Below are 44,872 nucleotides of genomic sequence, written 5' to 3'. Positions count from 1 at the left end.
GTGAACTACCCACACTTCTCTACGAGTAAGTGTGGGCTTCTAGCATCAACGGGGATAGCATCAGAAGAAACAGAAGTTTGTTCCGGTGACTGACATCCCCTCAGACTAGCAGTATCGCTGGTTCCCAACGATAAAACTTGTACTGAGCATAGTCGAAGTATCCGCAAGGCTTCATTTTTGATATTGATCGACGCATTAATATCACGGTCATGGGTAGTTTGACAATGTTCGCAAGTCCAACTTCTAATATCAAGTGGTAAACTACCGACTTGATTTAGACAGACGTTACAAGTTTTAGAAGAAGGGAAAAACCGATCAATTTCGATATAGGTTTTCCCTTCTTTTTCGGCTTTGTACTTGAGCATTGTACCAAACATTCCCCAACCACAATCGCTAATTGACTTGGCTAGTTTATGGTTTTTAACCATATTTTTAACTCCTAGATCTTCTACAGCAATCACTTGGTTTTCGTCAACTATCTTGCGGGATAGCTTGTGTAGAAAATCTTCTCGGCAACGAGCAATCTTAGCGTGGACTTTGGCAACTTTTAATCTTGCTTTTTGTCTACTATTACTTCCACTTCGACTACGCTCAGTGCAAGCCTTTTGTTTACGAGATAATTTTTGTTGTTTTCGCTTTAAATTGCGTTGATGTTTAGCAAAGTGTTTGGGGTTACTATATTTATCTCCATCGCTGGTGATTGCCAAGTGTGTTAATCCTAAGTCAATGCCAATTGCTTTTCCATTGGTTGATGAATTAGGTATTTCCTTACCGTCATCAACTAACACCGATGCGTGGTATTTCCCATCACGATTCTTTGAGATAGTAACGGTTTTGATTAGCCCTTTAAATTCTCGGTGGCGACGACAATAAATCAACCCCACTTTACCGGGTAATTTCAGGTAATCCCCTTCAAATTTAACACTTTGGGGATAACTGATTGATTGTCTGCCATGCTTGGATTTGAATTGAGGTAATCTTGCCCGTTTCTCAAAGAAGTTTTTGTAAGCGGTAGACAAATTGAGAGCGACAAATTGTAAGCATTGGGAGTAAGCATCTTTTAACCAAGGATATTCCTTTTTGAGTTGAGGTAACAATCCTTGAATTGCTTTTCTGAATAATCCTTTTCCCGTTTGCTTATAGGTTTCTTGACACAAATTTAGGGCATAATTCCAATACCAACGGCAACAACCAAAGCTTTTGGCTAAGGTAATCTGCTGTTCAGTCGTTGGATAGATTCGGAACTTATACCCTTGAAACATTGTTGCTTTCAAAACTCTTTGATATACTCTAATATATTATTGTTAATTTTGTCGGGATTGACCGACCAAAATTAACTTGGGGGAGTCCATGTAACCCACACTGATTTGGTGGTTGTTTTTTTGTTTTGTGAAATTCAGTGTGGGACTTATCGCTCCCCCAAACCCCCTCGTCAGTTAAAACTATTGATTACTCCCCTCCCTGCTCTATCAGGACTTACGCACAAGACCAAAGAAACCGGGTTTCTGGCCGGTGATTTTGCGGATGAAATCTGGATTTCTGGTTCAGAAACCCAGTTTGGTGCGTAAGTCCTATCTATTTAACTCAAGACCCAGTTAACCAACATTCGGACTCCGTAACCCGTGGCTCCAGCATTATTATAACCGTTGTCTTTATCAGCCCACACCGGGCCAGCCACATCTAAATGGGCCCAGGGGGTTTTTTCCACAAATTGTTTGAGGAATAAGGTGGCTGTGATTGACCCTCCCGCCCTTGGCCCGGTATTTTTCATGTCGGCGTGGATGGCTTTTAAGCCTTCAAAATATTTTTCTTCTAAGGGCATCCGCCAGAGTTTTTCCCCTGATGTTTTGGAGGCGGTTTCTAACTCCATTGCTAACTGATCATTGGGACTCCATAACCCGGCAATATCATCTCCCAAAGCAACCACACAGGCGCCTGTTAAGGTGGCTAAATCAATCATGGCATCTAACCCTAATTTGTCAGCAAAAACTAGGGCATCGGCTAGGGTTAATCGTCCTTCGGCGTCGGTATTATTAACTTCAATAGTTTTACCATTAGATGCTTTGAGAAAATCCCCCGGGTGCATGGCGCGGCCGCTAATCATATTTTCTGTAACCGCACTAATAAAATGCACTTCTACATCTGGTTTTAACTGACCAATCGCTTTAGCCGCCCCAAAGGTAGCCGCGGCGCCACCCATATCTACTTTCATCATTTCAATGCCGCTACCACTGGCTTTAATATTCAACCCACCGGAATCAAAGGTTAAGCCTTTACCAATAATGGCTAATTTGCGACGGGGAGTGACCGAGGGATGATAGATTAAATGAATAAATTTAGGGGGTAAATCCGAGGCTTGGGCAACACCTAAAAAAGCACCCATCTCCAATTTTTCGCAGTCTTCTTTTTCCAAAATATTCAATTCTAAGCCGTATTCTTGGGCTAGGGATTGAGCCATTTCTGCCATCGTAATTGGGGTGACTTCATTGGCGGGGGCGGCGACTAATTCCCGGGCTAAAATTACCCCAGAACAGATTTGTTGAGCATGGGTAATAGCGGATTCTGTTCCTGGTAAACCTAATAATTCAATCTGTTCAATCCCGTGACCTTTTTCGTCGGTTTCTGACTTAAATCGGGTATCTTGATAGAGGGCTAATTCTATACCTTCAGTAATAGCTTGGGCGGTGGTTTCTGGAGTTTGAAAAATAGGTAAGCTCACCCCCAGACTTTTTCCTTTGAGGGATTTCGCAGTTTTGGCAATACTGGCGGCGGCGCGGCGTAAGCTGTCTAATTTCAGATCTTCGGATTGACCTAAACCTACTAAAATTACTTTGCGAATCGGATTATTTCCGCCCACACGAGTCGAAATATTACTATTTGCTTTTCCTTTAAATTCGGTTTCTACGATTAATTCTTTTAAAGTTCCTGCTAGTTGATCATCGAGGGTGGCTAAGTCTCCGGTTAATTCTATCTGATCTTCAAATAAACCCAAGGCGAGGATATCTCCTGACCAGTTCAAGAAGGATGTGTTAGTGGCTTTAAATTCCATTGTTGTTTGTGTTTGAGTTACTTTAAAAACTATAAACTGTTTTTGAGTTCAGGAGTGAGGGAAAATTTCAGGCTGTGACTCTGTTGATACATTGCTTTGAAAAATTTTAATTCGGTGATGACGAAATATGATTTATTTTGTCCAGGTTTCTTGCCAGAAATTTCCCCCAACTTCGACTCCACCTAGGGAACTGGTGGCTTCTAAGATTATACGATTTCCTGCTTTTAATTGCAAGTGAATTTTTCCTTGCATGGTATCTCGACAACGAAAGATTAATCCGTCTTGGGTTGGTGCTCTTAATAGGGTTCCAGGGTGGTCGGTGGTGGCTGTTAAAGAGACTTCATAGTGTTGATTTTTGGCTGTCATTTGCCATTTTCCCCAGGGTTCGATTTGCCAACTAACTTCTGAATTCCAGGGGACAAATTCATAGAATTTTCCCTGGTAATGAATACCAATTAAAGCCACGGATTCTGACCAGAATAACACATCTCGAATCCCGCCTCCGGCTGTTAATGCTAAATCTGTTTCTCCGTCAAAGCTATTACAATTTACCCAAAACCATTGTTTAGGAAAACTCCCGCCCCAATTTTTTTCGCCATAGGCAGGGGCATTTTCAAATTGATAAATTTGACCATTCCAATCAATCCAACCTGTGGCTAAACCATGGGCCATTAAAATTTGCCATCCGGGTTCAAATATTTGTAAAAAAGACAACCATCCGGCGGTTGATTGTTGCGGTTGATGGGAATGTCCCCAGCCATAAATCGGTTGAATTGTATAGTGCCAATTGCAATATTGGGAAGTCCCCGGATCGGCTAATTTTCCTTGATGTAAGGTAGCTGTTCCTTGATAGCCTTGTTGAATCGAATTTTCAAAAATTGCGGGTTCTAAATAGCTAGGAGGGGCGGTTAAATCGGTTTTTCCCCAATGTCCTAACCCCAGTTGATCGGAGGTTGCCCAAAAGGTTTTGACATCGGGAAAGGTGCGACACAAATATCCATCATCGGGCCCTAAAATTTGTGCTCCGCCTCCACTTTGGGGTTGATTTCCGATGGGATCTTCGATAGAATACATGAAGGCAAAGGTCTGTTTTTCTTGGGGTAATGTGACTCGATAGTACCACCCTTCAAAAAAACGGCGATCGCTGCCATCCCAATGATACCCACTATGGGGGGTTTGTAAAGCGTTCTGTTGACGATTAAAATTAAACATCAAAATCCTCAAAAATAATTGATAAAAATTAAAATCGTAGTGAGTCCTTCAGGACTCTCTTAATATTAGATTAAGACAGCCCTAAAGGGCTTACTACGTTTGTAGTGAGTCCTTTAGGACTCTCTTGGATATTGGATTAAGACAGCCCTAAAGGGCTTACTACGGTTTGTAGTGAGTCCTTTAGGACTCTCAAGGTTGGCTGTAAAGCATTAGCAGTAAACAGCCAACACCTGCTATCAATTGCCTCTGGAGGCTTTAACATTAGGGACAGCAGAGCCATAATTGACTCGACAACCCAAATTCAATAAACTAGAACTACATTCTAACGGGACAACTTGATCCCCTAATAAGGCACTACAACTAACATAATTATCGTTATTAGTATCTTTCAAAACACATTCAATGGGTCTAGCGCCGGAACTTTTTGTCCACATTTTCATCCCCATTTCCGCTACAAAATGTTGATAAAAGAAGGCAAAAATTCCTACTGCTAAAACTACAATTCCCAGTAAGCTAATTCTGACTGTCCAATTACTCAGAATTTTACCGATAAACCCTTTAATACTGTCTAGTATTGATGTTGTCATCGAGGTGGGTGTCTCCGTCGGTTGATTATCTGTCATAATATCTTTCCTTTAAGATAATTGCTGCTGAGGTTAAGCCCAATTTAAGGTTAACGCCCAGGATCTTACTTCTGTATTTTAACTGAATTTACTAAAAATTAGATTTGATTAGGCTAAATCTCCCTGAAGGTGTAAGCTGAGGGAAAATATAGGACGCGCAGATATCATTACAAATTTTCTATTTTTCGGTAGGGGTGAGGTCTTCTCGTCCTCAAGAAAAACTTTTCTATTCTGTTTTAATTTGTGCTAATAAATCATAAAAAGGTTGCCAATTATCTTCAAGGGTAATTTGTTCCCAGACTGCTTCAATTTCAGGACGAATAATCATAACTTGAGGATTATAATAGTTTAATCGTTGTTTAATTTGCTCTAATTCAGGATAGGATAGGGTTTGTAAATGATGATAATATTGCTGTCTCCAAGCATCTAAATGTTCCATAGGTTCAGCATCTTTTAATATATTCTGGGGTTGGTCTTGCCATTGCTGACAAAATTGTTCTCGCAGTTGCATAAAAAAGTCGGGATAACTAACTCGATTATTTTTGAGTAAATTAATTGTAATTTGTAATAATTCCTCTGCTTCTGGGGTGGGAAGTTGTTCAAACCCTAAACGATTAATCATCCGTTGACGATAGAATTCTCGATAATACTGTTGAAAAGGGTCTAACGCTTTTTTGAGTTCTTCTAAAGGTATAACTAAAGATAACGGTTTTTGCAATAATTCTAAGTTTCCTTCACAGATAAAGGGTTGATTTCCATAACAATATAACTTTCCATAATCAAAATAGGCGGCGGTGAATTGCAGGTTATAATCAGGCATAAAAGCGTAGGGGCCATAGTCGAAACTTTCCCCGGTAATTGACATATTATCGGTGTTTAAGACCCCGTGACAAAACCCCGAAGCCATCCATTGAGCGGCTAATTCGGCGACTCTTTTGACTAATTCGGTGTAAAATAAAATATAGCGATCGCTGTCTAATTTTAGGTTAGAATAGTAGTAGGTAATAACGTGATCTAAGAGAATTTCGATTAGATCTTTTCGTTTAAAATAGTGCAACCGTTCAAAGGTTCCGAAGCGAATATGGGAGCGACTAAACCGGATCATCACGGAAGAACGGGTGGGGGAAGGTTCATCTCCTCGCCACAGTTGTTCCCCGGTTTCAATTAAGCTTAAACACCGAGAGGTTTTGACCCGCATCCGATGCAACATTTCGGCGGCTAAAACTTCCCGCACGCCACCTTTTAAGGTTAATCTACCGTCGGCATTTCGGGAGTAGGGAGTTCTTCCCGATCCCTTTGTCCCGAAATCATACAATTCCCCCTCAATTCCCCGGGTTTGACCATACAAGAACCCCCGTCCATCCCCCAAATAGGGGTTATATTCTCTAAACTGATAGCCGTGGTAACGCATGGCTAACAGGGGACGCACGGCTTCAAATTTGCCAAAGGCTTCAATAAAATGGTCGTCGGTAACGGTTTCGGGGTTGAGCCCTAACTGGGTTAATACGGAATCATTGCGGAACCGGAGTTGGTACATCGGGAACTCCGCCGCCGTTACAATATCGGAATATTCACCGCCTAACGCCTCAAATGCGGGTTCATAGTCGAGGTGCAGGAACGGATTAGACATAAAATCCCCAATGATAGTCTATTGACAATATTACCCCTATTTTGAAAAATTGTCAATTTGTGAGGTGAAAAAATCCCTGATCGGGTATGAATTGTTAACGGATAAATGGTATTATTTTTGAGGTGGATCTCGATACTTTTCAATCCACTTATTCAATAGGAGGAAAACCAATGACGGAGTTAATTAAGGCTATTCAAACGGGGGATATTGATCTGGTTAAAATAGCTTTAAGTCAAAACCTAGATCTTAATGCTCAAAATGAACAGGGAAATACGGGATTAATTATCGCTATTACTTTAGGGAAAAAAGATCTAGTTAAACTCTTAATAGAAGCGGGGGCAGATGTCAATGTAACTGATAATGATAATTGGACTCCTTTGATGGAAGCGGCGGCAAGTGGTTACTTAGAAATCACGGAGTTATTATTAGATGCGGGGGCAGATATTCAGGCTAAAACTAATTTTGGGTTAACGGCGTTGATGGGGGCGGCTGGAAGCGGACATAAATCTATTGTGGAGTTATTATTAAACAGTGGCGCAGATTTAACTGTAAAAGATCAGAATAGTTGGACGGCTTTAATTTGGGCATCTTCGGAGAAACATACAGAGGTTGTGGAATTAATTAAAAAATATCGAGATCGGCATTAAATTTTCTGAGGGATATAATTTAACCACAAAGACACTAAGACACAAAGAAATGGAAGGGTTAATCACTTTTAACTTATGCCGACTACATCCGAAAGTTTGCAACGGTTTGTTGATTATTGTCAACAGTATATTACTGGGGATGAAAAGGCACAGGCACAAATATTTTTAGACCGTTTTTTTCAGGCTTTTGGATATGAAGGAGCGTTACAAGCAGGTGCAACTTTTGAACAACGGATCGCAAAAGCTGGGAAATCAGTAAATATGGGGTTTGCTGATTTACTCTGGAAAAATCGTGTTTTAATTGAGATGAAAAAACGGGGAAGCAATCTTCAAGATCGAGATTATCGTACCCAAGCAGAACGATATTATATTAGAATTAAAAAAAGCGATCGCCCTCGTTATGTCATTTTATGTAACTTTGATGAATTTCATGTTTTTGATTTTGATAACCAACCGGACGATCCTGTTGATATAATCGGGTTAAAAGATTTACCAAAACGCATTCCAGCTTTTAGCTTTCTGGAGGCGAAAAATCTCCGCCCTCAGTTTAAAAATAATCAAGTTGAAATTACAGAAAAAGTAGCTATCCAGTTAGGAGATATTTTACAGTTATTGTTAGAGAGAGGAAAAATAAATTCTTTTAAAAAATATACTTTCTTCCAAGCAAAACGCTTTATTTTACAGTGTGTTTTAGGGATGTATGCGGAAGATATTGGTTTACTTCCTCCGGCAATGTTTACGGGTTGTCTACAAGATTGTATAGAAAATCCAGGCTATACCTCTGATATTTTGGGTGGACTGTTTCAAGCCATGAATCAACCTGGAGTTGTCCCTGATGGACGCTATCTAGGAGTAGAATATCTTAATAGTAGATTATTGGATGAAATTCATCCGATTCAGTTAGAATATGGGGAGTTAAATCTATTATCAGCTTGTGCGGGTCAAGATTGGAGTAAAGTCCGGCCTTCTATTTTTGGAAATTTATTTGAAGGCGCTTTGAATTATACTGATAAAACTAAGGATAAATCCAAACAACAACGTCACGCCCATGGCATTCATTTTACCTCGGAAGCAGATATTAGAAGTATTGTATTACCCACAATTCGAGAATATTGGTCAGATAGAATTAGTGAAGCTAATACCTTAAAGGGGTTACGAATATTATATCATGAATTAATTAATTATAAAGTCCTTGATCCGGCCTGTGGTTCGGGAAATTTTCTCTATGTTGCTTATCAAGAGTTAAAATATATAGAAAAAATACTCTTGGGAAAAATAGCTAATTTTGAGGATATTTCTAGTTATACTCAAAAGGTCAGTCCTCAACAATTTTATGGCATGGATATTAACGCTTTTGCTGTGGAATTGGCGAAAGTTACGTTAATGATTGGTAGAAAAATTGCTATTAATCAATTAGGGTTAAATGAGTCCTCTTTACCCTTAGATACTTTAGATAAAAATATCATTTGTGCGGATGCTTTATTTACCAATTGGGTGCAAGCGGACGCGATTATTGGAAATCCGCCGTTTTTGGGGAGTAAACACATTCGCTTAACTTTAGGAGATGAATATGTTAATCAACTATTTAAGCGTTTTCCAGGGATTAGAGATGTTGATTTTTGCGCCTATTGGTTTAGATTAACCCATGATCATTTAGGGGATAAAGGAAGATCGGGTTTAGTAGCGACTAATTCTATTAGTCAAGGTAAAAGTCGGGCGGTTTCTTTAGATTATATTACGGAAAATGGCGGTTATATTTATTATGCTATTTCTTCTCAGCCATGGTCGGGAGATGCTAAAGTTCATGTTAGTATTGTGAATTGGTCGAAAGAAAAAACTCATCATTCTATTTTAGATGGCAAAGAAGTTACTTTAATTAATTCTTCCTTACAGTCCACGGTAAAAGTTTCCCAGGCGGTGAGACTGAAGGCAAATTTAAACCAATGTTTTCAAGGTGTAATTCCTTTGGGGATGGGTTTTATTATTGCGGCAGAAATTGCTCAAGAATGGATGAATAGAGATCAAAACAATCGAGCTATTTTAAAGTTGTTTTCCATGGGGGCAAATTTAGCTAAAAAACCTTTAGGAAAACCGGAAAGATGGATTATTGATTTTAATGAAATGACCCTAGAAGAATGTCATCAGTATCCGTTACCTTTTGAGCAAATTAAAAATAATGTTAAATCTGAAAGACTGAATAATCGAGCTAAAAAAGCTCGGGAATATTGGTGGCAATTTTTCGCAACTCGGCCGGGAATGAGATCCGCGATCGCTAATTTATCTTATTATTTAACAGTGCCTCGATTATCAAAATGGGCAATTTTTCTTCCCGCATCTATTGAATGGTTAGCGGGAGATCAATCGGTAGTAGTAGCAACGGAAGACTATTATATCTTAGGAATTTTGTTATCTGATATTCATAGAATTTGGGTGAAAGCGCAAAGTTCCACCTTAAAAGGGGATACCAGATATACTCACACTACTTGTTTTGAAACCTTCCCCTTTCCTCAAACTCCTGGAAAAAATACAATTGAAAATATTAGGAAAATCACAATGGAGTTACATGAATATCGCAGTCAAGAAATGATTAAAAAAGGCTGGGGAATTACTCAACTTTATAATAAATATTACCATGAACCTGCATCAAAACTATATAAATTGCATCAAAAACTAGATCAGTTAGTCAGGGAAGCATATCATTTTAAATCCGAGGATAATATTTTAGAAAAACTCTTAGAGTTAAATCAGGAATGTGCGAGGAAAGAAAGTCGGGGAGAGTTGGTTATTGGTGCAGTCGGTGATTTTTGAAGTAACCACAAAGGCACTAAGACACTAAGAAAGTCATAAATAATCATATCTGACATAAATTTGACTGCGGATATCAGCGTCATAGCTTCCTAACCACTGATCAGAAAGTTTTTCAATTTGTTCAATCGCTGCTTCTGTATCTTCAATTGTTCTTGTTAGGTAAACAACCAATTGGGACTCAGCTAATTCTGGATCTAAAATCCAGTCAAGAAATACATTTGATTCTGGGAAATATTGGCTGATTAAATCTTTACCTAATACCAAAATTGATAATAGATTTGGATGAATTGCTAAAAATTGAACAACATCATGCTCACGGCGAAACTGATAGAATAATTTTAAATCATCTATGTCCGCTTGATTGACAACTAGAGATTGGGAGATAGTGCCGATCATAGTATTAACCAAACTTGATGGAGTTACTTGAATCTTAACACAACCTATTGCCCAAACTATGAGTCACCATAAAAAATTCTCTACTTTTCATGATTTTATGCTTCATTTTCTTAGATTGATTCCTAATCTTTCAAGTTGCTGCAATTTCTAGGAGTTATTTAGGCATCCTCTTTACTTTCCGTCGCCTGTTGTTCAAATTCTCTAATGATGCTCCGAATGTCATCTGCGGCAATATCGACTTGTTCAGATTTGGCGTAAATCGTCAGTAAAATAATTGCCGTTGCTGTTTTGATGTAGTAAATTAGACGGTAGCCACCACTTTTACCTTTCTGAATGTCGCTATTTCGGACTCTTAGCTTGAAGACTACATAACCAATTTCCGGTATTTGATCTCCTGGTAACTCTCCCCGCTCAAGTTGTTCGATGATGGGTTGTATATCATTCCGAATACTGCGATATTTCTTGACAAGAGTGTGTAGATTTCGTTTGAATATTGGCGAAACTTCAACTTGAATTAAAGGCTGTTTAGACATCTTCAATTCCTTCCCAAAGTTGAGCAACTGGAATAGTTTGTCCAGTCATTGCTTCCTGCCAAGCTTGACGAAAATCTGCCAAGACTTCTGTTTGAGATTTATCATCTAGATCTGTCTGTTCTGGAATTAAAACAATGACTTCTACACGACTATTTTTATCTGTTATGAGAGGATGATCTAAGGTTAGTTGTCCTTGATCATTAATTATTGCCATGACTTTCAATGCTTTCATTGCTACTCCAAAATGATTCAAGTGGTAGTTTGTAGGTTGACTCCTAATCTTTCAAGTTGTTGATTTATCCAAATAGTCGCTGTCTGCTCATCGGTTTCAATTGCTCTTTCTACTCCTATTTTAGCAATTTCTAGGAGTTGTTTAGATTTTTGCCGATTCTTTCTTATTGCAAATAATTCCTAAATAATAAAAAGTTAAAAAAGTCAAGAAATGTAAAAAATAATGACATTTTTCTTGTCGAATTGTTGCGAAGGGTCATCAAACCTGCCCAGAATACCCATTTTCTGGTAAGAATACTCAAAGGTAAGTCCTAACGATCTGGCAATGCCCATCGCCGATCACCTTAAGAGAGAAGCAGACAAAAAAGGAACCAATTAAGATATGTTTACTTATGTAAAACCCACCATTAGACACATCAAGCCAGATGACCTAAACGGGCGACAACTGATGAAAGTTGTCTATGTGGTGTTAGAAGCGCAATATCAGAGTGCCCTATCGGCGGCAGTCCAGTCCATTAATGCTAATAACCCTAATGTCGCTATCGAAATTAGCGGTTATTTGATCGAGGAGTTACGATCTCCCGAAAACTACGAAAGTTTTAAACAAGATTTATCCCAGGCGAATATATTCATCGCCTCCTTGATTTTTATTGAAGATTTAGCCGATAAACTCGTTGAGGCCGTAGCCCCCTACAGGGATAGCCTGGATGTGGCCGTGGTGTTCCCCTCCATGCCTCAAGTCATGCGTCTGAACAAAATGGGGACGTTTTCGATGGCGCAACTGGGACAAAGCAAAAGTGCGATCGCCCAGTTTATGAAGAAACGTAAAGAACAGTCGGGGAGTTCTTTCCAAGACGCCATGCTAAAGTTGCTGCAAACTTTGCCTAAAGTCCTGAAATACCTGCCGATGGACAAGGCCCAGGACGCCCGCAACTTTATGTTATCCTTCCAATATTGGTTAGGGGGTTCTTCCGATAACTTGGAAAACTTCCTACTGATGTTAGGGTCAAAATATGTGTTTAAGGGCAAGGACAAGCTGCAATTTGCCGATCCCGTCACCTATCCCGATATGGGAATATGGCATCCCCTCGCCCCCAAAATGTTCGAGGATGCGAAAGAATATTTCCAGTGGAATAATAGCCGCGACGATATTTCCGACGACCAAAAAGATCCCCTCGCCCCCTGTGTGGGTTTAGTCCTACAACGCACCCACCTGGTGACGGGAGATGATGCCCATTATGTGGCAATGGTACAGGAACTCGAAGCATTAGGGGCGCGAGTTTTGCCTGTGTTTGCGGGCGGGTTAGACTTTTCTAAACCCATCGATGAGTATTTCTGGGATAACCCCCCGAAAGGTATTCCACCCCAAACTCTTGTGGATACTATTGTCTCGTTAACGGGTTTTGCTTTAGTTGGTGGCCCGGCTCGACAGGATCATCCCAAGGCGATAGAATCGTTAAAACGGATGAACCGCCCCTATATGGTGGCTTTGCCTTTAGTCTTCCAAACCACCGAAGAATGGGAAGAAAGTGATTTAGGTCTGCATCCGATCCAAGTCGCCCTACAAATTGCTATTCCTGAACTTGATGGGGCCATTGAACCCATTATTATATCAGGACGGGATGGCACAACCGGAAAAGCGATCGCCTTACAAGACCGGATCGAAGCGATCGCCCAACGGGCTTTAAAATGGGCGAATTTGCGGAAAAAACCCAAATTAGACAAAAAAGTGGCTATTACCGTCTTTAGCTTCCCCCCGGATAAGGGAAACGTCGGGACAGCAGCCTATTTGGATGTGTTCGGGTCAATTTATGAAGTGCTCAAAGCCTTGCAGGGCAATGGCTACGATATTCAAAACCTGCCCGAGTCCGCCGAGAAACTGATGCAGGAAGTCATCCACGACGCCACCGCCCAATATCAGAGTCCCGAATTAAATGTCGCCTATCGGATGTCCGTGAGCGAATATGAACAGTTAACCCCCTATTTTGATCGCTTAAATGAGAATTGGGGGCCACCACCCGGAACTTTAAACACCGATGGCGAGAATTTATTGATTTTCGGCAAACAGTTCGGTAATGTGTTTATCGGAGTTCAACCTACCTTCGGCTATGAAGGCGACCCGATGAGGTTGTTGTTCTCCCGGTCAGCCAGTCCCCACCATGGCTTCGCCGCGTATTACACCTATTTAGAAAAAGTCTGGAAAGCCGACGCGGTATTACACTTTGGAACCCATGGCTCCTTAGAGTTCATGCCGGGTAAACAAATGGGGATGTCGGGAGAATGCTACCCCGATAATTTGATCGGTAGTATTCCCAACCTGTATTACTACGCCGCCAATAACCCCAGCGAAGCCACTATCGCCAAACGTCGCAGTTATGCCGCGACAATTTCTTATTTAACTCCGGCTGCGGAAAACGCTGGGTTATATAAAGGACTGCAAGAACTCAATGAATTAATTGGGTCTTATCAAACCCTAAAAGATAGTGGTCGAGGCGTGGCAATTGTTAACACCATTATCGATAAGTCCCGAATGGTGAATTTTGACCAAGATATTAGCCTGCCCGAAACCGACGCGGCGGAATTAACCCCCGAAGAACGGGATCATATCGTTGGACAGGTCTATCGGCGGTTAATGGAAATTGAGTCGCGGTTGTTACCTTGTGGGTTGCACGTTATTGGTAAACCCCCCACGGCCGAAGAAGCGATTTCAACTCTGGTAAATATCGCCAGTATTGATCGCGAAGAAGATAATCTACTCAGTTTACCCCGAATTATTGCTAATAGCCTCAACCGTGATCTTGAGGAACTCTACTCCAACAATAACTTAGGACTGTTAGCGGATGTGGAGTTATTACAGAAAATCACCGAAGCCTGCCGCGCGGCAGTTATCGCCTTAGTTCACGAACAAACCGACGCCGAAGGACGGGTTTCCTTAGTCTCCAAACTCAACTTCTTTAATATGGGTAAAAAAGAACCCTGGATTGAAGCACTCCATGAGTTCGGTTTCACCAAAGTTGACCCCGAACCCATTAAACCGTTATTTGAGTATTTGGAATTCTGCTTACAACAAATTTGCGCTGATAACGAGTTGGGCTCCTTGCTGCGGGCGTTGGAAGGGGAATATATCATCCCCGGGCCAGGAGGCGACCCCATCCGTAACCCCGATGTGTTACCGACGGGCAAAAATATGCACGCCCTCGATCCCCAGTCCATCCCCACGGCGGCGGCGGTCAAGTCTGCTCAAATCGTCGTAGAACGGCTGTTGGAACGGCAAAAGGTCGAAAATGGTGGAAATTACCCCGAAACCATCTCCGTCGTCCTCTGGGGAACCGATAACATCAAAACCTATGGGGAGTCCCTGGCTCAAGTGATGTGGATGGTGGGGGTTAAACCCGTACCCGATGCCTTGGGACGGGTGAATAAGTTGGAGTTAATTTCTTTAGAAGAATTGGGACGACCTCGAATTGATGTCGTGATCAACTGTTCTGGGGTGTTCCGCGACTTATTTATTAACCAAATGGCGCTATTAGATAAAGCGGTAAAAATGGCAGCCGAATCTGATGAACCGTTGGAAATGAATTTTGTTCGCAAACACGCTTTAGAACAGGCGAAGGAGTTAGGAGTATCGGTCAGACAAGCGGCAACTCGGGTGTTTAGTAATGCTTCGGGTTCCTATTCTTCTAACGTGAATTTAGCCGTTGAAAATAGTAGTTGGGAACAGGAAACAGAGTTACAGGAAATGTATTTAAAGCGTAAATCTTTTGCCTTTAATTCAGATAATCCGGGAATGATGGAACAGGATCGAAATATCTTTGAGTCGGCGTTAAAAACCGCAGAAGTCACATTCCAAAACTTAGATTCTTCGGAAATTAGTTTAACGGATGTTTCCCATTATTTCGATTCTGACCCAACGAAATTAATTGCCAATTTACGCAAGGATGGCAAAAAACCGACGTCTTATATTGCGGATACCACAACAGCAAATGCTCAAGTTCGGACGTTATCGGAAACGGTGCGTTTGGATGCACGAACAAAACTTCTTAACCCGAAATGGTATGAAGGAATGTTATCCCATGGTTATGAAGGAGTGCGGGAGTTATCTAAGCGCCTTGTTAATACAATGGGATGGAGTGCAACGGCGGGTGCGGTAGATAATTGGGTTTATGAGGATGTGAATGAAACGTTTATTCAAGATGCAGAAATGCAGAAACGTTTGATGAACTTAAACCCCCATTCTTTCCGTAAGATTATTAGCACGTTGTTAGAGGTTAATGGTCGCGGCTATTGGGAAACTAGCGAGGAGAATTTAGACCGTCTGCGGGAGTTATACCAAGAAGTTGAAGACCGTATTGAAGGGGTTGAATAAAACCCTTTAAAATCCCGATTCCCCTCGGTATAAATATTCTATGCAATATTTTTATCGGGGGGATATAATTTTTATTTAGGATATCATTTCAACCCATTGAAGGAAAAAATATGGAATCATCAGTTGCAAATTTACCTAAAATTGATGTTCGTGCTGCGGTTGGTTTAGCCCAACAATACTTTAATGATTTACAGGATATGCTCGGTTATCATGTTGAATATTTAAGATTAGAAGAAGTAGAATTATCTCTGGATAAACAATTTTGGTTAATTACATTAAGGTTTGAGCATAAAATTCTCAGTAATAATCCTATTATGATGGAAATAGCTCTTAAATATGTTAAAGAATATAAAATATTTAAAATTAATGCTGAAACCGGAGAAGTTGAATCAATGAAAATTCGAGAACATTGAAATTAGCTATCAATTTTGCTCAGACATTCCGAATTATTTTTAGATTTCTAAGGCAAAATTAAAAAACCATATCGCTCAAATTTTTTGTGAACAATATGGAATCAATTTTGTCGAAACTGGGGAATTAAAATTTGTAATTGCGAGCACGCCTACCCATAAACAACAAATTTTAGAAGGAGTGACTCAGTTAATTCATTTAGTTAGATAACAATTTTCTCAGGAATCTTATCGGTTACAAATATTAAACTTACGGGTGGATACTTACTACCCTTTGACTGTGACTAATCAGTTGCTATAGTAACAAATAGTTTAAAGATGGGATTTAAGATTAAGAGCGATCGCCTATTTTCTGTAACTCGTTCCACTAATCCTCTACGTCCTAAAGATTGAATTACTGTTAAAATATCTTCATGGGAGCTTTCAAAATTCGATAATAACTGCCTCATTTCTACAGGTTCAGTAGCCTGAGCTATCCTAACAACAATTTGTTTTTCCGGTTTAGATAACCTTTGCCAATGTCTTTGTAACAGAGGTTCTATATCTCCCAAAAATAAGATATTACAGGCTAAAAATTCAGTTACACTACTATTAAATAAATCTTTAATTGTATTAGCAATAATTTTTAACCACACTGGATGACCTTGATAGAGTGCAATTAGTTCTGACCAATTTTCCTCATCCATTAATCCTTTTTCTTTCAATATTTTTTTGCCTTCTTCCCCTAATCCTTTTAGCTGTAAGGTTCTGAGTAGAGAATTTTTAGCTTCTAAAGTTGCTATGTCTCTGGGTTTTTCCCAACTGAGCAGAATTAAACAACTGTTATGGCAAGAGGTAGCAATTTTCTGAAAGAATGCGGTATAATCATCATAATATTGTTGATACTGACCTGCTAATTTTTCATAGCTAAAAATACAATGTACATCATCCAAAATCAACAAACATCGTTCAGAACTAAAATAGTCTAATAGGGTCGGTAAGGAGATATCTTGATATTGAGTGATTGATTCAATGATATTCGTTTGTAGGGTTAATAATTTAGGCGTATTGCTGAGACTTCGCCAAATAATTAGATCAAATTGATCTTTAATTTGGGAGATGAGTTGAACTGTAAGCGAACTTTTGCCCATTTCACTCAATCCATAGATTGTGATCAGACGAATATTTTCTTCTAATATCCATTGTTTTAAAATAGAAAGTTCAGAAGTGCGATTGTAGAAACTACTGATTTCAGGTGCTTCTTTTAAATCATAATATTTTTTAGGTTGAGTTGAATTAGATTGATTGTTGTTAGATGAGTGTGACTGCTCTTGATTAGGACAAAAATTTAGGTTATTAACAGTTACATTACCTTGGACAGTAGCTGATGTAAAATTATTAAATTCTAGTTTATCTAACTTGGCTCTAACATTTGATTTTGTTAGATTTTCTCCTAATTCTTCTGACAACAATTTCCAAAGTTTAGAACCGATATCCCTAACATAACCTTCACTAGAATAAGTCTCCCCGGCAATTTTTGTATAGGTGTGACCTTGTAATGTTCCCTCTAGTACCGCTTTTTGTAGATGCTCCAAGTGTTTTCCTGTATGAGCAAAAACTAACTCGTCTGCTAGTTTTAAGGCTTCTTCAGTATTCATAGGCTAGGGGTGTAATTTTGTTTCCCGAATTATATCCGACTTTCTAACAAATCTTACAATTCTAACAAAACATCTTACAAAATATCTGATATTTATGACAACATCAGACTCAAGATTAGAGTGATAATGTTTATATTAAAGACAAAGAGGGAAAAAATATGACTTATGTAAATGACAAGTATGCTTCGTTTGTAATTGAGTTTAATAATAAATCTGTCTCTGATCCTGCGGGAAATTACGGAGGAGAATGTGTTAGCCTAACCAAAAAGTTTATTAATTATCTAGGGTTATGGTATGACCCAGTATGGGTTGGTTCTGGTGGTAATTATTCTCAACCCGCTTTTGATGCGTTTAAAGCTGGGCAAAATGAAATTTTAAATCATACGGGAGTTGTAATCGGGAAAAATTACACAACCCAGATCATCTCAGATTATACTAAACTTAAAGCAGGAGATCTGGTCTTTACCAATTCTTATGATTACAGAGGAATGACTACCTCTCATACAGGAATCGCAACAGGTTCTTATACAACTACTGATTTTCAAATATTTGATCAAAACTGGCCTACTGGAGATAGGGCGGGATATGATTCATTGAACACATCATATTTTCGGGGTGCTATACGAGTTGTTCTTGACGGAGAATCAAATCGTCCTAATGTCGATTTTAATAATGACGGTAAAGCAGATATTTTACGTCAAGAAAAGTCTTCTGATGGTGTCAGAGATGTGGAAATTTATTATTCTGAGGGAAATGGTTTCAACTCTCCTGTTAGTCTCTCTAAATGGCAATCGGCTTGTGTATCTAGTTTTCAGGGGGGTACTAACCTAATAATTGGTGATTTTAATGGAGATAAAAAAAGTGACATTTTACGCCAAGAAACTATTGCTGACAAGAACTCCGATGTTGCGATTTTGTATTCAGATGGACACAATTTTAATGTAGCCTCAAATCAACTTCCTGACCAATCGGCGATGTATGCAGGTTTTCAAGGAGGAACTAAACTCCTAGCTGGTGATTTTAATGGCGATGGGAAAGACGATATCTTACGTCAAGAAAAGTCTGCTGATGGTGTCAGAGATGTGGAAATTTATTATTCTAAGGGAAATGGTTTCAACTCTCCTATTACGCTCTCTAAATGGCAAGCGGCTTGTGTATCTAGTTTTCAGGGCGGTACTAATCTGATAATTGATGACTTCAATGGAGATGGCAAGGACGATATTTTACGCCAAGAAACTATTGCTGATAAAGTCTCTGATGTTGGTATTCTCTATTCAGATGGATACAATTTTAATGTGGGTTTAAATCAACTTCCTGATCAATCGGTAATGTACGCAGGTTTTCAAGGTGGAACCAATTTAATTTAACGTAAGTTATAGCCCCCACTATCTAAAAATATAAAGAACACCCGACACATAGCTGTTAACCTGTGGGGTGTTTTTTATATTATTAAATTCTTAATAAAACGTGAATTAAATGGGTTGAATGCAGGTTAAATTAAGTAATTCTAATCAAGATAAAAATACCATAAACTATGATTTAAAAAAGTTGATAAATCAGGTTTCTAGGTTTAATCAAAATCAAAATTTGTAATTGCGATCGCGCACCCACAAACTAATAGGAATTGCTTTCCCCTGAGAATTAACTTTAACTTCTACGACAAAAGATTGTTGATTATTCCCTTGAGCTTCTGTAATCGTTTCATTAACCTGATTCCGTTGACTTTCTGGCATATAATATCGTTCTAAACCATATTCAATATTCCATCCCGTTGATTTTCCCTGTAAAGCAATTTGATTTTTAGACAAATTCTGAGGATATTCCGAGCTCACTATTATGGGTTTCCAAGCTGAGGGACGTTGGGATTTTGAGGGGGCTTCCGGCTGTTCTAAGGTGACATAAATTAACGTTCCCTGGGGTAAATATTCCGCCCCTTTAGCAACTTCTTTCCAACCCGGAAGCTCTTTGAGAGTATCAACACTCGAAATATCATAACTCAAGATTTGATAATACCCTCGAAAAAAATCATAGGGGTCAACGGGGGCGGTTTGTAAGATGACTGTTGTTCCCGTAATCTGGGTATAAAAGGCTTGGGAAGGAACGGCTAAAATCAGAATTAATTGGAACAGTAAGGGTGTCCAAAACTTCCAACCTAGAATGCTTTTTTTGGCAACATCAGACTGGGTTTCAATAGCGGTAGATTGACGATTACTAAGATCATAAGGATTCATTGTTTTACTCCTAATTTAGTTGGAATGATTAACGATTTTGGGTTTGACTGACGGCTGATAAATGGCGTTCAAACCATAATCCAGCCAGAATTACCCCCACACCACATAAGGTAAATACAAAGGCTTTTAGAATCAGTTCCGTATTATATTCAAAGGTACGACTCATAATTTGGGTAACTAATAAAATCATCCCGCCCCAAAAGGCAAAACGCCGAGTTTGGGCAAGTCCAATTCTAATTAATCCCGTTGCCAATATAAACATCTGTACATTAAGCAAAAATGTTGCGATTTCAGGAATTTCATGGATTTGTAAATGCCAGAAAAAGATTAATCCTGTTAATCCTAAAAATCCAGCGATAACACCTGTAACCGTATCAAATCCCCATTTATTCGGGTGAATAGCACCGGGTTTAATCAATTGAAACCATTGCCATAAAACTATTCCTAGAAAGATATAAAAATCAATCAAAAGGAAGTTACTCATGAACATTGAATTGTTTGAATTGTTCTCTAAAAGATCATTCCAAACTCCGTTAAAAGATAAACCAAAAAATACAATACTTAACTGAATAATGGAGAGAGTGCGGGCTGAGGGTTGAAAGGGTCTACTATCAATCATCGGCCATAAAATATCATCATAACTCCATAGTAAAGCGGGGGTAAAAATGAACATGATAGCGAAGATTAATCCTTCAGGTAAATCAGAATTTAGCAAGGGAAGAATGCTGATTTGTAAAGCGGGAATGAGAATCAGTAAGGTCATAATAAATAAGACCCGAGACTGACAGCGATAGGCGAGGGGAATGAATAGAAATCCGGCAATTAAAGGAGTATGTTCTAGGAATAAATGTAATATAGAAAAGGGTTGAGGAGAGAATAAATTAGATGATCCTATCCAATAACCCAGACCATACAATAGTAGTCCTAAAAATCCTAAAGAAGTTAATTGCAGACTATAGGACATGGCTAAAACACCAATTCCCCAGACTAAAAATAGTTCATAAACTGAACCACTTTGATGAAAAATTTGCCCCATCAAGGCAATATTTGCCCCTAAAATTAAGGCTCCAAACAGTAATAATCCTTGACCTAATTTTTGTTTTCTTCCTACTTCTAAGGAGTCTGATGGTTGCTGCCATAAATAAAAGCCGGCGGCATTGACTCCTATAAATAAACTCAGAAGTAGGATTACTTTAACGGTTTTTGACCAGTCCTGCCAGTTAGCTGCCACAAAGGTAATGACACCTAAACCTAATAGAATGCCGCCCAACCCCATTAAAATCATCACAAACCGACTACTGGCGGCGGTTTCAAGATGATTAAATTGATAGCGGGTGGCTAACTGTTGATAGACAAAATCATCAATGATTTGTTCTTCTTTCCAGAGTTGGGCTTCGTGACGAAGTTGGCGACGGAATTTTTCGTTGATCATTTGGGGTAGTATTAAACGATATTAGGGGAATTTGAGGACTGTTTATCCAAAGGATAGAATAGTATTTTAGTTTTAACCTAGATCTTTAGAAAGTACAATTCTGGTTTTAATTTAAAATCAGGTTGAATAGTTAGGGTCTGTGACAGATTTTTAACTTGCACAGGGTGAAAAATACTCAAAATTCTATATAGCAATTCTATTGGAGTTGTGTTCACAATTCGTGATTAAAAGGGAATAGGGAATAGGAAAAATCGGATAATACTTATGATTATTTTATATTAGTATTAAAATGTTACAACCTATTTAGGATTGCTATAGTAACTTTTTCTAGGATTCATGGGCTAAAAAAGTTAGCATTTTTTCAAATACTTGGACGGCTAGGTCTACCCCATTATCTCTAGTAAAGATATCATAATTGGGATGGGAATTAGCTTCGATAAACCAATATTGATGATCTTTGTCTATCGCAATATCTAATCCGGTATAGTTTAAATTTAATTCTTGAAAAATAGGTTGACAAAATGTTTCTATTTCTGAGATAATTTGACTATCATTAATATGTTTAGCTTGCGCTCCCTGCCAATGCAAAGGGCTTAAATTTCCGGTAAAAGTTGCCTGACTAATATCTTTTTCATATAGTAATATTAATTTTTGATTTAAAAAAACGGCTCGATATTCTCGTTCAATTATAATATATTCTTGAGCGATCGCCACATAGTCATAATCCTTATGATCAATATTAAAAATTGTGGTTAAGGAGTTTTGAATATCCTCAAGGTTATGACATAAAAAAACATAGTGTCCACCGGAACCAGAATTGCGTTTAACAATTACAGGAAATCCAAAAACTCTCTCAATTTCTTTCGCAATATCGGGAATAGTTTTAAACTTTAAATAATGTTGATAGTTAGAGTCACAAAATGGCGAAAGAAAACCTAGGGTTTTCGGGGTTCTAATTTTTTTGTGTAAAATTGAGTAGGTATAGTCTTTATCTTTAAGAATTTTAAAAATCGATTGATCTACTAAAGGCGTGCTATAATTACAAAAATAATAATTTTTATCTAGTTTAACCTTAACTAAATTCTGATCAGAATGCAGTATTTCATAATCGATCTTGAGATTATGGCAAGCCTGAAGTAATAACCTAATATTATTTAACATAAAAATAGCCAGGAATAGGCAAGGGGGAATTACGAATTACGAATGGCGGGAAAATCTGCAAATAAAAATCGGAGATGGCTGGAAAGACGCTGTAAAAACGCTTAGGCTATCTCCTAATTCCATGATCCGTAGGGTTACCGTGTTGGAGGATTTCCCTGTACTTGTTGACGACCATTCCGAATCACTCGCATCATTTCATTTAACTGTTGTTCGATACTCCCTAGGACGTGATCTGCATAGTCATCGGCACCGTTTTGAATTTCTTCACATTCTGCCATAGTTCGCGATCGCATTTCCTCCAATTCCTGTTGAAGACGATAACGAATTTGTTCAATTTCTGATAAGGTTTGTTGCTGAAGCGTATCACATTCATGTTGAACCTGTTGACGCAATTGATCCGCTTCCGATTTAGCTTGTTGAATTAAACCCATCTCATTTAATATTCGAGCGGCTCGTTGTTCCGCCACATCGATAATTTCCTGAGCATATTCTTCCGCCTCTTGCAGAATTTCATCCTTATGACGGACGATAATATCTGACTCTTGAAAGGCACTGGGTAAATTCAATCGAATCAAATCTAATTGATCCAGTAATTGTTCTTCATCGACTAAAGTGCGTCGAGTTAATGGGATTCTAGGACTATCGAGAATCATCTCCTCCAGTCGGTTAAGTTCCCGTTGGATATCAATTCCAGGGGAATTACTGACCGTCGTTTCCGGTTCTACACGGAGTCCATTTTGTTCGGGTTCTAGTCTTGGGGTTGATTCCTGGCGTAACATTTATATAGTTCTTGAGCAATGTGATTAGGAACAAGATGATCAACAGAACCTCCAAATCGGGCTATTTCTTTGACAACACTACTAGATAGGAAGCTATATTCCTTTGAGGTTGCCAAAAATACCGTTTCAATTTCTGTTGATAGGGTTTTATTGATATGAGCCATTTGCAGTTCTAACTCAAAATCTGAAAGAACTCGCAGCCCTCGAATTAACACTTGAGCATTCCTTAGTTTTGCATAGTCTACCGTTAGACCGTCAAAACTGGCTACTTCCAGATTGTTCAGATGTTGGGTACTGTAGCTTATTTGTTCCATCCTTTCCCCTACCGTAAATAAAGGCTTTTTATTCGGATTTCCCAATACCGCCACAATCACCTGTTCAAATAGTTTACAGCCTCGTTCAATGACATCTAAATGTCCTAACGTAACCGGATCAAAGCTACCGGGATAAAGGGCAATCACGATCAAGGCAAGATTAAGAGGATTGCCAAATTATAGAACGAAGGGGGCAGGGGAAGTGGGGGAGGGCAGTTTAGGCACTGAAGGGGGATTTACCTTCTTTGAACTGGCGGGCGATACCTGCACTATCGATGCCGGCGATGCGGAAGCGACGATCTAAATCCGTGGGGTCGGGAGAGGTTTTTTCGGCTTCTTCCATGGTGACCCGGGCGGCAATCACCTGTTCAAATAGGGCTTGGTTAATCAGTTGCATTCCTTCATAGGTATCTGATTCCATTAACTGTAAAGCATTTTCCTCATCGCCTTTGAGTAGATAATCTCGCATGGCTGGAGTATTAACCAGAACATCGTGAACCGCCACCCGTTTATTATCAACGGTGGGAACTAATAATTGAGCAATCACTGCCACTAAGGAATCACAAATCTGAATCCGCACCGTCGGTTGTTCATCCACATTAAACAGGTTTAACAGGCGATTAATGGCATTTAAAGCATTCCGGGTGTGGAGAGTTCCTAAAACTAAGTGACCCGTTTGAGCCGCTTGGAGGGCCGTATTAACGGTGGTGCGATCGCGCATTTCCCCAATCAGAATCACGTCGGGATCTTCCCGCAGAACCGCCCGTAATGCGTTATTAAATTCTAGGGTATGTAACCCTACTTCCCGTTGACTAATCAAACACATCTTGGAGGGATGAACAAATTCAATCGGGTCTTCAATGGTTACAATATGTTTTTTAGCCGTCTCATTCAGGTGACGAATCATCGCCGCTAGGGTGGTGGATTTCCCCGAACCCGTTGGCCCGGTGATTAAAATTAAACCCTGGGGATAACTAATAATATTTTTCAGAACTGGGGGTAAGGCTAATTCATCAATGGAGGGAATTTGTAGATGAATTAAACGTAAAACCATCGCGCCTCCGGTCAGGGAATCAAAACAATTCACCCGACAGCGCACTAACCCCGGATAAAATACCGCCGTGTCTAATTCCTTTGTGTCCGCAAACTGTTGGCGTTGATGGGGAGTCAGAACTTCATCCAAATAATGTTCAAATAGTTCAGGAGTAACTTTAGCTTGCTCCTTGACCCTAGCTATTTGACCTTGAATCCTAAATCGAGGCGTATGTCCGACCCGAATATGAATATCTGAGGCTTTTTTGCTATAGGCATCTTTGACCATCATTTTGATCGAAGATGCAGAATTGACAGTAAGAGATGAAGGCTCCACACCACTAGGAGGTGGAGGCATTTTCGGGACTGGCTTGGGGGAAGCGGAGTTGGTCATGATTTTTTAGCTGACTTCAACACAATTTGGCATTAATTAAATTATAAAGAATATATATCTCTCCCGTCGGCTTTGTAAAAATTTCGTAACCCAACCCCAATCTCCTTGGTTCTCAATTACTTTTTACCATGAAAAAAAATCGGTTTAAATTGCAACGTTGGTTAGAATTTCATGCCGTAGCTCCTGCTTATAGTGGAGGATTACTGATTGGATTATCTATATTTTTCTTTGGCTCGGCTACTAATACAATGGCGGGATGGTTATATGTAATTAGTGGAATTAGTTTTGCTTTATTAGCGATCGCCGCAATTTTACCTCAACGTTCCCTATTATCCATAAAAATTAAACGAGAAATAATTCCCCCTGTGAGTGTGGGAGATGATTTAACCGTAGAATTAACGATTGAAAATTCTACTCATCAAGCTAAAACTCTGATTCAAGTTCAAGATTTATTACCCCCAAGTTTAGGAGAATCTGCCACAGTTATTGAATTTTTACCCCCCCATCAATCTCGTCAATGGGTGACTTATATTCCCACCGAAAAACGCGGAATTTATCATTGGATGGGAGTACAATTAAGAACCGCCACACCCCTAGGATTATTTTGGTGTAGTCGGAAACGAGAAGCACCCGCCACGGCTATTGTTTACCCGTTAGTTTTACCCTTAACTACCTGTCCTATAATTGATGAAATGGGGCAGGATTATAACCCGAATGTTTATGAAAATCGCCAGTTTCAAATGGCAACAGAAGGCATTACCCGGACTTTAAGACCCTATCGTTATGGTGATGCTACCCGTTTAATTCATTGGCGTTCGAGTGCCCGTTATGGAGAATTACGGGTCAGGGAATTAGAAACCTCCAATGGAGGTCAAGAAGTTATTATTGGTTTAGATAGTAGTTTTTTCTGGCAACCCGATGATTTTGAACAGGCCGTAATTGCCGCAGCTTCTTTATATTTTTATGCGTCCCACAGTCAATTAAATGTGCAGTTATGGACAGCAAAAACCGGATTAGTTTCGGGAAATCGAGTTGTTCTTTATACCTTGGCAGATGTTAACTTAGGGGAAGATAGAGTTGTGGAAAATCTCCCTAATTTTCCGATAATTTGGTTGACTCAGAATCCTGAATCTTTAAAACAATTATTCGCCGGAAGTCGGTGGTTGCTCTGGCCAAATTCTGCTGACCTATTATCTAGGGAAAAAATTGATCCTCAAAGCCAAAAATTATCTAATTTAGGGTTAGATATTATTCCCAATCAACCCCTAAAATCTCAACTTCAGTCTTCCTTGAGAAAATCAAATTTTTAGCCAATTTATCAAGATTGACTTATTCTGTCACCTGGTCTTTTATCTATCCTTTCTGCGGTTTCTTTTCAAATTGACACCCATTGCGGTACAATTAAAATGATATTGTTATACAAATTACACGCCGATCCATGACCCCAGAAACTAACGATAAATTATCCACTCAAAAGAGCCTAATTGCAATGAAGCAGTTCTCCGAGCAGTACGCCAGACGCACGGGAACTTACTTCTGCGCCGAACCTTCAGTAACTGCTGTTGTGATTGAAGGTTTAGCTAAACATAAAGACGATTTAGGAGCGCCCCTTTGTCCCTGTCGTCATTATGAAGATAAGGAAGCTGAAGTTAAAAATGCCTTCTGGAATTGTCCCTGTGTTCCCATGCGAGAACGCAAAGAATGTCATTGTATGTTATTCCTAACCACCGATAATGATTTTGCTGGAGATCAACAAGAAATTTCCCTAGAAGAAATTGAACAAGTTCGCTCTACTCTGTAATAATAATTAGGGTTTGGTGTCGGTTTTAGGTGTTTTTTTTAGAAAAAAATAGAGTGAGTAGATTCTTACTTATCTCTGGGTTTGGTTTGGGAGTTTAAATCTATGGAAGCGGAAATTCCCCGGGAATTTTGGCAAGGAGTTGAGGAATTTAATCAACAACAATTCTATGATTGTCACGACACTTTAGAGGCTTTGTGGATGGAAGCACCCCAACCGGAGAAAAAATTCTATCAAGGAGTTTTACAAATTGCCGTCGGGTTGTATCATTTAAGCCAAAAAAATTGGAAAGGGGCTGTTATTTTAATGGGGGAAGGACTGGGAAAGCTAGACTATTATTATCCTGATTATAGTGGGATTAATGTAGAACAATTGATGGATGAAACTAGCCAACTTTTAAAAGCATTACAAATAGCCGGGGCTGAAAAAGTAGAGGAGTTTTTACCATTAATGCAGCCTCAAGGAGTTGTCCAGGGTTTAAAATTACCGAAAATTCAAAAAATAGGTGATGGGTAATACTTCGACTGCGCTCAGTAATAAGGTAATGGGTTGATAAATCGACTATTGACTCTGACACAGATAACTGATAATTGATAACTGATCACTGATTCCAATAGCTATGACTAAATTACGGGTGGGATTATTATTTGGTGGCTGTTCTGGGGAACATGAAGTTTCGATTAGTTCGGCGAGGGCGATCGCAAAAGCCTTAACCAACGATGAAAATACAAGTCGATACGAACTGTTACCCGTATATATTCAAAAAAATGGGGTTTGGAAAGATAGCGCCATTGCCCAACAGGTTTTAGAGTCAGGAAAACCCCTATTAACTAGCGATGAAGCTCAACCTGGCGATCGCATTCCTCAAAATATTAATTTATCAGAAATTGACGTTTGGTTTCCTATTTTACACGGGCCCAATGGAGAGGATGGAACGATTCAAGGACTATTAACTTTGATGCAGGTTCCGTTTGTGGGTTCTGGGGTTTTGGGTTCTGCCATTGGTATGGATAAAATTGCGATGAAAATGGCATTTTCTCAAGCGGATTTACCCCAAGTTAAATATAAACTGGTGATGCGATCGCAAATTTATTCAAACCCCTGTATTTTCCCTAAATTATGTGACGAATTAGAAGTGGAATTAGGGTATCCGTGTTTTGTCAAACCCGCTAATTTAGGGTCATCCGTTGGAATTTCCAAAGTCAGAAATCGCCAAGAATTAGAAACAGCCCTAGATAACGCAGCCAGTTATGATCGACGGATTATTGTAGAAGCGGGAGTTATGGCTAGGGAAGTAGAATGTGCCGTATTAGGAACAGATAGACCCAAGGCTTCCGTAGTGGGGGAAATTACCTTTAATAGTGATTTCTACGATTATGAAACTAAATATACTGAAGGCAAAGCCGATCTATTTATCCCGGCAAAAATTAGTGATGAAATTGCTAATAGAATCAAAGAAATGGCGGTTCAAGCATTTTTAGCTGTTGATGCAGCCGGGTTAGGACGGGTTGACTTTTTCTATGTCGAAAAAACCGGAGAAATTTTAATTAATGAAATTAATACTCTCCCTGGTTTTACAGCTACAAGTATGTATCCTCAACTTTGGGAGGCAACGGGGGTTTCTTTCCCAGAATTGGTGCATCAACTCATCCAATTTGCCCTAGAAAGATATTCAGAAATTAAACGGGATTAAAACTAGGGGGAAACGGAATTATTAATTCTTAGTCCCCAATTCGTAATTCGTAATTCGTAATTCGTAATTCCCTTAGATTAGTGCATCGGTCTGGGATAACAGGGACGACAAGGGGAACCGATACAAACTTGGCCAGGGGGCATACTTTTAAATACACTACTACGCGCGCCAATAACTGAATTTGCGCCAATTTTAACCCCTGGCCCAACAAAACAATCCATAGCCACCCAAACCCCATTTTCAATCCCAATTGGGGCTGTTTGCAGTTGAAACCCAGGGTCTTTAACATCGTGACCTCCGGTGCATAAATAGCTTTTTTGGGAAATCACGCAATGTTCTCCCACGGTAATTTCATCTAAGCTATAAAAAACCACATCATCCCCAATCCAACTGTAATCCCCGATGGTTACTTTCCAAGGATAGGTAAATCTGGCGGTGGGACGCAGCACAACCCCTTGACCAACTTTAGCGCCAAATAATCGTAGGATTTGACAGCGTATGCCGTTAAACGGATGTAAGCTGAGGGGAAATGCGATCGCTTGCACTAACCACCATAACAACACAAACCAACCCGGTTTTCCCCGATCAAAATTAGATTGATCGTATTGGCGTAAATCCACAAAAGTTGTTTTTTCTTCCAACATAAATTAATGGGGGATCGGGGGTTTAACGGGTTTTGGGGTGACATTTAATTGGCCGCCAAATGTACGCAATTCAAATAATTTCACCCCGATTTGATATTCATATTGGCTTAAAAGACGGCCGTAAATATATCCGGCTTTACCATCTAAGAATCCCAAGCGGATGATATAAAATATAATAAATCTTAGTAAGGGTTTAAAGGGTAATCTCACCCAAATTTTCTTTAAAAATCGTTTGCGTTGAACTGAATCCCCAAATAGATCAGCACCAATAGTTTTGCTATCATCTGTCCCCATCAATGTATTATAATAAACCCGAGCTTCCCAATTAGAATAACGGTTATGACGTTCAATCCAGTGGAATAAATCTCTAAAATCTTCATGGAGCATATCATTTTTGAGATATCCCACTTGACCCGAAGACATAACAACGTGTTCATGAACTTCGTTATCTCCCGTATTGGGAACATCTTCGGTGTTTAAGTTTTCATAACGGCCTAATTTGTGTTTGAACAAACGCAAATTCCAGTCGGGATATTTACCCCCATGACGCACCCAAGTGCCTAAAAAGAAGACTCGACGGTTAATATAATATCCTGTATATTCTGGGTTTTTGATTACTTCGGCAATTTCATCCCAAGACTCAGGCGTAATCCGTTCATCACAATCTACAATTAACACCCATTCATTTTTAAAAGGTAAGGTTTCTAATGACCAATTTTTCTTTTTCGGCCATCCCCCTTTAAAATAAAATTGAACCACTTTAGCCCCATAATCTTCGGCGATTTCCACACTGCGATCGCTACTTTGGGAATCAACAACAAAAATCTCATCAGCCCGGGCTACACTCGCTAAACAGGCGGGTAAATTTGATTGTTCATTTCTGGCTGGAATCAACACAGAAACGGGAAGTTTGGAGGGGTTAGAATTCATAATTAGCTATCTCGTTATCAATAAAAAAAATAGATCCAAGCTGCCCCGATTTGGAATGGGGAATTAGGCTTGATGGGAAGTTGATGGAGACTTGAGCATCCCTGAAATAGCAGCCCCCATATAACCAATCTGACCGTAAGCATACACAAAATTTTCAAAACGTTGAGCCGGATCACCGAAAAACTTCAGAGATTTATAGAGACCCCGCAATAGATTCTCGCTTCCCCGTCGGATTTGAGCCGGGCCCGCCCGACCTTCAAGCTGTTCTCGATTATATTCGCTAATCCCTTGCCACCAGCCTCGACGCAAATACCACCCCGCTTTAGTCCGTTCAACCGATACATGATGACCGACAATGGCCTCGGGGAGATAGGCGACTTGCCATCCTTGTCTCAGGACTAATTCTGTCATATAGAGTTCGCCATTGGACAGTAAATTTTTACCCACCCGATCCAAATTCAGTTTAAATCCTCCGACTTCCTCTAAAACACTCCGGCGGATGGAGTAATTTAGACCCCTGGGGGTTTGGCCAGCATTTTTAATGAATACGATTTCATCCCCTAAATCATAAGCCCCCAAAGCATCAATTAAAGTGGGGGATAACCAATTGGGTTGAGTAAATCCCTCCGGCCAAATTAAGGTCACTTTTCCCCCTGCTACGCCCAGTTTTGGGTTGGTCTGATAGGCGGAGTTTAAACAACTTAACCATTGAGGCGGAGCGAGGGCATCATCATCAAAATAAGCAATAATTGAGCCAGTGGTTTCCTGGGCTCCTCGGTTGCGGGCGACATTTAAGCCCAAGGTTCCTTCGTAGACATAGCTTAGACGGGGATGGGGCATTCGACTCTCGACAACTTCACGGGTGCGGTCGGTCGAGGCGTTATCAATAACGACGACATCAAAATCGTCAAATTCTTGATTGAGGATGCTATCCAGGGCTGAACCCAAATAACTATCCCGATTATGAGTACAGATAACAACGGAAATATCTGGCATAGTTTCAAGCTTTTAGAATTGATCACAGGGATATTAATATCGCTAATTCCGCAGGTTCGGTAACTGCCACAAATGCCTAATTTAAAGCCACCCTATCTTAATTCTACTTCCTTTAGGAATTAGACTGATGGGAACTGACACGAGTTAATAACCACAAACTCACGACAATTCCGATTACTTCCGCAGCCATGGCACTTAGCATAGCCTGAATCGCAATTAAATTAAACGGAGTCACAATAGAACCGGGATTCAAAACCGTTGTCCCCGGGGTGGGAGTCAGAATTTTAGAACCTCCTGGGGGTAAGGTCAGCATCCGATATAATAAAGTTCCTACAATTAAGAAACCTACTAAAATTACACAGGTCATGCCGATAAGATTAATCACAATTCCAATCCATAGGGCCTGAACAACTTCTGTTTTTAGAGGTCGTTCGTTAGGATCTGCTAATTTACTGCCAATTTGAGTATATCGGAAACACCAATAAATTGTAAAAATTAAAGTAAATAAACAGCCGTATCCTAAAATAATCACCAAGGGAGAATTTTGTGGATTAGAAGGGGAAGCCGGTCTTAAAAACAGAACGAAAATTAAAAGCAATATGGGAATGATTGCCAAGATGGACTGCATCCAAAACCCCATATAACCCAAACGACGAAAATCTAGGGCAATTTCCTGAACATTAGGAGAATTTGAGTCATAATTTGTATCGGGATAAACCATTTTTTTCCTTGGGTAATTATCAAAAATATAATGGGTAATGGGTAATAGGTAATGGGTAATGGGTAATGGGTAATGGGTAATGGGTAATGGGTAATGGGTAATGGGTAATGGGTAATGGGTAATAGCAAGAGTTTACCTCCCCTGCTCCCCCTGCCTCCCCTGCTTCCCCTACCTCCCCTACCTCCCCTACCTCCCCTACTCCCCCTGCTCCCCCTGTTCCCCTAACTCCCATTGATCTAATAAATCATTGACTAAAAGCTCCTGAATCCAAGTTTTACTAACTACGGTTAAGGGTAAAGCTAAAATTAAGCCTAACACGCCGAAAAAGGTGGCAAAAAAGATTTGGGCAGTTAAGGTAATCGCGGGTAACAGATCAACCTGTTTTTGCATAATTAGGGGACTTAACCAATAGCTTTCTAAGTTCTGGATAATAACGTATAAGATAATGACTGCCAAGGCTTTCCAGGGTGTATCTAATAGGGCAACAGCAACGGGAAAAATTACGCTGGCGGTTGGCCCAATATTAGGAACAAAATTAAAGATTCCCGCTAATAGGGCATGGGCAAATACAAAGGGAATTCCCAAAATCAATAGACCAATGGCGCTTAAAAACGCCACAAAAGTCGAAGTAATTACAATACCTCCCATCCATTGTAATAGAACTGTTTCACATTCAGACAGAATAAAATCTGTCCGATGACGATAAAATGAGGGAAATAGACGAACAAATCCCCGGCGATAAGCCAAAGGATCTGCTAATAACATTAAGGTAAATATTAATACCAATAGAAACTGTAAAAAATTACCAATCGAGTTAGAAAAGAATGCAAAGAAATTTCCTAATAGCTTTTGAGCCAGAGGCCCAACTTGTTCCACCATTTGGGTAAAATTCGGCAGTTTAATATCCAGATTTGGAAGCCAAATCGGAGGATTCTTAATTACATTGTTTAGCCAAATCAGAAATTTATCGTACCCGATGGGAACCAGTTTAATCAGTTCTTGAAACTGACCCCAAAACGGAGGTAAAACTACACTAATTAACACCGCACCCATAACCCCAATTAAAGTTAGGGACAAGACAACAGCCCACCCTCGCTGGAGTCCAAACCGTTGTATCCGACGCACTAAACTGTTAATTGCAATTGAGAAAACAACCGAGGTAAACACCAGTAGTAAGATCTGCCTAAACTGCCATAGAATAATTAGAGCAATAATTAAACAAAGAAACCCGATCCAGTCTGCTAGTTTCAAGAGATTAACTCCTTCAATATGCTACAGCCTCAACTTTTAAATTGGGAATGTTGTGATACCCTTACTATCCATTCCGATGCAGTACGAGTGGTTGCGATTAGTTCTGATGGCCAACTTCTTGCCAGCCGTAGTGATGACACCACCTTACAACTCTACAACTTGAAAACCCCCTGCAAGCCTATAATTCTAGCTGATAATTTAGACCGGGAATATCCGGGCTATGGGTTAACATTCAGTCCAAATTCTCCCATACTAGCGATTGAATCTGACAAAAATGTTCATCTTTGGAATATAATCACTCGCCAAAATCAGGTATTGGACTTAGGATTATCGGTTCCGATTTGTTCTTTAGCCTTTAGTCCCAATGGCCAACTTCTAGCAACGGGAAGTTTTGATGGCATGATTGGGTTTTGGGATCTAACCTCTAATCAACCTCTATCCCCTTTAAAAGCCCATTCCTTTCCGATTTGGTCATTAGCTTTTAGTCCCGATAATTTGTTCCTGGCTAGTGGTTGTGGAGATGGGACGGTGGGATTATGGAGTTTAGATCACCGATATTCCGATGCTCTTTTAGTGGGCCATTCCTTCCCCGTTTGGTCAGTGGCTTTTAGTCCCGATGGTTTGACTTTGGCGACTGGGAGTGAGGACAAAACCATTAAACTCTGGTGGCTGGAAATTGGTCAGGAGTTAGCCACTTTTATTGGTCATTCGGCTGCTGTCGAATCCCTAGTTTTTTCTCCAAACGGTAAAATTTTAGTGAGTGCCAGTCGGGATCAAACCTTAAATCTATGGCAAATTAGCTCAGATTTGCAGGTAGGAAACCGATTAGACCCGGTTCAAAGTCTTACAGGTCATACGGGTGCTATTGGAACAGTGGTCTATAGTCCTGTTGAGAATTTGATTATCAGTGGAAGTACGGATGGCACGATTAAACTTTGGCGACAAAGGGGTTGAGGGGTTGACCGGAGCAGGGGAGCAGGGGAGGTAAACTCTTTCTATTACCCATTCGTAATTCGTAATTCGTAATTCGTAATTCGTAATTCCCTTACGGCAAGGAATGTCCGGTTTTGTTATGAATAAAATCTAAAATTTTAGAATAGGCTTCAGCATTGGTTTGAGGGTTGATAATAATGGGTTCTTTCCCATCGGGAAGCCAGAAGGTAATTCGTTGACTCGAATCAATGACAAAGGTATTCAGACGATTCAAGTCAATAATATATTCATGACGTTCATAAATAATTTTAACCCAATAGTTTGTTGGGCAATGGGTCGTAATTCTTTGAATATATCCCAAAATATCCTCATAGGTTTTGGGATTAGTTTGACAATTAATGATCATTTGTTTGCCATTAGCTGGCAACCAAAAGGCAATCCGTTGGTTAAATCCAGAAGCAAACGCACTCACGCTGTCGAGATCAACGAGATAGGTTTCTCGCTCATAATTCATTTTGATCCAGTACGCCACAGAACCTCCTCAGACCTGTGAATCCTTCCGGGGACTCAACTCGCTTGTAAATCGGATCAACAGACCAGAGGACAATGATCGCTTACCCATTCTGTATCATTATATAATAATGATTGAGCAGATAGGATCAAAATCTCCCCTGAAATTAGAAATTTATGCCCTGCTCTTTCTTTCTGACTGAATTAACAATTTTAGGATAATTCAGCCTAAGAATTAAACAGGGAATTGGAATGCAACCCGGTCGGGTCTAATTCTCCATGGGTAGGGTGCTGTTGAGTCCTAATAAATGGGTTGCTGCGGCTACAAATCCTTGAAATAGCGGGTGAGGACTATTGGGTCGGGATTGAAATTCGGGGTGAAATTGGGTAGCCACGAAAAAGGGATGGTTTGATAATTCAATGATTTCTACTAAACGGCCATCGGGAGAGGTTCCACTAATTAGATATCCAGATTCTAAGAATAATGTCCGGTAGGCATTATTAAATTCATAACGATGACGATGGCGTTCATAAATAACTTCCTGTTGATAGAGTTTAAAGGCTAAAGTATCTGGCTGTAAACGGCAGGGATATAACCCTAAACGCATGGTTCCTCCCAAGTCTACTACATCCTGTTGTTCCGGTAATAAATGAATCACAGGATTAGGGGTTTGGGGATCAAATTCCGCACTATGCGCCCGCTCTAATTTAGCAAGATGACGAGCCCATTCAATTACAGAACATTGCATCCCTAAACATAAACCCAGGAAGGGGATTTTGTGTTCTCGGGCATATTGAATCGCCATAATTTTACCATCGGTTCCTCGCTGTCCAAATCCGCCGGGAACCAGAATTCCTTGCACATTTTTGAGATAATTTTCCGGATTATTGCCCTCAATATCTTCGGAGTTAATCCACTCTAAATGTAATTCTGCTCCTTCCTGGACGGCTGCATGACGCAGGGATTCTACCACGGATAAATAGGCGTCTGTTAACTGAATATATTTCCCTACAATCGCAATTTTGATTTGAGGATGGGGGAGGGGACATTTTGTATTTGAATCCCGATGATAAAGCCGATCAACTAATGTTTGCCATGCGGTTAAATTCGGTGGTCGTTGTTCTAATTGTAACAGTTTTAAACTCTGTTCGGCGAGTCCTTCTTTCTCCAAAAGTAATGGAACTTCATAAATACTATCTGCATCGGGGGAAGTAATTACACAATCAGCTTCTACATCACAAAAACCCGCAATTTTTTCTTTAATTCCGATGGGGATTTGGCGATCACAACGACAAACTAAAATATCCGGTTGAATCCCAATAGATCGTAATTCTTTAACTGAATGTTGGGTAGGTTTGGTTTTCATTTCCCCGGCCACCCCAATCCAAGGAATTAATGTAACGTGTAAATAAATAACATTTTTCCGACCCACATCCTTCCTAAATTGACGAATTGCTTCTAAAAAAGGTAGGGATTCAATATCGCCAACGGTTCCTCCTACTTCCGTAATTACCACATCAGGATTCGTATTTTTTGCTACTCGATGAATCCGTTCTTTACATTCGTTGGTAATATGAGGAATGACTTGAACCGTACCTCCTTGATAGTCTCCCCGACGTTCTTTATTAATCACCGCTTGATAAATTGCCCCGGCTGTGACACTATTAAGGCGAGACATGGAGGTATCGGTGAAGCGTTCATAATGTCCCAAGTCCAAGTCCGTCTCCGCCCCATCTTCGGTCACAAAGACTTCGCCATGTTGAAATGGACTCATAGTTCCCGGGTCAACATTAATATAGGGATCGAGTTTAAGAATGGATACGGAATAGTTCCGCGACTTGAGCAGACGTCCTAAACTAGCGGCAACAATTCCTTTGCCAATACTCGATACCACCCCACCGGTGATAAAAACAAACTTAGTCATAAAAAATTACCTGAGCGTCTCCAATGCTCTATCAATTGTGCCATAAAACCTGACAAAAATTCGAGATAAACTCATATTTATTACCAAAAGTAGTAAGCCCTTCAGGGCTTCTTAATTCTTGATCTATAAACCCATAATTAATCATAAATTATCCGATAATTCTAACTCCAAATTAATAAAAATTGCAACCAAAAGCCCGAATAATGAGAAAATAGGAAAATTGGGATCACCCTGATCACAACAAAATGCACTCATTCACGATTTTATGAGGAAAAAGATCAAATGTTCAAACGAATTTTAGTAATGGCTTTAGTCTGTTGTAGCCTTAGCTTAACAGGTTGTATATCGGTGGGCATGGGATTAAATAGCTTTGTGGATACCGCCGATGGCTATGAATTTATCTATCCCAATGGATGGACACAGGTGAGTGTCTCCAATGGCCCCGATACGGTACTACACGATATGATTGAACAAAGTGAAAATGTCAGTGTGGTGATTAATCCGGTTTCTAATCCGAGTCAAACCCTCGCAGAAATTGGCACTCCCACTGAGGTAGGATATACATTAAGTAAAAAAGCGATCGCTCCAGAAGGTTCAGGGCGTACCGCAGAACTGATTAGTGCAGAATCTTTTGAGAAAGGATCAAACCTTTATTATTGGTTAGAATACGCGGTACAACTTCCAAACGAACAAAAACGTCATGATTTTGCTAGTGTTACTATTAGTCGCGGAAACCTATTTACATTAAATGTTTCTACTACTGAAAAACGCTGGCAAAAAGCTCAAACACTCTTAAAACAAGTGGTGCAATCTTTTAAAGTTTATTAATTTAGTTTCATGAATCAGCCTAATCGAATCACATTTATTTTAGCTTCTGCTTCCCCGGCGCGTAAACGGTTATTAGAAACCATTGGGATTCAGCCGATTATTCTCAAAAGTGATTTTGATGAATCTCAAATCGAAGATTCTAACCCGGTAGAATTAGTCAAAAAACTTGCCCAATGTAAAGCAGAAGTGATCAGCAAAAGATTAATGAATCAACCTACAAATCAGGGGGAAATTCTATTGGTTTTGGGGTGTGATTCGGTTTTGGCTGTTGAGGGTGAAATTTATGGCAAACCTGCTAATATTGAGGAAGCGATCGCCCGTTGGCAAACCATGCGGGGTCAAGTTGGGCAACTCTATACGGGTCATGCTTTAATTAATATTTCTACCGATCAAATATTAGTCTATTCTCAAACTACTAATGTCTATTTTTCTGATGTTTCTGATAGCGAAATTAAAGCTTATGTTGCTACGGGAGAACCTTTAAACTGTGCCGGATGTTTTGCAATTGAAGGTAAGGGCGGTTTATTTATTGAAAAGTTAGAAGGATGTCATACCAATGTCATAGGATTAAGTTTACCTTTATTAAGAAAAATGATCCAAGAATTAGGATATAACATTACTAACTTTTGGTAGGAATGCGCCCACCCTACGGTTAAGTTAAGAGGCAGGAGAGAGGAAAGATTAAATATTCTAGGAAAAACAGTTTCCAAATAAATTGATAAAATCCGGTGATGGATTGTTTATTGCTTAAATCAACCTGGAAACTTCCCCACCATAATACGGTTAATAAGACTAAATGACTGAATCCTAAAAATACGGGATTGACTGAAGATCTTAATAGAAAACTTCCCAGAATCATACTGAAATAACAAACTGTTAATATTGATCGAGATAAATTAAATACGGTTACGGTTCCTAATTTGATGGTTAAGGTGTTAATCTGGAATTGGCGATCGCCTTCTAAATCAGGAATATCTTTAAAAATTGCGATCGCTACGGTAAACACTAAAACAAATAAAGTTAACGCCCAAACCGCAGGGGTAATTATCGGAATTGATGATATTGATTTTCCCGATAAAATCCAACTCAGGTGTAAATATAATCCTAAATTAACAATAATTCCTCTAACAGTAAAAATACAAAAAGCTGCCCAAAAGGGAAACCGTTTTAGCCGAATAGGTGGTAAGGAGTAAGCTGTCCCTAACAGGAGACTAATTGTTACCATTCCTAATAAATAATAGCCTTGAAACGCTGCAATAGTTAATGCTAAAATTCCGGCTATTCCGACAATAATTTGAGCTTTAAACGGGGAATATTCCCTCGCTGCTAAGGGTAAATCAGGTTTATTAATCCGATCAATTTCAATATCTTCCAGTTGATTTAATCCGACAATATAAATATTTCCACCAATACAAGCTAACCAACTCCAAAATAAAGCTAGTAAACTGAAATTAAACCCAGAAAATTGTCTAAACTCACCAATAGCAATTAAATACATCCCCAACACACTTAAACTTGTACCAATAATTGTATGGGGACGGGAAAACTTCCAAAAAGAGTATAACCCCGGAAATCTTTTTTCAATCAAATTAGGAGAAGAAATCACCATAGATACAGAAGAAGTTTTAGTCATATTTTCAGGATGATTTAATCCAAAATCACAGCTTCTAAATGTTATCCTATTCTTTGGTAATTTCTCACTCTTAAGTCAATTAATATTATTCCGGTGATTGTAAGCGCCAACCGGGTTTAATTACTTGACGTTCCCGGGCAATAACTAAACTATCATCGGGGACATCATCCGTAATAGTAGAACCCGCCGCCACGGTAACATCATTTCCCAGGGTTAGAGGCGCAACTAAAACACTATTTGATCCGGTTTTAGTCCGATCTCCAATTGTTGTCCGATGCTTTTTAACCCCATCATAATTAGCCGTAATTGTTCCTGCTCCAATATTGACATTGTTGCCTAATTGTGCATCTCCCAAATAGGATAAATGAGCCATATTAGTCCTATTTCCGACTTGAGTATTTTTCAATTCTACAAAATTCCCAACCCGACATTGTTCACCAACTTTTGTATGACCCCTTAAATGAGCGTATGGCCCAATACGGGTTTTATCAGCAACAACACTATCAGAAACTACGGAAAACTGCACCGTGGCATTTTTTCCAATCTGACTATTTTCAATCAGACATCCGGGGCCAATTCGACTTCCGGTTTGAATGATTGTGTTTCCCCGTAGGTGGGTTTGGGGTTCAATAATTACATCGGGTTCCAACTTGACCGTATCATCAATCGTGACACTATCGGGGTCAATAATAGTGACTCCGGCCGCCATCCAATTAGTTTTAACCCAATCTTGTAAAACCTTATAGGAATTAGCCAGATCTTTACGACTATTAATCCCTAAAATTTCTCGATAATCATCTACATCCACTGCCATCACTTTATCCAGATGATGCACCGTATCAGTGAGATAATATTCCTGTTGATCATTATCGGCTTTTAGGTCGGGTAAAATTTTCGCTAACTGCGGCCAATTAAAACAATAAACCCCGGCATTAATTCGATGATTTTGCCTTTGAGCATCGGTACAATCTCGATGTTCAACAATTTGATTCACTAAATTTTGACTATCACAAAATACCCGACCATATCCCGTAGGATTAGGGAAATGGGCTGCTAATAAAGTCGCGCCGTTTCCATTTTCTTGGTGGATTTTAATTAACTGTTCTAAGGTGTCAGGACGTAATAAGGGAACATCCCCATTTAAAACCAGTACATCCCCAGTAAAGTCCTTTAAATGGGGTAGTAATTGTTGAATGGCATGACCTGTCCCTAATTGTTCGGTTTGTTCAACAAATTCTAAAGTTGGCTGTTCCTGGGTTTGTTGCAGACTGTCGCGAACTAAATCAGCCCCATAGCCCACAATCACTAATCTACGGGAGGGTTGCAACCGGACACAACTCTCTAAAACCCTTTCAACTAAAGTGCGTCCCCCCAATTCATGCAGAACCTTGGGAAGATCAGATTTCATGCGAGTTCCGCGTCCCGCCGCTAAAATTGCTACCGCTACCATTTACTGTCTGGGTGTCAATTGTAAGTAACAGACACGATAATCGCATCCTCAACCATCTTTTCACAATATGGACTCACTGCGCCATCGTTTCTTCCAATGGGACGTGGGCTCGAGGGTGCAGGTGTCTTGTTCAGCTTGACGACGCAGAATAATCATCTCCGCCGTATCGGATAAATTGGGATCTCGATAGGGGACGGCGGCCCGGGTTTGTAGATGTTCTAGTTCTTTGGGAGATAGGGGGGGTAAACTGCTGGGGTCGAAACTGGCTAGGGTTCCGGGTGTGCGCCGGCCCACGGGAGGGGTAGAAGCAATATGTAGTCCCGCTTGAATTAAGGCACTTCTGGCCGTTGCCGAACAGGAATAGGTGGCCAGATGTCCCTGGGGTTTGAGACATTGGGCCACTCGGGTTAAAAATTCTACTGTCCACAGTTGGGGACAATGGGCTGGAGAAAAGGGGTCAAGAAAAATTCCATCGGCTTTAAATCCCGAATTATAAACGGTTGAAATAGTATTTCTAGCATCATCAATTATTAAATTAGCGTTGAATAACTCTGTTTTCAGACGATGATTTTCGGCAAGTTCTTTTAATATTTCTTGAATATAATTAGGATAGGCACTCAGGAGATTATATTCTAAGGTTACTTGGGGAATACGTTGATCAAATTCTAAACCAATCCATTCAATTTTACAATGGGGGTTCACTTCCCAAATAGCGGTTAACGCTGCTGCTGTGTTATAACCTAAACCATAACAAATATCTAGTAAAAATAGGGGAGAGGTTGCGGCTTTTTTTCTTAATTGTAAAGGTTCGACAAATTTGCATTCTGCTTCCTGTTTCGCGCCGAAATGACTATGAAATAATTCTCCAAATTCCGAGGAGAAAAAAGTAAACGAACCATCGGCAGTTAATTGAGGGGTTAATTCTTCATTGTGTATCATTTTTCCTCTTTTTGACCAACCGACCAAAGCTACAATTATAGGAATGTTCTTCCCCACAACCCTTGATAGACGATTTAGTTATTTTAATTATATAGCTGGGAACACAGCAACAGGCACTAGAAGCAAGAGCTACGAGGTTTAACGGCTCATGCTTTTCCCTAACGGCTTTGAATACTCTTATATCAGGGCGAACGATGGGACTTGAACCCACGAGTGGAGGAATCACAATCCTCTGCCTTAACCACTTGGCTACGCTCGCCGTACATTTTTTAATGTAGCACAGGATCAGAAAAATGACTAGGGGGTTGAGCAAAAAAATTAAAATTTGCCGATCCCCAGCTATCCCAAAGCCTAATCAAGATATTTCCTGATCAGACAAAACCTCTAATAAGGCATAACGAGCAACCCCGAAACAAGTTCTAGCCTGTTCAATTTCGGATAACTCAGACCAACTGGTCGCTTCCATGATAGCTGGATTCGATTTTCCGGCGTCCATTTCTGCCCCTCGCATCGCATACGCAAAAGGACGGGCCAAAACCTGCAAATCTTCTTCTGACCATTGGGGTAATAGTTCTTGAACACAGTGGACTAATTGATCAGCCAGGGACAAACTTTGTAAAGACACTTGTTCCGTCATACGGGTAGCCACTCTTACCAAACGATTTAACAACTCATCAGGAATTTGTGGTGAAAAGCGTTGTAATAAAGATGTTTGCAAACGGGTGGATGACCAAACCTGATTGATTTGACCCATAAACCGTTCAGATCTATCCGCCAGTTCCTCCTCCGTAAACACCATCCCAAAAGCATCCTTAGCATCTTGCTCTAAAAAATAGGCTTCAGCCTCAACTGTATAAGGATTCCACGGGTACAACAGATCCTTGGGGAATAGACAATCGAGCAAATCCCATTCCGCTTGAATTTCTGAGTTGTCAGCATCGTTAATCATAATAGGAGCCTTTAGAGAAATTTAGGATATATCGGATTTTAGACCACTAACCAACCGCGCCCAATCATTTTCAGAGCCTCTATCCTATATATAGTTGGTTCACATCGATCAGCGAGGTTAACACAGGTTAGGCTCTAAGAACACCACAATCGATACTCAGAGCAAATTATCCGACTGTTATCAGTTCAACAATGACGACCTCTGGGTCTAAGCCTTCGCCTTAAACGACGTTTCCCTCAGCAATTGACGCTAAATTGATCCTTGCTTCCCGTACCTACACTAACACCTATAAAAATTCCGTAAGCCATCAAACACCAGTAAAAATGCTCAATCAGGAATTTGTCTTGGACTAATATCCAGGCAGAGAAACTGGAAAGGGGATGAAAAGGTGAATTTGAAGAGGCGAAAACTTTTTTTCCCAAAAGGGTTGACAACCTTGGGAAAGACTGATAGATTTATAAAAGTGTCGAAAAACAAAAGACACACCGAACCTGGACAACTAAAGAGTTTGAAAGCCAAGTTAAAACATTCTTTATCTCGTTATTAAAGAATTGATTCTTAATCAGGGAGTTTAACACAAACTTTCTGAGAAAGCAAGAAATTCTAAAACTTTGAGAAACAAGTTTTAGAGCCAAAACAACAGATTCTTCAAAATGGAGAGTTTGATCCTGGCTCAGGATGAACGCTGGCGGTCTGCTTAACACATGCAAGTCGAACGGAATCCTTCGGGATTTAGTGGCGGACGGGTGAGTAACACGTAAGAACCTGCCTCTAGGACGGGGACAACAGTTGGAAACGACTGCTAAACCCGGATGAGCCGAAAGGTAAAAGATTTATCGCCTAGAGAGGGGCTTGCGTCTGATTAGCTAGTTGGTAAGGTAAAGGCTTACCAAGGCGACGATCAGTAGCTGGTCTGAGAGGATGATCAGCCACACTGGGACTGAGACACGGCCCAGACTCCTACGGGAGGCAGCAGTGGGGAATTTTCCGCAATGGGCGAAAGCCTGACGGAGCAAGACCGCGTGGGGGAGGAAGGTTCTTGGATTGTCAACCCCTTTTCTCAGGGAAGAACAAAATGACGGTACCTGAGGAAAAAGCATCGGCTAACTCCGTGCCAGCAGCCGCGGTAATACGGGGGATGCAAGCGTTATCCGGAATGATTGGGCGTAAAGAGTCCGTAGGTAGTCATTCAAGTCTGCTGTTAAAGAGCGAGGCTTAACTTCGTAAAGGCAGTGGAAACTGGAAGACTAGAGTGTAGTAGGGGCAGAGGGAATTCCTGGTGTAGCGGTGAAATGCGTAGAGATCAGGAAGAACACCGGTGGCGAAGGCGCTCTGCTGGGCTATAACTGACACTGAGGGACGAAAGCTAGGGGAGCGAATGGGATTAGATACCCCAGTAGTCCTAGCGGTAAACGATGGAAACTAGGTGTGGCCTGTATCGACCCGGGCCGTGCCGAAGCTAACGCGTTAAGTTTCCCGCCTGGGGAGTACGCACGCAAGTGTGAAACTCAAAGGAATTGACGGGGGCCCGCACAAGCGGTGGAGTATGTGGTTTAATTCGATGCAACGCGAAGAACCTTACCAGGACTTGACATCTCTGGAATCCTGCTGAAAGGTGGGAGTGCCGTAAGGAACCAGAAGACAGGTGCTGCATGGCTGTCGTCAGCTCGTGTCGTGAGATGTTGGGTTAAGTCCCGCAACGAGCGCAACCCTCGTCGTTAGTTGCCATCATTAAGTTGGGAACTCTAGCGAGACTGCCGGTGACAAACCGGAGGAAGGTGAGGATGACGTCAAGTCAGCATGGCCCTTACGTCCTGGGCGACACACGTACTACAATGCGAGGGACAGAGAGCAGCCAACCCGCGAGGGAGAGCGAACCTCTTAAACCCTGGCACAGTTCAGATTGCAGGCTGCAACTCGCCTGCATGAAGGAGGAATCGCTAGTAATCGCAGGTCAGCATACTGCGGTGAATCCGTTCCCGGGCCTTGTACACACCGCCCGTCACACCATGGAAGTGAGCCACGCCCGAAGTCATTACTCTAACCCGCAAGGGGGGAGGGTGCCGAAGGCGGGGTTGATGACTGGGGTGAAGTCGTAACAAGGTAGCCGTACCGGAAGGTGTGGCTGGATCACCTCCTTTTAGGGAGACCTACTTTTGAGTCGAGTGCCCAATCCAAAAATACAGCACCCTCAAAAGTCATCCCAGGTCGTTACGAGAAGAATGAAAAACACAACAACAGCTTTCAAACTCCGAAGTCCGGTTCAAAACCTAGGACAATTCAGCACCTAGCTTCTGTAAATAAAAAAGAAGCCAGAATGCTGGACTAGCAAGTCCAGACAGAACCTTGAAAATTGCAGAGAAACAAAAACTGGCAGTAGTTCGTAGTTAGAACTCCCAGCCGAAGGAAAGGAAACTAACCCTAGGTGGAGAGAACTAACCAAACAAGAACAGAAATTCTCGAAAAAAGAGAAAGTGGTCAAGATAGAAAGGGCTGACGGTGGAAACCTTGGCACACAGAGGCGAAGAAGGACGTGGCGACCGACGATAAACTCCGGGGAGCTGGAAGCGAGCGACGAGCCGGAGGTGTCCGAATGGGGCAACCCAAAAACAGCCCACTGAATCAAATAGGTGGGCATGAGCGAACCGGGCGAACTGAAACATCTTAGTAGCCCGAGGAAAAGAAAGCAAAAGCGATTTCCCGAGTAGTGGTGAGCGAAAGGGAAACAGCCTAAACCAGTCGGTTTACCGATTGGGGTAGTGGGACAGCGACACTGGACTTAGAGAG

General features: G+C 40.4%; 38 protein-coding genes, 1 tRNA gene and 2 rRNA genes (1 of these 41 running past the window's edge). 14 read left to right on the top strand and 27 right to left on the bottom strand.

The features are described 5' to 3' along the window. Positions 1-5: 5 nt before the first annotated feature. The 5 genes from PL9631_RS07480 to PL9631_RS07460 all read right to left on the bottom strand — a co-directional run bounded on the left by PL9631_RS07480 (position 6) and on the right by PL9631_RS07460 (position 6,514). A complete protein-coding gene (locus tag PL9631_RS07480; protein WP_083618594.1) occupies positions 6-1,262 on the bottom strand; it encodes an RNA-guided endonuclease InsQ/TnpB family protein in 1,257 nt (418 codons plus the stop codon). 317 nt (positions 1,263-1,579) lie between these two features. Beyond that, positions 1,580-3,049 carry a leucyl aminopeptidase gene (locus PL9631_RS07475; protein ID WP_083618590.1) on the bottom strand — a complete coding sequence of 490 codons (1,470 nt, stop codon included), beginning with the start codon at positions 3,047-3,049 and terminating at the stop codon, positions 1,580-1,582. A 132-nt stretch (positions 3,050-3,181) separates the two neighbouring features. Then, positions 3,182-4,261, bottom strand: coding sequence for a tocopherol cyclase family protein (locus PL9631_RS07470; RefSeq protein ID WP_083618588.1), 1,080 nt, complete (start codon positions 4,259-4,261; stop codon positions 3,182-3,184). A gap of 236 nt (positions 4,262-4,497) precedes the next feature. Further along, the gene (locus PL9631_RS07465; RefSeq protein ID WP_083618586.1) at positions 4,498-4,884 is read right to left on the bottom strand and encodes a hypothetical protein; all 387 of its coding nucleotides are present in this window, start codon (positions 4,882-4,884) and stop codon (positions 4,498-4,500) included. 226 nt (positions 4,885-5,110) lie between these two features. Then, on the bottom strand, positions 5,111-6,514 hold the full coding sequence (locus PL9631_RS07460; RefSeq protein WP_083618584.1) for a protein adenylyltransferase SelO: 1,404 nt from the start codon (positions 6,512-6,514) through the stop codon (positions 5,111-5,113). Positions 6,515-6,684: 170 nt separating this feature from the next. Here PL9631_RS07460 and PL9631_RS07455 point away from each other — a divergent pair, with 170 nt between their 5' ends. Both PL9631_RS07455 and PL9631_RS07450 read left to right on the top strand, forming a co-directional pair. Then, positions 6,685-7,161 carry an ankyrin repeat domain-containing protein gene (locus PL9631_RS07455; protein WP_083618582.1) on the top strand — a complete coding sequence of 159 codons (477 nt, stop codon included), beginning with the start codon at positions 6,685-6,687 and terminating at the stop codon, positions 7,159-7,161. A 75-nt stretch (positions 7,162-7,236) separates the two neighbouring features. Beyond that, the gene (locus PL9631_RS07450) at positions 7,237-9,969 is read left to right on the top strand and encodes a class I SAM-dependent DNA methyltransferase (RefSeq protein WP_083618580.1); all 2,733 of its coding nucleotides are present in this window, start codon (positions 7,237-7,239) and stop codon (positions 9,967-9,969) included. A gap of 33 nt (positions 9,970-10,002) precedes the next feature. On the opposite strand, the gene PL9631_RS07445 is transcribed toward PL9631_RS07450, so the two are convergent. The 3 genes from PL9631_RS07445 to PL9631_RS07435 all read right to left on the bottom strand — a co-directional run bounded on the left by PL9631_RS07445 (position 10,003) and on the right by PL9631_RS07435 (position 11,130). Continuing rightward, the gene (locus PL9631_RS07445; protein WP_083618578.1) at positions 10,003-10,365 is read right to left on the bottom strand and encodes a hypothetical protein; all 363 of its coding nucleotides are present in this window, start codon (positions 10,363-10,365) and stop codon (positions 10,003-10,005) included. 158 nt (positions 10,366-10,523) lie between these two features. Then, positions 10,524-10,898 (bottom strand): type II toxin-antitoxin system RelE family toxin, encoded by a 375-nt coding sequence (locus tag PL9631_RS07440; protein ID WP_083618576.1) that lies wholly within the window; start codon positions 10,896-10,898, stop codon positions 10,524-10,526. Then, complete coding sequence (locus PL9631_RS07435) at positions 10,891-11,130, bottom strand: type II toxin-antitoxin system RelN family antitoxin (RefSeq protein WP_083618574.1); 240 nt, start codon at positions 11,128-11,130, stop codon at positions 10,891-10,893. The genes PL9631_RS07440 and PL9631_RS07435 overlap by 8 nt, the downstream gene beginning before the upstream one ends. Positions 11,131-11,511: 381 nt before the next feature. Here PL9631_RS07435 and PL9631_RS07430 point away from each other — a divergent pair, with 381 nt between their 5' ends. Beyond that, entirely contained in the window at positions 11,512-15,495 is a 3,984-nt protein-coding gene (locus PL9631_RS07430) for a magnesium chelatase subunit H (RefSeq protein ID WP_083618572.1), read from the top strand. Between the two features lie 110 nt (positions 15,496-15,605). Beyond that, positions 15,606-15,908 (top strand): hypothetical protein, encoded by a 303-nt coding sequence (locus PL9631_RS07425; RefSeq protein ID WP_083618570.1) that lies wholly within the window; start codon positions 15,606-15,608, stop codon positions 15,906-15,908. Positions 15,909-16,189: 281 nt separating this feature from the next. On the opposite strand, the gene PL9631_RS07420 is transcribed toward PL9631_RS07425, so the two are convergent. Beyond that, entirely contained in the window at positions 16,190-17,542 is a 1,353-nt protein-coding gene (locus PL9631_RS07420; protein WP_083618568.1) for an NB-ARC domain-containing protein, read from the bottom strand. Positions 17,543-17,700: 158 nt separating this feature from the next. On the opposite strand from PL9631_RS07420, the gene PL9631_RS07415 reads away from it, so the two are divergent. Next, entirely contained in the window at positions 17,701-18,909 is a 1,209-nt protein-coding gene (locus PL9631_RS07415) for an FG-GAP repeat domain-containing protein (RefSeq protein ID WP_083618566.1), read from the top strand. A gap of 213 nt (positions 18,910-19,122) precedes the next feature. Here the strand turns inward: PL9631_RS07415 and PL9631_RS07410 are convergent, their stop codons facing one another. The 6 genes from PL9631_RS07410 to PL9631_RS07385 all read right to left on the bottom strand — a co-directional run bounded on the left by PL9631_RS07410 (position 19,123) and on the right by PL9631_RS07385 (position 24,885). Then, complete coding sequence (locus tag PL9631_RS07410) at positions 19,123-19,773, bottom strand: GDYXXLXY domain-containing protein (protein WP_083618564.1); 651 nt, start codon at positions 19,771-19,773, stop codon at positions 19,123-19,125. 28 nt (positions 19,774-19,801) lie between these two features. Next, a complete protein-coding gene (locus PL9631_RS07405) occupies positions 19,802-21,205 on the bottom strand; it encodes a DUF2157 domain-containing protein (RefSeq protein ID WP_083618562.1) in 1,404 nt (467 codons plus the stop codon). A gap of 327 nt (positions 21,206-21,532) precedes the next feature. Next, entirely contained in the window at positions 21,533-22,366 is an 834-nt protein-coding gene (locus tag PL9631_RS07400; RefSeq protein ID WP_083618560.1) for an ATP-grasp domain-containing protein, read from the bottom strand. A 134-nt stretch (positions 22,367-22,500) separates the two neighbouring features. Next, positions 22,501-23,145 carry a hypothetical protein gene (locus PL9631_RS07395; protein ID WP_083618558.1) on the bottom strand — a complete coding sequence of 215 codons (645 nt, stop codon included), beginning with the start codon at positions 23,143-23,145 and terminating at the stop codon, positions 22,501-22,503. Further along, positions 23,115-23,606 carry a pantetheine-phosphate adenylyltransferase gene (gene coaD / locus PL9631_RS07390; protein ID WP_083618556.1) on the bottom strand — a complete coding sequence of 164 codons (492 nt, stop codon included), beginning with the start codon at positions 23,604-23,606 and terminating at the stop codon, positions 23,115-23,117. Before coaD ends, PL9631_RS07395 begins: the two co-directional genes overlap by 31 nt. A gap of 70 nt (positions 23,607-23,676) precedes the next feature. After that, positions 23,677-24,885, bottom strand: coding sequence for a type IV pilus twitching motility protein PilT (locus PL9631_RS07385; protein ID WP_083618554.1), 1,209 nt, complete (start codon positions 24,883-24,885; stop codon positions 23,677-23,679). 128 nt (positions 24,886-25,013) lie between these two features. Here PL9631_RS07385 and PL9631_RS07380 point away from each other — a divergent pair, with 128 nt between their 5' ends. The 4 genes from PL9631_RS07380 to PL9631_RS07365 all read left to right on the top strand — a co-directional run bounded on the left by PL9631_RS07380 (position 25,014) and on the right by PL9631_RS07365 (position 28,376). Beyond that, positions 25,014-26,195 (top strand): DUF58 domain-containing protein, encoded by a 1,182-nt coding sequence (locus PL9631_RS07380; protein ID WP_083618552.1) that lies wholly within the window; start codon positions 25,014-25,016, stop codon positions 26,193-26,195. A 128-nt stretch (positions 26,196-26,323) separates the two neighbouring features. Next, complete coding sequence (locus PL9631_RS07375; RefSeq protein WP_083618550.1) at positions 26,324-26,686, top strand: ferredoxin-thioredoxin reductase catalytic domain-containing protein; 363 nt, start codon at positions 26,324-26,326, stop codon at positions 26,684-26,686. A 102-nt stretch (positions 26,687-26,788) separates the two neighbouring features. Next, positions 26,789-27,199 (top strand): DUF309 domain-containing protein, encoded by a 411-nt coding sequence (locus PL9631_RS07370; protein ID WP_083618548.1) that lies wholly within the window; start codon positions 26,789-26,791, stop codon positions 27,197-27,199. Positions 27,200-27,302: 103 nt separating this feature from the next. Then, positions 27,303-28,376 carry a D-alanine--D-alanine ligase family protein gene (locus PL9631_RS07365; RefSeq protein ID WP_083618546.1) on the top strand — a complete coding sequence of 358 codons (1,074 nt, stop codon included), beginning with the start codon at positions 27,303-27,305 and terminating at the stop codon, positions 28,374-28,376. 77 nt (positions 28,377-28,453) lie between these two features. On the opposite strand, the gene hpsU is transcribed toward PL9631_RS07365, so the two are convergent. The 5 genes from hpsU to PL9631_RS07340 all read right to left on the bottom strand — a co-directional run bounded on the left by hpsU (position 28,454) and on the right by PL9631_RS07340 (position 32,918). Continuing rightward, the gene (gene hpsU, locus PL9631_RS07360) at positions 28,454-29,020 is read right to left on the bottom strand and encodes a hormogonium polysaccharide biosynthesis acetyltransferase HpsU (protein ID WP_083618544.1); all 567 of its coding nucleotides are present in this window, start codon (positions 29,018-29,020) and stop codon (positions 28,454-28,456) included. A gap of 3 nt (positions 29,021-29,023) precedes the next feature. Next, a complete protein-coding gene (locus PL9631_RS07355) occupies positions 29,024-29,950 on the bottom strand; it encodes a glycosyltransferase family 2 protein (protein ID WP_083618542.1) in 927 nt (308 codons plus the stop codon). Between the two features lie 63 nt (positions 29,951-30,013). Further along, positions 30,014-30,946: a glycosyltransferase gene (locus PL9631_RS07350; RefSeq protein WP_083618540.1), complete on the bottom strand. Its 933-nt coding sequence runs from the start codon at positions 30,944-30,946 to the stop codon at positions 30,014-30,016. 112 nt (positions 30,947-31,058) lie between these two features. After that, positions 31,059-31,667: a DUF3611 family protein gene (locus PL9631_RS07345; protein ID WP_083618538.1), complete on the bottom strand. Its 609-nt coding sequence runs from the start codon at positions 31,665-31,667 to the stop codon at positions 31,059-31,061. A gap of 195 nt (positions 31,668-31,862) precedes the next feature. Further along, positions 31,863-32,918 (bottom strand): AI-2E family transporter, encoded by a 1,056-nt coding sequence (locus PL9631_RS07340; protein ID WP_083618536.1) that lies wholly within the window; start codon positions 32,916-32,918, stop codon positions 31,863-31,865. 18 nt (positions 32,919-32,936) lie between these two features. Here PL9631_RS07340 and PL9631_RS07335 point away from each other — a divergent pair, with 18 nt between their 5' ends. After that, a complete protein-coding gene (locus tag PL9631_RS07335; RefSeq protein WP_083618534.1) occupies positions 32,937-33,872 on the top strand; it encodes a WD40 repeat domain-containing protein in 936 nt (311 codons plus the stop codon). A gap of 91 nt (positions 33,873-33,963) precedes the next feature. Here PL9631_RS07335 and PL9631_RS07330 read toward each other — a convergent pair whose 3' ends face one another. Together PL9631_RS07330 and PL9631_RS07325 are read right to left on the bottom strand one after the other, a co-directional pair. Then, complete coding sequence (locus PL9631_RS07330; RefSeq protein ID WP_231516669.1) at positions 33,964-34,365, bottom strand: hypothetical protein; 402 nt, start codon at positions 34,363-34,365, stop codon at positions 33,964-33,966. A gap of 265 nt (positions 34,366-34,630) precedes the next feature. Continuing rightward, positions 34,631-36,286 carry a CTP synthase gene (locus PL9631_RS07325; RefSeq protein WP_083618530.1) on the bottom strand — a complete coding sequence of 552 codons (1,656 nt, stop codon included), beginning with the start codon at positions 36,284-36,286 and terminating at the stop codon, positions 34,631-34,633. A gap of 282 nt (positions 36,287-36,568) precedes the next feature. Between PL9631_RS07325 and psbP the strand changes: the two genes are divergently transcribed. Continuing rightward, positions 36,569-37,114, top strand: a complete 546-nt coding sequence (gene psbP / locus PL9631_RS07320) for a photosystem II reaction center PsbP (RefSeq protein ID WP_083618528.1) — start codon at positions 36,569-36,571, stop codon at positions 37,112-37,114. Between the two features lie 9 nt (positions 37,115-37,123). After that, positions 37,124-37,747 carry a Maf family protein gene (locus PL9631_RS07315; RefSeq protein ID WP_083618526.1) on the top strand — a complete coding sequence of 208 codons (624 nt, stop codon included), beginning with the start codon at positions 37,124-37,126 and terminating at the stop codon, positions 37,745-37,747. 19 nt (positions 37,748-37,766) lie between these two features. Here the strand turns inward: PL9631_RS07315 and PL9631_RS07310 are convergent, their stop codons facing one another. From PL9631_RS07310 to PL9631_RS07290, 5 genes are all read right to left on the bottom strand, one after another. Beyond that, entirely contained in the window at positions 37,767-38,747 is a 981-nt protein-coding gene (locus PL9631_RS07310; RefSeq protein ID WP_083618524.1) for a homogentisate phytyltransferase, read from the bottom strand. A gap of 85 nt (positions 38,748-38,832) precedes the next feature. Further along, entirely contained in the window at positions 38,833-40,197 is a 1,365-nt protein-coding gene (glmU, locus tag PL9631_RS07305; RefSeq protein ID WP_083618522.1) for a bifunctional UDP-N-acetylglucosamine diphosphorylase/glucosamine-1-phosphate N-acetyltransferase GlmU, read from the bottom strand. Positions 40,198-40,257: 60 nt separating this feature from the next. Further along, a complete protein-coding gene (locus tag PL9631_RS07300) occupies positions 40,258-41,136 on the bottom strand; it encodes a tRNA (5-methylaminomethyl-2-thiouridine)(34)-methyltransferase MnmD (protein WP_083618520.1) in 879 nt (292 codons plus the stop codon). 186 nt (positions 41,137-41,322) lie between these two features. Continuing rightward, a tRNA-His gene (locus PL9631_RS07295) sits at positions 41,323-41,395 on the bottom strand. Positions 41,396-41,491: 96 nt separating this feature from the next. Then, entirely contained in the window at positions 41,492-42,085 is a 594-nt protein-coding gene (locus PL9631_RS07290; protein ID WP_083618518.1) for a hypothetical protein, read from the bottom strand. Between the two features lie 650 nt (positions 42,086-42,735). On the opposite strand from PL9631_RS07290, the gene PL9631_RS07285 reads away from it, so the two are divergent. Next, a 16S ribosomal RNA gene (locus tag PL9631_RS07285) occupies positions 42,736-44,226 on the top strand. A 335-nt stretch (positions 44,227-44,561) separates the two neighbouring features. Next, positions 44,562-44,872: ribosomal RNA gene (locus tag PL9631_RS07280) — 23S ribosomal RNA — on the top strand; it runs 2,576 nt beyond the window's last position. Together the 16S and 23S rRNA genes form the textbook arrangement of a ribosomal RNA operon.

Origin of the sequence: Planktothrix paucivesiculata PCC 9631 (assembly GCF_900009265.2) — a bacterium.
GTDB classification, from domain to species: domain Bacteria; phylum Cyanobacteriota; class Cyanobacteriia; order Cyanobacteriales; family Microcoleaceae; genus Planktothrix; species Planktothrix paucivesiculata.
This window is presented reverse-complemented; position numbering and strand designations above follow the sequence as displayed.

What these genes read in the sequence shown, in the direction of transcription:
- PL9631_RS07480 (WP_083618594.1), bottom strand. Translation starts at nt 1,262, where the DNA reads ATGTTTCAAGGGTATAAGTTCCGAATCTATCCAACGACTGAACAGCAG.
- PL9631_RS07475 (WP_083618590.1), bottom strand. Translation starts at nt 3,049, where the DNA reads ATGGAATTTAAAGCCACTAACACATCCTTCTTGAACTGGTCAGGAGAT.
- PL9631_RS07470 (WP_083618588.1), bottom strand. Translation starts at nt 4,261, where the DNA reads ATGTTTAATTTTAATCGTCAACAGAACGCTTTACAAACCCCCCATAGT.
- PL9631_RS07465 (WP_083618586.1), bottom strand. Translation starts at nt 4,884, where the DNA reads ATGACAGATAATCAACCGACGGAGACACCCACCTCGATGACAACATCA.
- PL9631_RS07460 (WP_083618584.1), bottom strand. Translation starts at nt 6,514, where the DNA reads ATGTCTAATCCGTTCCTGCACCTCGACTATGAACCCGCATTTGAGGCG.
- PL9631_RS07455 (WP_083618582.1), top strand. Translation starts at nt 6,685, where the DNA reads ATGACGGAGTTAATTAAGGCTATTCAAACGGGGGATATTGATCTGGTT.
- PL9631_RS07450 (WP_083618580.1), top strand. Translation starts at nt 7,237, where the DNA reads ATGCCGACTACATCCGAAAGTTTGCAACGGTTTGTTGATTATTGTCAA.
- PL9631_RS07445 (WP_083618578.1), bottom strand. Translation starts at nt 10,365, where the DNA reads ATGATCGGCACTATCTCCCAATCTCTAGTTGTCAATCAAGCGGACATA.
- PL9631_RS07440 (WP_083618576.1), bottom strand. Translation starts at nt 10,898, where the DNA reads ATGTCTAAACAGCCTTTAATTCAAGTTGAAGTTTCGCCAATATTCAAA.
- PL9631_RS07435 (WP_083618574.1), bottom strand. Translation starts at nt 11,130, where the DNA reads ATGAAAGCATTGAAAGTCATGGCAATAATTAATGATCAAGGACAACTA.
- PL9631_RS07430 (WP_083618572.1), top strand. Translation starts at nt 11,512, where the DNA reads ATGTTTACTTATGTAAAACCCACCATTAGACACATCAAGCCAGATGAC.
- PL9631_RS07425 (WP_083618570.1), top strand. Translation starts at nt 15,606, where the DNA reads ATGGAATCATCAGTTGCAAATTTACCTAAAATTGATGTTCGTGCTGCG.
- PL9631_RS07420 (WP_083618568.1), bottom strand. Translation starts at nt 17,542, where the DNA reads ATGAATACTGAAGAAGCCTTAAAACTAGCAGACGAGTTAGTTTTTGCT.
- PL9631_RS07415 (WP_083618566.1), top strand. Translation starts at nt 17,701, where the DNA reads ATGACTTATGTAAATGACAAGTATGCTTCGTTTGTAATTGAGTTTAAT.
- PL9631_RS07410 (WP_083618564.1), bottom strand. Translation starts at nt 19,773, where the DNA reads ATGAATCCTTATGATCTTAGTAATCGTCAATCTACCGCTATTGAAACC.
- PL9631_RS07405 (WP_083618562.1), bottom strand. Translation starts at nt 21,205, where the DNA reads ATGATCAACGAAAAATTCCGTCGCCAACTTCGTCACGAAGCCCAACTC.
- PL9631_RS07400 (WP_083618560.1), bottom strand. Translation starts at nt 22,366, where the DNA reads ATGTTAAATAATATTAGGTTATTACTTCAGGCTTGCCATAATCTCAAG.
- PL9631_RS07395 (WP_083618558.1), bottom strand. Translation starts at nt 23,145, where the DNA reads ATGTTACGCCAGGAATCAACCCCAAGACTAGAACCCGAACAAAATGGA.
- PL9631_RS07385 (WP_083618554.1), bottom strand. Translation starts at nt 24,885, where the DNA reads ATGACCAACTCCGCTTCCCCCAAGCCAGTCCCGAAAATGCCTCCACCT.
- PL9631_RS07380 (WP_083618552.1), top strand. Translation starts at nt 25,014, where the DNA reads ATGAAAAAAAATCGGTTTAAATTGCAACGTTGGTTAGAATTTCATGCC.
- PL9631_RS07375 (WP_083618550.1), top strand. Translation starts at nt 26,324, where the DNA reads ATGACCCCAGAAACTAACGATAAATTATCCACTCAAAAGAGCCTAATT.
- PL9631_RS07370 (WP_083618548.1), top strand. Translation starts at nt 26,789, where the DNA reads ATGGAAGCGGAAATTCCCCGGGAATTTTGGCAAGGAGTTGAGGAATTT.
- PL9631_RS07365 (WP_083618546.1), top strand. Translation starts at nt 27,303, where the DNA reads ATGACTAAATTACGGGTGGGATTATTATTTGGTGGCTGTTCTGGGGAA.
- hpsU (WP_083618544.1), bottom strand. Translation starts at nt 29,020, where the DNA reads ATGTTGGAAGAAAAAACAACTTTTGTGGATTTACGCCAATACGATCAA.
- PL9631_RS07355 (WP_083618542.1), bottom strand. Translation starts at nt 29,950, where the DNA reads ATGAATTCTAACCCCTCCAAACTTCCCGTTTCTGTGTTGATTCCAGCC.
- PL9631_RS07350 (WP_083618540.1), bottom strand. Translation starts at nt 30,946, where the DNA reads ATGCCAGATATTTCCGTTGTTATCTGTACTCATAATCGGGATAGTTAT.
- PL9631_RS07345 (WP_083618538.1), bottom strand. Translation starts at nt 31,667, where the DNA reads ATGGTTTATCCCGATACAAATTATGACTCAAATTCTCCTAATGTTCAG.
- PL9631_RS07335 (WP_083618534.1), top strand. Translation starts at nt 32,937, where the DNA reads ATGCTACAGCCTCAACTTTTAAATTGGGAATGTTGTGATACCCTTACT.
- PL9631_RS07330 (WP_231516669.1), bottom strand. Translation starts at nt 34,365, where the DNA reads ATGAATTATGAGCGAGAAACCTATCTCGTTGATCTCGACAGCGTGAGT.
- PL9631_RS07325 (WP_083618530.1), bottom strand. Translation starts at nt 36,286, where the DNA reads ATGACTAAGTTTGTTTTTATCACCGGTGGGGTGGTATCGAGTATTGGC.
- psbP (WP_083618528.1), top strand. Translation starts at nt 36,569, where the DNA reads ATGTTCAAACGAATTTTAGTAATGGCTTTAGTCTGTTGTAGCCTTAGC.
- PL9631_RS07315 (WP_083618526.1), top strand. Translation starts at nt 37,124, where the DNA reads ATGAATCAGCCTAATCGAATCACATTTATTTTAGCTTCTGCTTCCCCG.
- PL9631_RS07310 (WP_083618524.1), bottom strand. Translation starts at nt 38,747, where the DNA reads ATGACTAAAACTTCTTCTGTATCTATGGTGATTTCTTCTCCTAATTTG.
- glmU (WP_083618522.1), bottom strand. Translation starts at nt 40,197, where the DNA reads ATGGTAGCGGTAGCAATTTTAGCGGCGGGACGCGGAACTCGCATGAAA.
- PL9631_RS07300 (WP_083618520.1), bottom strand. Translation starts at nt 41,136, where the DNA reads ATGATACACAATGAAGAATTAACCCCTCAATTAACTGCCGATGGTTCG.
- PL9631_RS07290 (WP_083618518.1), bottom strand. Translation starts at nt 42,085, where the DNA reads ATGATTAACGATGCTGACAACTCAGAAATTCAAGCGGAATGGGATTTG.